The 57,091-nt window shown below is 59.3% G+C and carries 54 protein-coding genes and 2 pseudogenes (1 of these 56 only partly in view); 26 read left to right on the top strand and 30 right to left on the bottom strand.

Features of this window, described 5'->3' with window-relative positions; translation table 11 throughout:
* The 9 genes from KGB28_RS06665 to rpmH all read right to left on the bottom strand — a co-directional run.
* Window positions 1-333 carry the start of a ParB/RepB/Spo0J family partition protein gene (locus tag KGB28_RS06665; RefSeq protein ID WP_223443618.1) on the bottom strand. The gene continues 540 nt to the left of window position 1, outside the view, so the window shows 333 of its 873 coding nt (coding positions 1-333); its start codon is at window positions 331-333; the stop codon falls past the left edge of the window.
* Window positions 334-342: 9 nt separating this feature from the next.
* Complete coding sequence (locus tag KGB28_RS06660) at window positions 343-1,140, bottom strand: ParA family protein (RefSeq protein WP_007969897.1); 798 nt, start codon at window positions 1,138-1,140, stop codon at window positions 343-345.
* A gap of 18 nt (window positions 1,141-1,158) precedes the next feature.
* Complete coding sequence (gene rsmG / locus KGB28_RS06655; protein ID WP_007969895.1) at window positions 1,159-1,803, bottom strand: 16S rRNA (guanine(527)-N(7))-methyltransferase RsmG; 645 nt, start codon at window positions 1,801-1,803, stop codon at window positions 1,159-1,161.
* Window positions 1,800-3,698: a tRNA uridine-5-carboxymethylaminomethyl(34) synthesis enzyme MnmG gene (gene mnmG / locus KGB28_RS06650; RefSeq protein ID WP_223443616.1), complete on the bottom strand. Its 1,899-nt coding sequence runs from the start codon at window positions 3,696-3,698 to the stop codon at window positions 1,800-1,802. Before mnmG ends, rsmG begins: the two co-directional genes overlap by 4 nt.
* A gap of 550 nt (window positions 3,699-4,248) precedes the next feature.
* Entirely contained in the window at window positions 4,249-5,619 is a 1,371-nt protein-coding gene (gene mnmE / locus KGB28_RS06645; RefSeq protein WP_150728256.1) for a tRNA uridine-5-carboxymethylaminomethyl(34) synthesis GTPase MnmE, read from the bottom strand.
* Between the two features lie 79 nt (window positions 5,620-5,698).
* Window positions 5,699-7,378 carry a membrane protein insertase YidC gene (yidC, locus tag KGB28_RS06640; RefSeq protein ID WP_223443614.1) on the bottom strand — a complete coding sequence of 560 codons (1,680 nt, stop codon included), beginning with the start codon at window positions 7,376-7,378 and terminating at the stop codon, window positions 5,699-5,701.
* 2 nt (window positions 7,379-7,380) lie between these two features.
* Window positions 7,381-7,626, bottom strand: coding sequence for a membrane protein insertion efficiency factor YidD (gene yidD, locus KGB28_RS06635; RefSeq protein WP_010207715.1), 246 nt, complete (start codon window positions 7,624-7,626; stop codon window positions 7,381-7,383).
* Complete coding sequence (gene rnpA / locus KGB28_RS06630) at window positions 7,619-8,020, bottom strand: ribonuclease P protein component (protein ID WP_056727027.1); 402 nt, start codon at window positions 8,018-8,020, stop codon at window positions 7,619-7,621. The genes yidD and rnpA overlap by 8 nt, the downstream gene beginning before the upstream one ends.
* Before the next feature lie 16 nt (window positions 8,021-8,036).
* Complete coding sequence (gene rpmH / locus KGB28_RS06625; RefSeq protein ID WP_003213577.1) at window positions 8,037-8,171, bottom strand: 50S ribosomal protein L34; 135 nt, start codon at window positions 8,169-8,171, stop codon at window positions 8,037-8,039.
* A 566-nt stretch (window positions 8,172-8,737) separates the two neighbouring features.
* On the opposite strand from rpmH, the gene dnaA reads away from it, so the two are divergent.
* From dnaA to gyrB, 4 genes are read left to right on the top strand one after another with little or no spacing between them, the layout of a single operon-like run.
* Window positions 8,738-10,258, top strand: a complete 1,521-nt coding sequence (dnaA, locus tag KGB28_RS06620; RefSeq protein WP_223443612.1) for a chromosomal replication initiator protein DnaA — start codon at window positions 8,738-8,740, stop codon at window positions 10,256-10,258.
* A 39-nt stretch (window positions 10,259-10,297) separates the two neighbouring features.
* On the top strand, window positions 10,298-11,401 hold the full coding sequence (gene dnaN, locus KGB28_RS06615; protein ID WP_007969885.1) for a DNA polymerase III subunit beta: 1,104 nt from the start codon (window positions 10,298-10,300) through the stop codon (window positions 11,399-11,401).
* Window positions 11,402-11,421: 20 nt separating this feature from the next.
* Entirely contained in the window at window positions 11,422-12,525 is a 1,104-nt protein-coding gene (gene recF, locus KGB28_RS06610; protein ID WP_008064628.1) for a DNA replication/repair protein RecF, read from the top strand.
* Between the two features lie 5 nt (window positions 12,526-12,530).
* The gene (gene gyrB, locus KGB28_RS06605) at window positions 12,531-14,948 is read left to right on the top strand and encodes a DNA topoisomerase (ATP-hydrolyzing) subunit B (protein WP_223443611.1); all 2,418 of its coding nucleotides are present in this window, start codon (window positions 12,531-12,533) and stop codon (window positions 14,946-14,948) included.
* Between the two features lie 62 nt (window positions 14,949-15,010).
* Here the strand turns inward: gyrB and KGB28_RS06600 are convergent.
* Window positions 15,011-15,470: pseudogene (locus KGB28_RS06600) on the bottom strand (winged helix-turn-helix domain-containing protein).
* Between the two features lie 170 nt (window positions 15,471-15,640).
* Here KGB28_RS06600 and KGB28_RS06595 point away from each other — a divergent pair.
* Window positions 15,641-17,090, top strand: a pseudogene (locus KGB28_RS06595) (sensor histidine kinase).
* A gap of 216 nt (window positions 17,091-17,306) precedes the next feature.
* On the opposite strand, the gene KGB28_RS06590 reads toward KGB28_RS06595, so the two are convergent.
* From KGB28_RS06590 to glyQ, 4 genes are all read right to left on the bottom strand, one after another.
* Window positions 17,307-18,086 carry a lysophospholipid acyltransferase family protein gene (locus KGB28_RS06590; protein WP_150728122.1) on the bottom strand — a complete coding sequence of 260 codons (780 nt, stop codon included), beginning with the start codon at window positions 18,084-18,086 and terminating at the stop codon, window positions 17,307-17,309.
* A gap of 84 nt (window positions 18,087-18,170) precedes the next feature.
* Entirely contained in the window at window positions 18,171-18,710 is a 540-nt protein-coding gene (gene gmhB, locus KGB28_RS06585) for a D-glycero-beta-D-manno-heptose 1,7-bisphosphate 7-phosphatase (protein ID WP_165798734.1), read from the bottom strand.
* Window positions 18,711-18,714: 4 nt separating this feature from the next.
* Complete coding sequence (glyS, locus tag KGB28_RS06580; protein ID WP_223443609.1) at window positions 18,715-20,769, bottom strand: glycine--tRNA ligase subunit beta; 2,055 nt, start codon at window positions 20,767-20,769, stop codon at window positions 18,715-18,717.
* Window positions 20,766-21,719 (bottom strand): glycine--tRNA ligase subunit alpha, encoded by a 954-nt coding sequence (gene glyQ / locus KGB28_RS06575; RefSeq protein ID WP_025112261.1) that lies wholly within the window; start codon window positions 21,717-21,719, stop codon window positions 20,766-20,768. Before glyQ ends, glyS begins: the two co-directional genes overlap by 4 nt.
* A gap of 81 nt (window positions 21,720-21,800) precedes the next feature.
* On the opposite strand from glyQ, the gene tag reads away from it, so the two are divergent.
* The 3 genes from tag (at window position 21,801) to KGB28_RS06560 (ending at window position 23,598) form a co-directional block, all read left to right on the top strand.
* Complete coding sequence (tag, locus tag KGB28_RS06570; protein ID WP_223443608.1) at window positions 21,801-22,358, top strand: DNA-3-methyladenine glycosylase I; 558 nt, start codon at window positions 21,801-21,803, stop codon at window positions 22,356-22,358.
* Between the two features lie 40 nt (window positions 22,359-22,398).
* Window positions 22,399-23,286, top strand: a complete 888-nt coding sequence (locus KGB28_RS06565) for a lysophospholipid acyltransferase (protein WP_008045719.1) — start codon at window positions 22,399-22,401, stop codon at window positions 23,284-23,286.
* Between the two features lie 72 nt (window positions 23,287-23,358).
* On the top strand, window positions 23,359-23,598 hold the full coding sequence (locus KGB28_RS06560; protein ID WP_223443606.1) for a PilZ domain-containing protein: 240 nt from the start codon (window positions 23,359-23,361) through the stop codon (window positions 23,596-23,598).
* On the opposite strand, the gene KGB28_RS06555 is transcribed toward KGB28_RS06560, so the two are convergent.
* The 5 genes from KGB28_RS06555 to def all read right to left on the bottom strand — a co-directional run bounded on the left by KGB28_RS06555 (window position 23,599) and on the right by def (window position 28,283).
* Window positions 23,599-23,916, bottom strand: coding sequence for a tetratricopeptide repeat protein (locus KGB28_RS06555; RefSeq protein WP_223443934.1), 318 nt, complete (start codon window positions 23,914-23,916; stop codon window positions 23,599-23,601). It abuts the gene before it with no gap.
* Between the two features lie 137 nt (window positions 23,917-24,053).
* Entirely contained in the window at window positions 24,054-25,430 is a 1,377-nt protein-coding gene (gene trkA / locus KGB28_RS06550; protein ID WP_056726763.1) for a Trk system potassium transporter TrkA, read from the bottom strand.
* A gap of 22 nt (window positions 25,431-25,452) precedes the next feature.
* The gene (gene rsmB / locus KGB28_RS06545) at window positions 25,453-26,763 is read right to left on the bottom strand and encodes a 16S rRNA (cytosine(967)-C(5))-methyltransferase RsmB (protein ID WP_223443604.1); all 1,311 of its coding nucleotides are present in this window, start codon (window positions 26,761-26,763) and stop codon (window positions 25,453-25,455) included.
* A complete protein-coding gene (gene fmt, locus KGB28_RS06540) occupies window positions 26,760-27,719 on the bottom strand; it encodes a methionyl-tRNA formyltransferase (protein WP_223443601.1) in 960 nt (319 codons plus the stop codon). The genes rsmB and fmt overlap by 4 nt, the downstream gene beginning before the upstream one ends.
* Before the next feature lie 57 nt (window positions 27,720-27,776).
* Window positions 27,777-28,283, bottom strand: coding sequence for a peptide deformylase (def, locus tag KGB28_RS06535; RefSeq protein WP_008045730.1), 507 nt, complete (start codon window positions 28,281-28,283; stop codon window positions 27,777-27,779).
* A gap of 173 nt (window positions 28,284-28,456) precedes the next feature.
* Here def and KGB28_RS06530 point away from each other — a divergent pair, with 173 nt between their 5' ends.
* The 3 genes from KGB28_RS06530 (at window position 28,457) to KGB28_RS06520 (ending at window position 31,081) form a co-directional block, all read left to right on the top strand.
* Window positions 28,457-29,281: a peptidoglycan-binding protein gene (locus tag KGB28_RS06530; RefSeq protein ID WP_223443598.1), complete on the top strand. Its 825-nt coding sequence runs from the start codon at window positions 28,457-28,459 to the stop codon at window positions 29,279-29,281.
* A gap of 81 nt (window positions 29,282-29,362) precedes the next feature.
* Window positions 29,363-30,469, top strand: coding sequence for a DNA-processing protein DprA (gene dprA / locus KGB28_RS06525; protein WP_223443595.1), 1,107 nt, complete (start codon window positions 29,363-29,365; stop codon window positions 30,467-30,469).
* A 54-nt stretch (window positions 30,470-30,523) separates the two neighbouring features.
* Complete coding sequence (locus KGB28_RS06520) at window positions 30,524-31,081, top strand: L-threonylcarbamoyladenylate synthase (RefSeq protein ID WP_223443592.1); 558 nt, start codon at window positions 30,524-30,526, stop codon at window positions 31,079-31,081.
* 134 nt (window positions 31,082-31,215) lie between these two features.
* Here the strand turns inward: KGB28_RS06520 and KGB28_RS06515 are convergent, their stop codons facing one another.
* A complete protein-coding gene (locus KGB28_RS06515; RefSeq protein WP_223443589.1) occupies window positions 31,216-32,193 on the bottom strand; it encodes an NADPH:quinone reductase in 978 nt (325 codons plus the stop codon).
* A 163-nt stretch (window positions 32,194-32,356) separates the two neighbouring features.
* Here KGB28_RS06515 and hemF point away from each other — a divergent pair, with 163 nt between their 5' ends.
* Complete coding sequence (gene hemF, locus KGB28_RS06510; protein ID WP_150728134.1) at window positions 32,357-33,271, top strand: oxygen-dependent coproporphyrinogen oxidase; 915 nt, start codon at window positions 32,357-32,359, stop codon at window positions 33,269-33,271.
* 13 nt (window positions 33,272-33,284) lie between these two features.
* On the top strand, window positions 33,285-34,106 hold the full coding sequence (aroE, locus tag KGB28_RS06505) for a shikimate dehydrogenase (protein WP_223443586.1): 822 nt from the start codon (window positions 33,285-33,287) through the stop codon (window positions 34,104-34,106).
* A 117-nt stretch (window positions 34,107-34,223) separates the two neighbouring features.
* On the opposite strand, the gene KGB28_RS06500 is transcribed toward aroE, so the two are convergent.
* The 3 genes from KGB28_RS06500 to betC all read right to left on the bottom strand — a co-directional run bounded on the left by KGB28_RS06500 (window position 34,224) and on the right by betC (window position 38,387).
* A complete protein-coding gene (locus KGB28_RS06500; protein WP_223443583.1) occupies window positions 34,224-35,792 on the bottom strand; it encodes a SulP family inorganic anion transporter in 1,569 nt (522 codons plus the stop codon).
* A gap of 143 nt (window positions 35,793-35,935) precedes the next feature.
* Complete coding sequence (gene choX, locus KGB28_RS06495; RefSeq protein ID WP_223443581.1) at window positions 35,936-36,856, bottom strand: choline ABC transporter substrate-binding protein; 921 nt, start codon at window positions 36,854-36,856, stop codon at window positions 35,936-35,938.
* A gap of 16 nt (window positions 36,857-36,872) precedes the next feature.
* Window positions 36,873-38,387 (bottom strand): choline-sulfatase, encoded by a 1,515-nt coding sequence (gene betC / locus KGB28_RS06490; RefSeq protein ID WP_223443579.1) that lies wholly within the window; start codon window positions 38,385-38,387, stop codon window positions 36,873-36,875.
* 114 nt (window positions 38,388-38,501) lie between these two features.
* Between betC and KGB28_RS06485 the strand changes: the two genes are divergently transcribed.
* Complete coding sequence (locus tag KGB28_RS06485; RefSeq protein ID WP_223443577.1) at window positions 38,502-39,452, top strand: choline sulfate utilization transcriptional regulator; 951 nt, start codon at window positions 38,502-38,504, stop codon at window positions 39,450-39,452.
* Here the strand turns inward: KGB28_RS06485 and KGB28_RS06480 are convergent.
* Window positions 39,449-40,111 (bottom strand): NAD(P)-dependent oxidoreductase, encoded by a 663-nt coding sequence (locus KGB28_RS06480; protein WP_223443575.1) that lies wholly within the window; start codon window positions 40,109-40,111, stop codon window positions 39,449-39,451. The two genes, KGB28_RS06485 and KGB28_RS06480, sit on opposite strands and share 4 nt — an antisense overlap.
* Window positions 40,112-40,197: 86 nt before the next feature.
* On the opposite strand from KGB28_RS06480, the gene KGB28_RS06475 reads away from it, so the two are divergent.
* A complete protein-coding gene (locus tag KGB28_RS06475) occupies window positions 40,198-40,524 on the top strand; it encodes a DOPA 4,5-dioxygenase family protein (protein ID WP_150753754.1) in 327 nt (108 codons plus the stop codon).
* Here KGB28_RS06475 and KGB28_RS06470 read toward each other — a convergent pair whose 3' ends face one another.
* The gene (locus KGB28_RS06470) at window positions 40,525-40,926 is read right to left on the bottom strand and encodes a GFA family protein (protein WP_223443573.1); all 402 of its coding nucleotides are present in this window, start codon (window positions 40,924-40,926) and stop codon (window positions 40,525-40,527) included.
* 343 nt (window positions 40,927-41,269) lie between these two features.
* Between KGB28_RS06470 and KGB28_RS06465 the strand changes: the two genes are divergently transcribed.
* From KGB28_RS06465 to KGB28_RS06425, 9 genes are all read left to right on the top strand, one after another.
* Window positions 41,270-42,577, top strand: coding sequence for a CitMHS family transporter (locus tag KGB28_RS06465; RefSeq protein WP_008045759.1), 1,308 nt, complete (start codon window positions 41,270-41,272; stop codon window positions 42,575-42,577).
* 85 nt (window positions 42,578-42,662) lie between these two features.
* Entirely contained in the window at window positions 42,663-43,430 is a 768-nt protein-coding gene (locus KGB28_RS06460) for a TerC family protein (protein WP_095943007.1), read from the top strand.
* 287 nt (window positions 43,431-43,717) lie between these two features.
* Window positions 43,718-45,376 carry a Na/Pi cotransporter family protein gene (locus KGB28_RS06455; protein ID WP_223443572.1) on the top strand — a complete coding sequence of 553 codons (1,659 nt, stop codon included), beginning with the start codon at window positions 43,718-43,720 and terminating at the stop codon, window positions 45,374-45,376.
* A 56-nt stretch (window positions 45,377-45,432) separates the two neighbouring features.
* Entirely contained in the window at window positions 45,433-46,809 is a 1,377-nt protein-coding gene (locus KGB28_RS06450; protein ID WP_223443570.1) for a M16 family metallopeptidase, read from the top strand.
* A gap of 141 nt (window positions 46,810-46,950) precedes the next feature.
* Window positions 46,951-47,979, top strand: coding sequence for a DUF5924 family protein (locus KGB28_RS06445; RefSeq protein ID WP_223443568.1), 1,029 nt, complete (start codon window positions 46,951-46,953; stop codon window positions 47,977-47,979).
* A gap of 54 nt (window positions 47,980-48,033) precedes the next feature.
* Complete coding sequence (locus KGB28_RS06440; protein WP_150728147.1) at window positions 48,034-49,182, top strand: ABC transporter permease; 1,149 nt, start codon at window positions 48,034-48,036, stop codon at window positions 49,180-49,182.
* Entirely contained in the window at window positions 49,176-49,982 is an 807-nt protein-coding gene (locus KGB28_RS06435) for an ABC transporter ATP-binding protein (RefSeq protein ID WP_223443567.1), read from the top strand. Before KGB28_RS06440 ends, KGB28_RS06435 begins: the two co-directional genes overlap by 7 nt.
* 1 nt (window position 49,983) lies before the next feature.
* The gene (locus KGB28_RS06430; protein ID WP_150753748.1) at window positions 49,984-50,922 is read left to right on the top strand and encodes an MlaD family protein; all 939 of its coding nucleotides are present in this window, start codon (window positions 49,984-49,986) and stop codon (window positions 50,920-50,922) included.
* Window positions 50,919-51,542: an ABC-type transport auxiliary lipoprotein family protein gene (locus tag KGB28_RS06425; protein WP_223443564.1), complete on the top strand. Its 624-nt coding sequence runs from the start codon at window positions 50,919-50,921 to the stop codon at window positions 51,540-51,542. The genes KGB28_RS06430 and KGB28_RS06425 overlap by 4 nt, the downstream gene beginning before the upstream one ends.
* Before the next feature lie 126 nt (window positions 51,543-51,668).
* On the opposite strand, the gene KGB28_RS06420 is transcribed toward KGB28_RS06425, so the two are convergent.
* Complete coding sequence (locus KGB28_RS06420) at window positions 51,669-52,319, bottom strand: HAD family hydrolase (RefSeq protein WP_223443561.1); 651 nt, start codon at window positions 52,317-52,319, stop codon at window positions 51,669-51,671.
* A gap of 26 nt (window positions 52,320-52,345) precedes the next feature.
* Complete coding sequence (locus tag KGB28_RS06415) at window positions 52,346-52,891, bottom strand: gamma carbonic anhydrase family protein (protein ID WP_223443559.1); 546 nt, start codon at window positions 52,889-52,891, stop codon at window positions 52,346-52,348.
* A gap of 88 nt (window positions 52,892-52,979) precedes the next feature.
* On the opposite strand from KGB28_RS06415, the gene prlC reads away from it, so the two are divergent.
* Window positions 52,980-55,031, top strand: a complete 2,052-nt coding sequence (gene prlC, locus KGB28_RS06410; RefSeq protein ID WP_223443556.1) for an oligopeptidase A — start codon at window positions 52,980-52,982, stop codon at window positions 55,029-55,031.
* Window positions 55,028-55,315, top strand: a complete 288-nt coding sequence (locus KGB28_RS06405; RefSeq protein WP_223443553.1) for a YheV family putative zinc ribbon protein — start codon at window positions 55,028-55,030, stop codon at window positions 55,313-55,315. Before prlC ends, KGB28_RS06405 begins: the two co-directional genes overlap by 4 nt.
* Window positions 55,316-55,355: 40 nt before the next feature.
* Here the strand turns inward: KGB28_RS06405 and KGB28_RS06400 are convergent, their stop codons facing one another.
* The 3 genes from KGB28_RS06400 to KGB28_RS06390 all read right to left on the bottom strand — a co-directional run bounded on the left by KGB28_RS06400 (window position 55,356) and on the right by KGB28_RS06390 (window position 57,046).
* Complete coding sequence (locus tag KGB28_RS06400) at window positions 55,356-56,000, bottom strand: dual specificity protein phosphatase family protein (protein ID WP_223443551.1); 645 nt, start codon at window positions 55,998-56,000, stop codon at window positions 55,356-55,358.
* A 109-nt stretch (window positions 56,001-56,109) separates the two neighbouring features.
* Entirely contained in the window at window positions 56,110-56,658 is a 549-nt protein-coding gene (locus KGB28_RS06395; RefSeq protein ID WP_223443549.1) for a hypothetical protein, read from the bottom strand.
* 85 nt (window positions 56,659-56,743) lie between these two features.
* Complete coding sequence (locus KGB28_RS06390; RefSeq protein ID WP_223443546.1) at window positions 56,744-57,046, bottom strand: hypothetical protein; 303 nt, start codon at window positions 57,044-57,046, stop codon at window positions 56,744-56,746.
* Window positions 57,047-57,091: the final 45 nt, after the last annotated feature.

The raw sequence follows: 57,091 nt of genomic DNA, 5'->3' as shown, positions 1-57,091 counted from the left end.
GCGAACCATCGCCGGGATGGTTTCCTGGCCGGCTTGCTGGCTGGCGCGCCAGCGACGTTCGCCGGCAATGATTTCAAAGCGGCCGCTGCCGATCGGGCGAACCACGATGGGCTGCATGACGCCCTGGGCCTTGATCGACTGTGCCAGCTCTTCGAGCGCCTGCGGATCCATGTCACGACGCGGCTGGTACTTGCCGCGCTGGAGCAGATCCAGGGGCAGGTGCTGCAGCTCTCGCTGATCGGCTTGCGCCGCTTGTTCTTCCAGCGAGTTGACAGTCGGACCACTCAACAGAGCATCCAGTCCACGTCCGAGACCTCGTTTCTTGACGGCCATGGGGATTCCTTAAGTTGCCTGAGCAGCGGCGATGCGTGAGTTTTTGCGTTGACGTCGAACCATTTCGCCCGCCAATGCCAGGTAGGCAACGGCGCCTCGCGATGCTTTGTCGTACGCCAGCGCCGGCATGCCGTAGCTTGGCGCTTCGGCCAGACGGATGTTGCGCGGAATGACGGTGTCGTAGAGCTGCTCGCCGAAGTGTTCCTTGAGCTGCGCCGAGACATCGTTCATCAGGCTCAGGCGCGGGTCGTACATCGTACGCAGCAGGCCTTCGACCTTGAGGTTCGGGTTCAGCAGTTCAGCGATACGCTTGATGTTATCCACAAGGTCGCTCAAGCCTTCGAGTGCGAAGTACTCGCACTGCATGGGGATAATGACCCCGTCGGCGGCAACCAGTGCGTTCAAGGTCAGCATCGACAGCGACGGCGGGCAGTCGATCAGGATGTAATCGTAGTTTTCCCGGATCGGCGCCAGCGCGCTGCGCAGGCGGCTTTCCTTCATCTGCATTTCCAGCAGCACCACTTCGGCCGCGGTGAGGTCGCGGTTGGCCGGCAACAGCTGGTAACCACCGTGTTCGGAGAAGTGCATGGCCTGGGCCAGATCACATTCTCCAATCAGCAGGTCGTAGACCGAGTTTTCCAGGCCATGTTTATCCACACCGCTACCCATGGTGGCGTTGCCCTGTGGATCAAGATCGATCAACAGCACCCGACGCTTGGTTGCGACCAGGGATGCTGCGAGGTTGATGCAGGTGGTGGTTTTGCCCACGCCACCTTTTTGGTTCGCAATCGCGAATACCTTAGCCATTCTTGCTTGTGTTCCCAATCATGCCGTGCGGCGCAGTATCAGCAGATGGCGTTGGCCTTGGCAACCAGGTACGGCCAGGGCGTGTTCGCTATCGAGGTGGAAGTCTGCCGGCAATGCTACCAGCTCATCGGCCGGATGAACGCCCTTCATTGCCAGCCAGCGTGTTTCGCTATCGCCAAGGTGGCGAGTCCAGTTGCTGAAGTTTTCCATGCTGCTGAACGCCCGGGAAATGATCCCGTTGAATGGCTGGGCAGGCTGGAACGCTTCGACGCGACTGTGGATAACTTGCAGGTTATCCAGTTTGAGTTCGAGTTTTACCTGGGTCAGGAAGCGGGTTTTCTTGCCGTTGCTGTCCAGGCAGGTCACCTGGGACTCGGGAAACAGGATCGCCAGCGGAATGCCAGGCATGCCGCCGCCGCTGCCGACGTCGAGCCAGCGACCGTTTTCGATGAACGACATCACGCTCAGACTATCGAGCAAGTGACGGGAAACCATTTCGTCCGGATCACGCACGGCGGTGAGGTTGTAAGCCTTGTTCCATTTGATCAACAGGGCCAGATAACCCAGCAGTTGTGCGTGCTGGGTTTCTGTCAGCGTGACGCCAAGCTGGCGGGCACCTGTGGATAACTCTTCTGCGTGTTGCGAAGTGACCAACGAACTCAAGCGCTTTGCTCCAACTGACGGCCCGCGCCGCGTTTTTTCAAATGAATCATCAACAGCGAAATGGCTGCCGGCGTAACGCCCGGGATACGCGAGGCCTGGCCCAGGGTTTCTGGACGGGTCGCGCCGAGCTTGCTCTGGATCTCCTTGGAGAGACCGGAAATGTTCGTGTAATCGATATCCACAGGCAATTTGGTGTCTTCGCTGGCGCGCAAGCGGGCGATTTCATCCTGTTGACGATCGATGTAGCCGGCGTACTTGGTCTTGATTTCGACCTGCTCGGCAACCTGTGGATCTTCTGCGCCCCCACCGGTCACGGCGATCAGACCAGCGTAGTCGATTTCCGGACGACTCAAGAGATTGAGCAGGTTGTATTCGTGAGTCAGTGGCGTGCCGAATTTTTCGGCAATGGCATCGCCCTGTTCGGTGCCCGGGCGTACCCAGGTGCTTTTCAGGCGCTGCTCTTCCAGTTCGATGCTTTCGCGTTTTTTGCAGAAAGCCGCCCAGCGCACGTCATCCACCAGGCCCAGTTCGCGACCTTTTTCGGTCAAACGCAGGTCGGCGTTGTCTTCGCGCAGAATCAGACGGTATTCGGCACGGGACGTGAACATCCGGTACGGCTCTTGGGTACCGAGAGTAATCAGGTCGTCGACCAATACACCGATATAGGCCTCGTCGCGACGCGGGCACCAGGCGTCTTTGCCTTGCGCACGCAGTGCAGCGTTGGTCCCGGCGAGCAAACCCTGGGCACCGGCTTCTTCGTAACCGGTTGTGCCGTTGATTTGCCCGGCGAAGAACAGGCCGCCGATGACTTTGGTTTCCAGGCTGTACTTCAAGTCACGTGGATCGAAGTAGTCGTACTCGATCGCGTAGCCCGGCCGCACGATGTGCGCGTTTTCCATGCCGCGGATCGATTGCACGATCTGCAATTGCACGTCGAACGGCAAGCTTGTGGATATCCCGTTCGGATACAGCTCATGGGTGGTCAAACCTTCCGGTTCGATGAACACCTGATGGCTTTCCTTGTCGGCAAAGCGATGGATCTTGTCTTCGATCGACGGGCAATAACGCGGGCCGATCCCTTCGATCTCACCGGCAGCGGAATACATCGGCGAACGGTCGAGGTTCGCGGCAATGATTTCGTGGGTGCGGGCGTTGGTGTGGGTAATCCAGCAGCTGACTTGCTTCGGATGCTGCTCTTTGGACCCCATGAACGACATCACCGGGATCGGTGTATCACCCGGTTGCTCGGACATCACCGAGAAATCCACAGACCGACCGTCGATACGCGGCGGAGTACCGGTTTTCAAACGACCCACACGCAATGGCAGTTCACGCAGACGGTGAGCCAGCGCGATCGATGGCGGATCACCGGCGCGACCGCCGGAAAAATTCTGCAAACCGATGTGGATAAGTCCACCGAGGAACGTGCCGGTGGTCAACACCACGGAATCGGCGAGGAAACGCAGGCCCATTTGCGTGACAACACCACGGACTTGTTCCTGTTCGACGATCAGGTCGTCAGCGGCCTGTTGAAATATCCACAGGTTCGGCTGGTTTTCCAGGATTTCACGGACCGCGGCCTTGTACAGAACCCGGTCTGCCTGTGCGCGGGTTGCGCGCACGGCCGGGCCTTTGCGGCTGTTCAACACGCGAAACTGGATACCGCCTTTATCGGTAGCCATGGCCATCGCGCCGCCGAGGGCGTCGATTTCCTTGACCAGGTGGCTTTTGCCGATCCCGCCAATGGCCGGGTTGCAACTCATGGCACCGAGGGTTTCCACGTTATGCGTCAGCAACAGGGTTTTAACCCCCATACGTGCTGAGGCCAGTGCTGCCTCGGTACCGGCATGACCGCCGCCGATGACGATCACTTCAAAACGGGAAGGGAAATCCACCACGCACCTCGTGCCTGCTTAAGTAGGTAATTCAGGAATAGTTTGAGCTCAGGTTTTTGGACCTGGTCGACAAGTATAGGGACTTCGCCCTTCCTAAAGAACCCTTTGCACAAAAATTAACCAGCTGTGGAAAAGTCTGAGTTATAGAAATTAAAAAGAAAGAAATTTATTAAATCTTTGTTTTTATGTTTATTTCTATGCACATACCTTTCTGTGGATAGATTGATACAGCCCTTTGTTTTCAATATGTACAGAGATTCAAAACCCTGTGGTCATGTGGCAATGAGGCCCTTGGATAACCGGTTTAAGCCTGTGGATGAAAGGGGTTGTTATCCACAGAGGAGGTTATGTCCAGTTTTCGAGCCCTGTTATCAACTGACCTTAGCTACGGTTATTCACAGGGCTTAATCCACAGAAAGATGCCGTTTGCTTGAAATTCGGGTACAGGAAATTCGCTCAAGCAGACGAAGTCCGCTCGGCACTGGAGGTTTTTTTCAGAAAAGGAGGGAGCAGACAGGCACGAATGGCCTGTCTGTGAATAACGGGAGGGCTACTTACCGATACAGAAGCTGGAGAAAATTCGCCCCAGCAGATCGTCAGAGCTGAAGGCACCGGTGATTTCACCCAGCGACTGCTGAGCCTGGCGCAAATCCTCGGCCAACAACTCGCCAGCGCCGGCCAGGGTCAATTGCGCGCGGCCATGCTCGAGGGCAGCACTGGCATGACGTAGTGCCTCAAGGTGTCGCCGGCGAGCGCTGAAGCTGCTTTCGGACGTTTGTTCATAGCCCATGCAGGCCTTGAGGTGTTCACGCAGCAGGTCCAGCCCGACACCACCAGACTTGGCACTCAGGCTGATGGTGACATGGCCGTCCTCGCTGATCTCCAGGGCAATGGCTTCGCCCGTAAGGTCGGCCTTGTTGCGGATCAGGGTGACTTTCGCGGGATCGGGACGGATTTCGAGAAACTCTGGCCAGAGTGCGAAAGGATCGAGGGCTTCAGGCGCCGTGGCATCGACCACCAGCAATACCCGATCCGCTTCGCCGATGGCCTTCAAGGCACGCTCGACGCCGATTTTTTCCACATGATCATCGGTATCGCGCAGACCGGCGGTATCCACTACGTGCAGCGGCATGCCATCGATGTGGATATGTTCACGAAGGACGTCACGGGTGGTGCCGGCAATTTCGGTCACGATCGCCGCTTCACGCCCGGCCAGGGCATTGAGCAGGCTGGATTTACCGGCATTCGGACGACCGGCAATGACCACTGTCATGCCGTCACGCAGCAAGGCGCCCTGCCCGGCTTCGCGGATGACGGTGGATAACTCGTCGCGCACCTTGTCGAGCATGCTCAAGACGTGGCCATCGGCGAGGAAGTCGATTTCCTCTTCCGGGAAATCGATGGCCGCTTCGACATAGATGCGCAGGCCGATCAATTGCTCGGTGAGGTTATGCACACGTGACGAGAAGGCACCCTGCAGGGAGCGCAACGCGTTTCGCGCAGCCTGGGCAGAACTGGCTTCAATCAGGTCGGCAATGGCTTCGGCCTGGGCGAGGTCCAGTTTGTCGTTGAGGAAGGCGCGCTCACTGAATTCCCCCGGTCGGGCGAGACGGCAACCCAGTTCCAGGCAGCGCTTGAGCAACATATCCAGAACAATCGGACCGCCATGGCCTTGCAGCTCCAGTACATCTTCGCCAGTGAACGAGTTCGGGCCGGGGAAATACAAGGCAATGCCCTGGTCCAGCACCTCGTCGTTTTCACTGAAAAACGGACCGTAGTGGGCAAATCGCGGCTTGAGCTCGCGACCGCTGAAGGCCTTGGCCGCAACGCTGGCCAACGGCCCGGAAATACGCACGATGCCTACACCGCCGCGACCTTGAGCGGTGGCGACGGCTGCGATCGTTTCGCGAGGAACGCTCATAAACCGGTATCCAGACAAAAGTGACAGATAGCAAAACGCCCCACTAGGGGGCGTTTTGAGTGGTTATCCACAGTGTAAATCAGGCAGCTGCTTTAGCGGCCGCTTCGATCTTACGTGTGATGTACCACTGTTGGGCGATCGACAGGCAGTTGTTCACTACCCAGTACAGCACCAGACCAGCCGGGAACCACAGGAAGAAGAAGGTGAAGATGATTGGCATCAGCTTCATTACCTTGGCCTGCATCGGATCCGGAGGAGTCGGGTTCAGCTGCTGCTGGATGAACATGGTTGCACCCATGATGATCGGCAGAATGAAGAACGGATCCTTGATCGACAGGTCAGTAATCCACAGCATGAACGGCGCCTGACGCATCTCGACGCTTTCCAGCAGAACCCAGTACAGCGAGAGGAAAACTGGCATCTGCACGAGGATTGGCAAGCAACCACCCAGAGGATTGATCTTCTCTTTCTTGTACAGCTCCATCATGGCTTGCGACATTTTCTGCCGGTCATCGCCATGTTGCTCTTTCAGCGCGGCCAGTTTCGGTGCCACTGCACGCATGCGCGCCATGGATTTGTAGCTGGCAGCCGACAGCGGGAAGAAGATCCCTTTGATCAGCATGGTCAGGAAGATGATCGACCAGCCCCAGTTACCCACAATGGCGTGGATATGTTGCAGCAACCAGAAGATCGGTTGGGCGATGAACCACAGAATGCCGTAGTCGACCGTCAGTTCCAGACCTGGGGACAACTCTTTCAGCACGGCCTGGCTTTTCGGACCAGCGTACAGGACAGCGCTGGTCTCGGCCTTGGCACCCGGTGCAACACTCATCGATGGGCCGGTGTAGCCGATGATGTAGTTGCCTTTGCTGTCTTTACGGGTCTGGACGACGTTGTTTTCGCCCTTGGCCGGAATCCATGCGGTCACGAAGTAGTGCTGCAACCAGGCAACCCAACCGCCAGTGACGGTTTCTTTCAGCTGAGCCTTGTCCATGTCGCTCATCGACACTTTCTTGTACGGCTCGTTACTTGTCCACAGGGCGGCGCCCAGGTAAGTCGCGGTGCCGGTAGCCGTGGTCGACGAAGGATCGGCGCTGGCGTCGCGTTTCAACTGGGCGAACATCGCACCGTTCCAGGGCTGGGCGCTCTGGTTGTCGATCAGGTAGGAAACGGATACGTCGTACAGGCCGCGTTTCAGGGTGAAACGCTTGATGTAGTTGACGCCGTCCTTGCTGAACTTCAGGTCCACGACCAATTGGTCCTGACCGTCAGCCAGCTGATAAACCTTCTTCTCCGAGGAATAAACCGGACGACCGGCCGGATTTGCATCCGGACCGTTGGTGCCGATCAGACCGCTTTGCGCCAGATACGTACGTTCGCCGCCGTTATCGAACAGCTGGAACGGAATTTCCGGGTGATCCTGACGACGCGGATACAGCGGCAGGGTCAGCTGGGCAACATCGCCACCTTGTGGGTCGACAGCCAGGTCCAGTACATCCGTTTTGATCTGGATGAGGTCCTTGCTCACAGCCACCGGCGTTTCGGCAGGTGCGCTGGTGTCGCTTGCAGCACGTGGAATGTCGTCACTGGCAGAAGCGTTGGAGCCAGATGCCGTATCCGGCAGGCCCGATGCAGTCGTATTGGTGGCAACATTCTGAGTCGGCAGGGCAGCCTGGCCATAGTCCTGGTTCCATTTAAGAACCATAACGTAGGACACGATTGCCAGGGCGACGATCAGGATCGTGCGTTTGATATCCATGATTACTCGGCCATCGAAGAAGAACGGGAGGTAGGGATAGGTGGAACCGGGTCATAACCACCGGGATTCCACGGATGACAGCGACCTAAACGACGAAAGGTCAGCCAGCCACCGCGAAGAAGGCCATGATTTTCGATGGCTTCTAACGCGTAGCAGGAACAACTGGGGTAGAAGCGACAGTGACTGGCCATCAGGGGACTAATGGCATAGCGATAAAACTGGATCGGAACGAGTGCCAGTTTACGCATCTGGACTGTCTACCCCTACAGTTTCGGTTTTGACTGCTGGTACTGGCGAACTGCGAGCCAGACGCTTCCAGAGTTTGCCGAAATGCTGAATCAATTCGGGGTTTTCTACATCACCCAAACCTTTGCGCGCGACGATAACTATGTCCCAGCCGACCAGAGAATCCTGGTTCAGGCGAAACGATTCGCGCATCAGACGTTTGAGGCGATTGCGCTCGACGGAGAGCTTTACGCTCTTTTTCCCGATAACCAACCCGAGACGGGGGTGATCAAGATCGTTGTTGCGCGCAAGGAGCAGGAGATTTTTCCCCGGAACCTTGCCGGTAGGGGAGTCAAAGACTGCCTTGAATTGCCGGGGGGTAAGCAGACGCTTTTCCCGACTGAAGTCCTGACTCACCTCCAGTGCCGGATTATCAAACTGCCAGACGCGCACGACCTTTGGCGCGACGACGCGACAGGACGGCACGACCGTTCTTGGTAGCCATGCGAGCACGGAAACCGTGGGTACGAGCGCGTTTGATAGTGCTTGGTTGGAAAGTACGTTTCATTGTCGTGTTACCTGGTTCGTCCACAACGGGCCGGAATGGCCCCCGTTTTAAGAGACCGGGGATTCTAGAGAAAGCAAGCCTTCAGGTCAATTTCCAACCAACGTTTCCTTATAAATAGATCTCCAGAGGTTTTTCGGCGCTTGCACCTTACGTAGATATAAAAATAAGAAAGGAAAGTATTTAAAGCTTTTCTGTAAAGCTTATAAAAGCTAGGCCCGCATCCTTCTGTGGATAACTCTATTCAGCCCTTGTTTTACCTGCTGTACAGAGAATGACAACTACAGTGGAAAACAGTGTTCAGCCTGTGCTGCGCTGTCGGATAACCTGTGTGTGAAAGCTCGCCTTATCCACAGGCCGGTTATCCACCGAGTTTCGCCCCCACTTGTGCAATGACCTTAACCCCGGTTATCCACAGAGCTTATACACAGACCACTGGTCGCCTTTTTTGCGTAAGAAACGGTGATTCTTCTTGGTCGATGAACCACCTACGTGTGGATAAGTCGGCGTCTGGTCGCTACAATGGCCGCTTGTTTTTGCCTCACCGGCTTTCAACTTAGGGGATATCCGTGTCAGTGGAACTTTGGCAGCAGTGCGTGGAGCTTTTGCGCGATGAGCTGCCTGCCCAACAATTCAACACTTGGATCCGTCCACTACAGGTCGAAGCCGAAGGCGACGAGTTGCGTGTCTATGCGCCCAATCGTTTTGTTCTGGACTGGGTCAACGAAAAGTACCTGGGGCGTGTTCTCGAATTGCTCGATGAACACGGCAATGGCATGGCGCCTGCGCTTTCCTTATTAATAGGTAGCAAACGCAGTTCGGCACCCCGTGCCGCGCCCAATGCTCCCCTGGCTGCCGCAGCTTCCCAGGCGCAGGCTGCTCAAGCGCCCGCCAGTCCGCCGCCGGCATCTGCCGCCGCGTCGACCAAACGTGCGACGCAAAAAGTGGCCGAAGTCACCGAGGAAGAACCTTCCCGCGACAGCTTCGACCCGATGGCCGGCGCCAGTTCGCAACAGGCACCTGTGCGCGCCGAGCAACGTACCGTGCAGGTCGAAGGTGCGCTCAAGCACACCAGTTACCTGAACCGCACCTTTACCTTTGAGAATTTCGTTGAAGGTAAATCCAACCAGCTGGCGCGTGCCGCCGCCTGGCAGGTGGCAGACAACCCCAAGCACGGTTACAACCCGCTCTTCCTTTATGGTGGCGTCGGCTTGGGTAAAACCCACTTGATGCACGCTGTGGGTAACCATCTATTAAAGAAGAACCCGAATGCCAAGGTCGTATACCTGCATTCCGAGCGTTTCGTGGCGGACATGGTCAAGGCCCTGCAACTGAACGCGATCAACGAGTTCAAACGCTTCTACCGTTCGGTGGATGCGTTGCTGATCGATGACATTCAGTTCTTCGCCCGCAAGGAGCGTTCCCAGGAAGAGTTTTTCCACACCTTCAACGCCCTGCTCGAAGGTGGCCAGCAAGTCATTCTCACCAGTGACCGCTACCCGAAGGAAATCGAAGGCCTTGAAGAACGCCTCAAATCCCGCTTTGGCTGGGGCTTGACCGTAGCGGTCGAGCCGCCGGAGCTGGAAACCCGCGTTGCGATCCTGATGAAGAAGGCCGATCAGGCCAAAGTCGAGCTGCCGCACGACGCCGCGTTCTTCATTGCCCAGCGCATTCGCTCCAACGTTCGTGAGCTGGAAGGCGCGCTCAAGCGCGTGATCGCCCACTCGCACTTCATGGGCCGCGATATCACCATCGAGCTGATTCGCGAATCCCTTAAGGACTTGTTGGCGTTGCAGGATAAACTGGTCTCTGTGGATAACATTCAGCGCACTGTCGCCGAGTACTACAAGATCAAGATCTCCGACTTGCTGTCCAAACGCCGTTCGCGTTCGGTCGCTCGTCCGCGTCAGGTCGCCATGGCGTTGTCCAAGGAACTGACCAACCACAGCCTGCCGGAAATCGGCGATGTGTTTGGCGGTCGCGACCATACAACGGTCTTGCACGCGTGCCGCAAGATCAACGAACTTAAGGAATCCGACGCGGACATCCGCGAGGACTACAAGAACCTGCTGCGTACGCTGACCACTTGATAAACACCAGCGCAGCTTATTAAGGCAAGGGACTAGACCATGCATTTCACCATTCAACGCGAAGCCCTGTTGAAACCCCTGCAACTGGTCGCAGGCGTCGTCGAACGCCGACAGACCTTGCCGGTACTTTCCAACGTGCTGCTGGTTGTCGAAGGCCAGCAATTGTCGCTGACCGGTACCGACCTGGAAGTCGAGCTGGTTGGTCGTGTTCAACTCGAAGAGCCGGCGGATCCGGGTTCCATCACCGTGCCGGCGCGCAAGCTGATGGACATCTGCAAAAGCCTGCCGAACGATGCGCTGATCGACATCAAGGTCGACGAGCAGAAGCTTGTGGTCAAGGCTGGCCGTAGCCGCTTCACCCTGTCGACACTGCCGGCCAACGACTTCCCTACCGTGGAAGAAGGCCCGGGTTCGCTGACCTGCAGCCTGGAGCAAAGCAAGCTGCGCCGTCTGATCGAACGCACCAGCTTCGCCATGGCCCAGCAGGACGTGCGTTACTACCTCAACGGCATGCTGCTGGAAGTTTCCGCTGGCGTGATCCGCGCCGTGGCCACCGACGGTCACCGTCTGGCCATGTGCTCGATGCAGGCCGATATCGGTCAGCCGGATCGTCACCAGGTCATCGTGCCGCGCAAAGGTATCCTCGAACTGGCACGCCTGCTCACCGAGCCGGACGGCAATGTCAGCATCGTGCTGGGTCAGCACCACATCCGCGCCACCACCGGTGAGTTCACCTTCACTTCGAAACTGGTCGACGGCAAATTCCCGGACTACGAGCGTGTTCTGCCTAAAGGCGGCGACAAGCTGGTACTTGGCGATCGTCAGGCTCTGCGTGAAGCATTCAGCCGTACCGCGATTCTGTCCAACGAGAAATACCGTGGTATCCGTCTGCAACTGGCCAGCGGTCAGTTGAAGATCCAGGCGAACAACCCGGAGCAGGAAGAAGCGGAAGAAGAAGTGGGCGTTGAATACAACGGCGGCTCTCTGGAAATCGGCTTCAACGTGAGCTACCTGCTCGACGTACTGGGTGTGATGACCACCGAGCAGGTTCGTCTGATCCTGTCCGACTCCAACAGCAGCGCGCTGGTGCAGGAATCGGATAACGACGACTCGGCCTACGTTGTCATGCCGATGCGTCTGTAATCATGCTCAGCAGAAGCTAGATGTCCTTAAGTCGCGTCTCGGTCACCGCGGTGCGCAATCTGCACCCGGTGACCTTCTCCCCCTCCCCCCGCATCAATATTCTTTACGGCGCCAACGGCAGCGGCAAAACCAGTGTTCTGGAAGCCATCCATCTGCTGGGGCTTGCCCGTTCGTTTCGCAGCACCCGTCTGTTGCCGGTCATTCAATACGAACAGCTTGCCTGTACGGTATTTGGCCAGGTTGAACTGGCGGAGGGTGGGCATAGCGCCTTGGGCATCTCACGGGATCGACAAGGCGAATTCCAGATCCGTATCGATGGGCAGAATGCGCGCAGTGCGGCACAACTGGCCGAGATCCTGCCCCTGCAACTGATCAACCCAGACAGCTTCCGCTTGCTGGAAGGTGCGCCGAAGATTCGCCGACAGTTTCTCGACTGGGGTGTGTTCCACGTGGAACCGCGCTTCATGTCAACCTGGCAGCGCTTGCAGAAGGCCCTGCGCCAGAGAAACTCTTGGCTGCGGCATGGTACACTTGACGCCGTTTCGCAAGCGGTTTGGGACAGGGAACTGTGCCAGGCCAGCGCTGAAATTGATGAATACCGCCGCGCTTATATCAAAGCCTTGAAACCAGTCTTTGAACAAACCTTGAGCGAACTGGTTGAGCTTGAAGGCTTGACGCTCAGCTATTACCGCGGCTGGGACAAGGACCGCGAACTGAGTGCTGTGCTCGCCGGGTCTCTGCAGCGGGACCAGCAAATGGGGCATACCCAGGCCGGACCACAACGTGCTGATTTGCGTCTCAGACTGGGCGCACACAACGCTGCGGACATCTTGTCCCGTGGCCAGCAGAAGTTGGTGGTTTGCGCATTACGGATTGCCCAGGGGCACCTGGTCAGCCAGGCTCGACGCGGGCAGTGTATTTATCTGGTGGATGACTTGCCGTCCGAACTGGACGAGCAGCACCGTCGCGCGCTTTGCCGCTTGTTGGAAGACTTACGCTGCCAGGTCTTTATCACCTGTGTAGATCACGAATTATTGAGGGAAGGCTGGCAGACGGAAACGCCAGTCGCTCTGTTCCACGTGGAACAGGGCCGTATCACCCAGACCCACGACCATCGGGAGTGAAGGCATTGAGCGAAGAAAATACGTACGACTCAACGAGCATTAAAGTGCTGAAAGGCCTGGATGCCGTACGCAAACGTCCCGGTATGTACATTGGTGACACCGACGATGGCAGCGGTCTGCACCACATGGTGTTCGAAGTGGTCGATAACTCGATCGACGAAGCTCTCGCCGGCCACTGCGACGACATCAGCATCATCATTCACCCGGATGAGTCCATCACCGTTCGTGACAACGGTCGTGGCATCCCGGTAGACGTGCACAAAGAAGAAGGTGTTTCGGCAGCCGAGGTCATCATGACCGTACTGCATGCCGGCGGTAAGTTCGACGACAACTCCTACAAAGTATCCGGTGGCCTGCACGGTGTAGGTGTGTCGGTGGTGAACGCACTGTCCAAAGAACTGGTCCTGACCGTTCGCCGCAGCGGCAAAATCTGGGAACAGACTTACGTCCACGGTGTTCCACAAGAGCCGATGAAAATCGTTGGTGAGAGTGAAACCACCGGCACCCAGATTCACTTCAAGCCATCGGCCGAGACGTTCAAGAACATCCACTTCAGCTGGGACATCCTGGCCAAGCGGATTCGTGAACTGTCCTTCCTCAACTCCGGTGTCGGCATCGTCCTCAAGGATGAGCGCAGCGGCAAGGAAGAGTTGTTCAAGTACGAAGGCGGCCTGCGAGCGTTTGTTGAATACCTGAACACCAACAAGACTGCGGTCAACCAGGTGTTTCACTTCAACATTCAGCGCGAAGACGGCATCGGCGTGGAAATCGCCCTGCAGTGGAACGACAGCTTCAACGAGAACCTGTTGTGTTTCACCAACAACATTCCACAGCGCGATGGCGGTACTCACCTGGTGGGTTTCCGTTCCGCACTGACGCGTAACCTGAATACCTACATCGAAGCCGAAGGTCTGGCGAAGAAGCACAAGGTCGCCACCACCGGTGACGATGCCCGTGAAGGCCTGACCGCGATCATTTCGGTGAAAGTACCGGATCCGAAGTTCAGCTCCCAGACCAAAGACAAGCTGGTTTCTTCCGAAGTGAAGACCGCGGTCGAACAGGAAATGGGCAAGTACTTCTCCGACTTCCTGCTGGAAAACCCGAACGAAGCCAAACTGGTCGTCGGCAAGATGATCGACGCGGCCCGTGCTCGTGAAGCGGCGCGTAAAGCCCGTGAGATGACCCGTCGTAAAGGCGCGCTGGATATCGCCGGGCTGCCGGGCAAACTGGCTGACTGCCAGGAAAAAGACCCTGCCCTTTCCGAACTGTATCTCGTGGAAGGTGACTCTGCTGGCGGTTCCGCCAAGCAGGGGCGTAACCGTCGGACCCAGGCCATCCTGCCGCTGAAGGGCAAGATCCTGAACGTCGAGAAGGCGCGTTTTGACAAGATGATCTCTTCGCAAGAAGTGGGCACCTTGATCACCGCGCTGGGCTGCGGCATCGGCCGCGACGAGTACAACATCGACAAGCTGCGTTACCACAACATCATCATCATGACCGATGCTGACGTCGACGGTTCGCACATCCGTACCCTGCTGCTGACCTTCTTCTTCCGTCAGTTGCCGGAGCTGATCGAACGCGGCTACATCTACATCGCTCAGCCACCGCTGTACAAAGTGAAGAAAGGCAAGCAAGAGCAATACATCAAAGACGACGACGCCATGGAAGAGTACATGACGCAGTCGGCCCTGGAAGATGCGAGCCTGCACCTGAACGAAGAAGCACCTGGCATCTCCGGTGAAGCGCTTGAGCGTCTGGTGAATGACTTCCGTCTGGTGATGAAGACCCTCAAGCGTCTGTCGCGCCTGTACCCACAGGAGCTGACTGAGCACTTCATCTACCTGCCAGCGGTGAGCATGGAGCAACTGTCCGATCACGCAGCGATGCAGGATTGGCTGGCTCAGTACGAAGTTCGCTTGCGCACCGTCGAGAAGTCCGGCCTGGTTTACAAAGCCAGCCTGCGTGAAGACCGTGAGCGTGGCGTGTGGCTGCCAGAGGTCGAACTGATCTCCCACGGCCTGTCGAACTACGTCACCTTCAACCGCGACTTCTTCGGCAGTAACGATTACAAGACTGTCGTTTCGCTAGGCGCTCAACTGAGCACCCTGCTGGACGACGGCGCGTACATCCAGCGTGGCGAGCGCAAGAAGCCGGTGACCGAGTTCAAGGAAGCCCTTGAATGGCTGATGGCTGAAAGCACCAAGCGTCACACCATCCAGCGATACAAAGGTCTGGGCGAAATGAACCCGGATCAGCTGTGGGAAACCACCATGGACCCAAGCCAGCGTCGGATGCTCAAAGTGACCATCGAAGACGCCATTGGCGCAGACCAGATCTTCAACACCCTGATGGGTGATGCGGTCGAACCACGTCGTGACTTCATCGAAAGCAACGCCTTGGCGGTGTCCAACCTGGACTTCTGATCCCGGTCGATGCCAACGAAAAGGCCAATGCATTTGCATTGGCCTTTTTTATTGCCTGAGTTTCAGTCGCTCGCCGACGCCACACTTTCCAACCGATATCCATACCCATAAATCGTCAGCAACTGCCAACCGCGATCCGCCGTCAGGCCAAGCTTGTTGCGCAGACGATAGATGTGAGTGTCCAGCGGCCGTGACGACGACAATTCTTCATGGGGCCAGAATCGTTTGTACAGGTAATCCCGCGACAGCGGACGACCGAGGTTGCTGAACAGGCAATGCGCCAGGCGGCGCTTCCATGTGTTCGCGGGTCCAGAGCAGCAATGACAAGCCCGTGAGGTCGGGCAGTTGCCAGTCGAGGATCAGCAGGTCGAAGGTTTCCCGACGCAGTTGGCGTAGCAGGTCTTCGCCCCGTTCGAAGCTGTACAGCGACCACGGCTGCTCTCCGGCTTCGGCCATCTGTTGCAGGGTTTGTTCGACCCGGCGCAGTTCGGCGGGCTCATCGTCCAGAATCGCAACGCGCATACAGGGTGATTCCTTGTCGCATGGGCAGCTCTTTATCGACGATAGCGGCTCAATCGATACAGTGAAAGCAAGCGGCCCGCCGTTGGTCGCGGCGTCCGCTATGATTCTTTGAGTCGACACCTAAGACGTAGGAATCATGAGGCCATTCACCCCGCCCTGCCCTGTTGGCCATGTTTGACCAACGCCGCCGTGAAAGCCGAGAGCCAAGCCAGGTACAGCGATTGTTTCGGCAATTGGTGCGCGAGTGGTTGTGGATAAGCCTTGTGCTTTTGCCGCTGACGACGTTGCTGTCCTAACGCGCGAAAATCAACTTGGGCGATGCATCCCCAGTCTTTAGCGCATGGCTTTCCCTTGGTCTGGTGATGTGTGTACTCGGGTTATTGCTGTGGCGCCCGCGCCTGGCGCTCTGGCTGACGCTCACGGGGATGGCTTGTGCGTTGCTGACCAGTGCCGGCCTTGCAGAGTTCAAGCGCTGGTGGTGGTCACCGACGCCTGCGGTGCTGGGGATGCTGTTTGGTTATCTGATCTGGAACTGGCGGCGCCTCAGTGTAGTGCTGACCTATTTCGGTTGGGAATTGGCGCGGCAGGACAGCGAGCCGAAAGTGTTTCCGGAGCGCCGTCGTGCCCAGTATCCCGGTGGCGACCGTTTACAGAAGCAGATCATGGCGCTGGAGCAAGCCATGAGCCTGACCCGCGATACCCACCGATTCATCGCCGATGGCCTGGAGTACTTGCCGGTGGCCACGTTGATCAGCGATCCCCAGGGGCAAATTCTGCTCGGCAACCGCAAGGCTCGCGACCTGTTTGGCGGGGATCTGGTCGGCGATGATGTGCTCGGGCGACTTAAACAGCTCGGTTATCCGGATATGAGCCGTGGGCCGGGCTCGTCTTTGTCGACACTGCCGCTGCTGGAGTTTCGCGACCTGAAGGAACGCAGCTTGCGTCTGGAGCGTGCCGGGTTTTTGCCGGTAGACGGTGATATTCCGGTCGGCTGGCGATGGAACCTGACTGATTTGAGTGTGGAGCGCGATGCGGAGAAACAGCGCGCGGTCCTGTTGCGGTTCCTGTCTCACGACCTGCGGGCGCCTCACTCGGCCATCCTCGCGTTGCTCGACGTCCATCGTCATCAGGTGGGCGGTGATTCGCAACTCTTTGATCAAATCGAGCTACAGGTACGCCGGGCCCTGGAATTGACTGACGGTTTCATTCAACTGGCGAGGGCCGAGTCCGAGGCTTATCAGTTTCAGCCGAGCCTATTTGCGATGCTGGTGCTGGATGTGTTCGATCAGGCGCTGCTGACCCGGGCGTTGTTCAATCTGCTGGAAAATGCCATCAAGTACAGTGTTTCAGGTACTCGCATCCGTTTGCGCGTCAGTCAACGTGACGGCTGGCTGATCTGTGAGCTCATCGATCAGGGCAAAGGCATTGCTGCTGCGGAGTTACCCGAACTGTTCAGCCAATACCGGCGTTTTTCTTCCGCACAGGGTATCGATGGCGTGGGGTTGGGATTATCGATGGTCAAAGCCGTAGTGGATCGGCACGGCGGGCGAATCGAGTGTCAGAGCGAGATGGGGCGGGGGCACGACATTCAGGCTGCAATTTCCGCTGTTTACAGAATGAAAGCGAGCGATTCAGGTCGACCTGACATGTCGACAGTCTGCGATTGTTCCGGGCATAAAAAAACCGGCTATATCAGCCGGTTTTTTTACGTCCGAAAAAAACTTATGCACGCTTTTATGGTTTTTATCTCTCTGAGAAATATGTAAAAAAATCATAAAGTTACGTACAAATAACGACGTTTTTCAATGAAACGGTACACAGGTTATCCACAGAATCTCAGACAGCCACCTGATCGTTTGAAACCGGCGCTTGCGGAGCCGGTGGTAGCGAGCCCATTTCCCGTTGCATCTGCTCGTTCCACGCCTGAACCCGGTCGTTCAATTCGGCAATGGCTCGCGGTCCGGTGCCTGCGGCATACATCGGCTCGCCAATGATCACAGTGATGACGCCCTGCTTCTTCGCCCAACCGGTTTTCGGCCAGAACTTGCCTGCGTTGTGCGCAATCGGCAGCACCGGCAATTCGGCGTTGACCGCCAAGGCGCTGCCACCGCGCGAGAACTTTCCGACGGTGCCGAAAGGAACGCGCGTACCTTCGGGGAAGATCAGCACCCAGACATTGTCCTTGAGCAACTCATCACCTTTTTGCGCCACATGCTTGAGCGCGGCTTTCGGGTTGCCGCGATCGATGGCGATCGGTCGCAGCATGGCCATGGCCCAACCGAAGAACGGCACATAGAGCAATTCACGTTTGAGCACCTGGCTCAGCGGCGAGAAGTAGGCCGAGAGAAAGAACGTCTCCCAGGTGCTCTGGTGGTTTGACTGAATGACGCAAGGCCGTTCAGGTACGTTCTCGGCACCCTTCACTTCGTAGCGAATGCCCAGGAACACTTTGCTCAGCCACAAGGCGCAGCGGCACCAATACACGTTGATAAAGCGGTAACGTGCCTTGAAGGGCAGAAACGGCGCGATAAAAAAACTCAAGCTGCACCACAGCAAGGAGCTGGTGCCCAGCAGCAGGTAAAAGAGGAAGGTTCTGATGGCCTGCAGTATCGACATGGTGACGTTTACCGTTGCGGGCAATACCCGCCTGTATAAAGCGCACTCCTGATCAATCCTTTATCAGGAAATATCAGAAGCACTCTAATTGTGGATAAGTTCTGCGGCAATCGCCGCCAGATCGTCAAAAATCAATGTGCCAACCGGAAGGGTTTTACCCAAAGTCTTTTCGCCTTTCCCGGTCTTTACCAAAACTGGCTGTGAATCGACGGCTTTGGCGGCTTCCAGGTCACCAAGGCTGTCGCCGACGAACCAGAGATTGGTCAGCGACACGTTGTAATGAGCGGCGATGGTTTTCAACATCCCGGGTTTCGGCTTGCGGCAATCGCAGCCTTCGTCCGGCCCGTGCGGGCAGTAGACGATCAGCCCGACCTCACCGCCCTGCTCCGCCACCAGCGCGCGCAAGCGCTCGTGCATGGCATCCAGGGTGGCAAGGTCGTAATAGCCGCGAGCGATGCCCGACTGGTTGGTAGCGACCGCTACCGTCCAGCCGGCCTTGCTCAACTGCGCGATGGCTTCGATCGAACCGGGGAGTGGAATCCACTCCTCCACCGACTTGATATAAGCGTCGGAGTCGTAATTGATCACCCCGTCCCGATCGAGTATCAGCAGTTTCAACAGCAATCCCTCAACCCAGCAGCGAAATGTCGGCAACGCCGAGGAACAAACCACGCAGACGCGCCAGCAACGCATAACGGTTGGCGCGGACTTTTGCGTCCTCCGCGTTGACCATCACGGCTTCGAAGAACGCATCCACCGGCTCGCGCAGTGCAGCCAGGCGTGCCAGGGATTCGCTGTACTGACGCGAGGCGGCCATTGGCTGTACAGCCTGGTCAGCCTGCTGGATCGCCGAGTACAGGGAGAACTCGTTGGCGTTGTCGAAGTACTTGGCTTCCACGACTGTCGGAACGGAGCCTTCGACCTTGCTCAGCAGGTTCGACACGCGCTTGTTCACGGCGGCCAGGGCGGCGGCTTCCGGCAGTTTGCGGAAGGCCTGTACCGCTTGCACGCGCTGGTCGAAGTCCAGGGCCGAACCCGGCTTCAGGGCACGTACCGACAGGTAGGTCGCAACATCGACACCTTCGTCTTCGTAACGGGCACGCAGGCGGTCGAAGATGAACTCCAGCACCGATTCGTTCAGGCCGGCAGCCTTGACCTTGGTCCCGAATGCATTCACGGCGAAGGCCACGGCGTCGTTCAGGTCCAGATCCAGTTGCTTCTCGATCAGGATACGCAACACGCCCAGTGCGGCACGGCGCAGGGCGTACGGGTCTTTGCTGCCGGTTGGCAGCATGCCGATGCCAAAGATTCCGACCAGGGTGTCCAGCTTGTCAGCGATAGCGACGGCTGCACCGGTCAGGGTGCTCGGCAGCTCAGCGCCAGCACCGCGCGGCATGTACTGCTCGTTCAGCGCCAGTGCGACATCTTCCGGCTCGCCGTCGTTGAGGGCGTAGTAGTAACCGGCGACACCTTGCATCTCCGGGAACTCGCCGACCATCTCGGTCGACAGGTCGCACTTCGACAGCAGGCCTGCACGGGCTGCCCACGCAGCGTTGCCGCCGATGCGCTGAGCGATGAACGCGGCGAGCTTGGAAACGCGCTCGGCCTTGTCGTAGACACTGCCGAGTTTTTCCTGGAACACCACGTTTTGCAGGCGCAGGTTGAAGTCTTCGAGCTTCTGCTTCTTGTCTTGCTTGAAGAAGAACTCGGCGTCGGTCAGACGTGGGCGAACCACTTTCTCGTTACCGGCGATGATCTGCTGCGGGTCTTTGCTCTCGATGTTGGCCACGGTAATGAAACGTGGCAGCAACTTGCCGTCGGCATCCAGCAGGCAGAAATACTTCTGGTTGTCCTGCATGGTGGTGATCAGGGCTTCCTGCGGCACGTCGAGGAAGCGTTCCTCGAACGAGCACACCAGTGGCACCGGCCATTCGACCAGCGCGGTCACTTCATCGAGCAGGGCTGGCGGAACGATTGCCGTGCCTTCCTGACGGGTGGCCAGCTCTTCGGTGCGCTTGCTGATGATCTCGCGACGCTCGTTGGCGTCGGCCAGAACGTAGGCGGCACGCAGGTCGGCCAGGTAGCTGGACGGCGAACCGATGCGCACGTTTTCCGGGTGATGGAAGCGGTGACCACGGGAGTCGCGGCCGGCCTTCTGGGCGAGGATGGTGCAATCGATGACCTGGTCACCGAGCAGCATCACCAGCCACTGGGTCGGACGAACGAATTCTTCCTTGCGCGCGCCCCAACGCATGCGTTTCGGGATCGGCAGGTCGTTCAGGGAATCTTCGACGATGGTCGGCAGCAGGCTCGCGGTCGCCTTGCCGGCGATGCTCTGGCTGTAGCGCAGTTTGGGGCCGCTCTGATCGATTTCGCTCAGGTCGACGCCGCACTTCTTGGCAAAGCCCAGTGCCGCTTGGGTCGGGTTGCCTTCGGCATCGAACGCGGCCTGACGTGGCGGGCCGTCGAGGTTGATGCTGCGATCCGGCTGCTGGGTGGCCAGTGCGGTGATCAGCACGGCCAGACGGCGCGGGGCGGCGTAGACGGTTTTGCTCTCGTAGTTCAGGCCGGCAGCTTGCAGGCCTTTGTCGATACCGGCGAGGAACGCCTCGGCCAGGGTGTTCAGGGCTTTGGGTGGCAGTTCTTCAGTGCCCAGTTCAACCAGAAAATCCAGAGCACTCATTGTGCAGCCTCCAGCTTGGCCAGTACTTCATCACGCAGGTCCGGGGTCGCCATCGGGAAGCCCAGCTTGGCGCGAGCCAGCAGGTAGGCTTGCGCAACGGAACGCGCCAGGGTGCGTACACGCAGGATGTATTGCTGACGCGCGGTCACCGAGATCGCCCGGCGCGCATCCAGCAGGTTGAAGGTATGGGAAGCCTTCAACACCATTTCGTAGCTCGGCAACGGCAGCGGCTGGTCGAGTTCGATCAGGCGCTTGGCTTCGCTTTCGTAGAAATCGAACAGTTCGAACAGTTTGTCGACGTTGGCGTGTTCGAAGTTGTAAGTGGACTGCTCCACTTCGTTCTGGTGGAACACGTCGCCGTAGGTCACTTTGCCCATCGGGCCGTCAGCCCAGACCAGGTCGTAGACCGAGTCCACGCCTTGCAGGTACATGGCCAGACGCTCGAGACCGTAGGTGATCTCGCCGGTCACCGGGTAGCACTCGATGCCGCCCGCTTGCTGGAAGTAGGTGAACTGGGTCACTTCCATGCCGTTGAGCCAGACTTCCCAGCCCAGACCCCAGGCGCCGAGGGTCGGCGATTCCCAGTTGTCTTCGACGAAGCGGATGTCGTGGACCAGCGGGTCCAGGCCGACGTGCTTGAGGGAGCCCAGGTACAGTTCCTGGAAGTTGTCCGGGTTCGGCTTCAGGACCACCTGGAACTGGTAGTAGTGCTGCAGACGGTTCGGGTTTTCGCCGTAGCGGCCGTCAGTCGGACGGCGGCTTGGCTGCACGTAGGCAGCGTTCCAGGTTTCCGGGCCGATGGCGCGCAGGAACGTTGCGGTGTGGAAAGTGCCGGCGCCTACTTCCATATCGTAGGGCTGAAGTACCACACAACCTTGCTCGGCCCAGTATTGCTGGAGGGCGAGGATCAAGTCTTGGAAGGTACGCACGGCTGGCGTAGGCTGGCTCACGAAATTCACCTGTTTCTTGGGCTGCGATTTAAAGAGCGGGAGTATACCCGATTCATTGCTGCGCACGCCCCCTGGAGCCTTATGCCACGCTGCTTTTGGTGTTCCGAAGATCCGCTGTACATGGCATATCACGATCAGGAGTGGGGCACGCCGCTACGCGATGCGCAGGGTTTGTTCGAGTTGCTTTTGCTCGAAGGGTTCCAGGCCGGGCTGTCCTGGATCACTGTGTTGCGCAAACGCGAGCATTATCGCCAGGTGATGTTCGGGTTTGATGTCCAGCGCGTGGCGCAGATGAGCGATGCCGAAATCGACGAGTTGATGCTCGATCCGGGGATCATCCGCAACCGCCTCAAGCTCAACGCGGCCCGGCGCAATGCCCAGGCCTGGCTGGCGCTGGAGGATCCGGTGGAGTTTCTCTGGTCGTTCGTCGGTGGCGTGCCTGTGATCAATCATTTCAAGGATCGCAGCGAAGTCCCGGCCGTGACGCCGACCGCCGTGGAAATGAGCAAAGGCTTGAAAAAGGCTGGTTTCACGTTCGTCGGGCCGACCATTTGCTACGCGCTGATGCAGGCCTCGGGCATGGTCATGGATCACACCCGGGACTGCGACCGCTACGCGCAGTTGGCGAACGGCGGTTAGAATGGCCGCCTCGCGCACAGCACAAAATCAGGAGTGACCTGTGGATAAGTTGAAAGGCGCCTTGCTGGTAGGCGCTCTGCGGCTGTTTGCCCTGCTTCCGTGGCGGGCCGTGCAGGCCGTGGGCTCGGCGATTGGCTGGGTCATGTGGAAAACCCCGAACCGTTCCCGCGACGTGGTACGGATCAATCTGTCCAAGTGCTTTCCGGACATGGACCCTGCCGAGCGTGAACGCCTGGTGGGCCAGAGCCTGAAAGACATCGGCAAGTCCCTGACCGAAAGCGCCTGCGCCTGGATCTGGCCGGCCCAGCGCTCCATCGACCTGGTGCGCGAGGTCGAGGGCCTCGACATATTGAAGGACGCCCTCGCCTCCGGCAAAGGCGTGGTCGGCATCACCAGCCACCTGGGCAACTGGGAAGTGCTGAACCACTTCTATTGCAGCCAGTGCAAACCGATCATTTTCTACCGCCCGCCGAAGTTGAAGGCGGTGGATGAGTTGCTGCAAAAGCAGCGGGTGCAGTTGGGCAACAAGGTCGCCGCTTCCACAAAAGAAGGCATCCTCAGCGTCATCAAGGAAGTGCGCAAAGGTGGTGCAGTGGGCATTCCCGCTGACCCGGAACCGTCCGAATCCGCCGGGATCTTCGTGCCGTTCTTCGCCACCCAGGCGCTGACCAGCAAGTTTGTGCCGAACATGCTCGCGGGCGGCAAAGCGGTCGGCGTGTTCCTGCATGCGCTGCGCCTGCCGGACGGTTCCGGCTACAAGGTCATTCTGGAAGCGGCGCCCGAGGCCATGTACAGCACCGATACCGCGCAGTCCTGTGCGGCCATGAGCCAGGTGGTCGAGCGCTACGTGCGGGCGTACCCGAGCCAGTACATGTGGAGCATGAAACGCTTCAAGAAGCGCCCACCGGGTGAAGAGCGTTGGTATTGAATCGATTGGTATGATCTGTGGATAACCCCGGACTTGGGGTTATCCACAACCGTTCACTCAAGGGCGCAGAAGATGTCCGAACACCGCAAGTCATTGCGCATCAAGATCAGTCACGAAAGCTTTGGCGATTGCCTGGGGCAGACGCGCAACCTGTCGACCACGGGTGTCTACGTCAAGCATCCGGGGTTGTCGACTTTGCCCAAAGGTGCGGTGGTTTACGGTCAGGTGCAGGGCTTACCCACAGGCGCGCCGCGGGTGCGCATGGAAGTGGTGCTGGTGGATGCCGAGGGCATCGGTTTGCGTTATCTCTGATCAGTGCGCCTGACGGTCAAGCTTCTTCAGGAACACCGTCATTTCCTTCTCTGCCTGCTTGTCGCCATGGCCGCGAGCGGCTTCCAGGCCTTGCTCCCAGGCCTGCCGCGCGGCCGTAAAGTCCGCCAGCGCCAGATGGGCCTTGCCCAGTAGTTTCCACGCCGCCGAATACTTCGGATCGAATTCGACGCAGCGTTGGAAATGCTCCGCAGCCTTGGCGTTTTCCCCCAGATCCAGATAGCCCTTGCCCAGGCCGAAGCGTAGCAATGAATTATCCACACCCTTGGCGAGCATTTTTTCCAGGGATTCGATCATCAGTGGATTCCTTTTGCGCTGTGTCAGCGGTTGATTTGTTGGCGTGAGACCGCATTCGCGAGCAAGCCCGCTCCCACATTGGTCCCTGTGGGAGCGGGCTTGCTCGCGAAGGGGCCAGGTCCGCCCCTGCAAAATCCGGATCAGAAGAAGCTCAACCCCACATGGAACAATTTCTCCACATCGCGAATATGCTTTTTATCCACAAGGAACAGAATCACATGGTCGCCCGCTTCGATCACGGTGTTGTCGTGGGCGATGATCACTTCTTCGTCGCGGATAATCGCACCAATGGTGGTGCCCGGCGGCAGGCCGATGTTCTCGATGGCCTTGCCGATCACCTTGCTCGATTTCGCATCGCCATGGGCGATCGCCTCGATGGCTTCTGCCGCACCCCTACGCAGTGAGTGCACGCTAACGATGTCGCCCCGGCGTACGTGGGCCAGCAAGGTGCCGATGGTCGCCAGTTGCGGGCTGATGGCGATGTCGATGTCGCCGCCCTGGATCAGATCGACATAGGCCGGGTTGTTGATGATGGTCATCACCTTCTTTGCGCCCAGGCGTTTGGCCAGCAGCGACGACATGATGTTGGCTTCGTCGTCGTTGGTCAGGGCCAGGAACAGGTCGGCGTCGGCGATGTTCTCTTCCATCAGCAGGTCGCGGTCCGAAGCACTGCCCTGCAACACCACCGTGCTGTCCAGTGTGTCGGAGAGATGACGGCAGCGTGCCGGGTTCATCTCGATGATTTTCACCTGATAACGGCTTTCGATGGCCTCGGCCAGACGCTCGCCGATCTGCCCGCCACCGGCGATGACGATGCGTTTATAGGTTTCGTCGAGACGGCGCATTTCGCTCATCACCGCACGAATGTTCGCCTTGGCAGCGATGAAAAATACTTCGTCGTCGGCCTCGATCACTGTGTCGCCCTGGGGCAGGATCGGCCGGTCACGACGGAAAATCGCCGCGACGCGGGTTTCCACGTTCGGCATGTGCTCGCGCAACTGCCGCAGTTGCTGGCCCACCAGCGGCCCGCCGTAGTACGCCCGCACCGCCACCAGTTGCGCCTTGCCTTCGGCGAAGTCGATCACCTGCAAGGCACCGGGATGCTGGATCAGGCGCTTGATGTAGTTGGTGACCACTTGTTCCGGGCTGATCAGCACGTCCACCGGAATCGCTTCGTTCTGGAACAACTGCTCTTCGCGGGTCAGGTACGCGGCTTCGCGAACCCGGGCGATTTTGGTCGGGGTATGGAACAAGGTGTGGGCGACCTGGCAGGCGACCATATTGGTTTCGTCGCTGTTGGTCACCGCGACCAGCATGTCGGCGTCATCCGCTCCGGCCTGGCGCAACACGGTCGGGAACGAGCCACGACCTTGTACCGTGCGGATGTCCAGGCGGTCACCGAGGTCGCGCAGGCGCTCGCCATCAGTGTCGACCACAGTAATATCGTTGGCTTCGCTGGCCAGGTGTTCCGCCAGCGAACCGCCGACCTGCCCTGCACCGAGGATGATGATTTTCATCCAGTCACTCCATTGAATCCATTTAACCGCGCGCGGCGGCGATCTTGATCAGCTTGGCGTAGTAGAAGCCATCGTGACCACCTTCCTGGGCCAGCAACTGGCGACCATGGGGCTGCTTGATGCCGGCCGCCGTGGCGAGGTCCAGTTCCCGGGCACCCGGCGTGCGGGCGAGGAAGGCTTCGATGACTTCGGTGTTTTCGGTCGGCAGCGTTGAACAGGTGGCGTACAGCAGGATGCCGCCAACCTCCAGGGTTTTCCACATTGCATCGAGCAACTCGCCCTGCAGCAGCGCCAGCGCGGCGATGTCGTCGGGTTGGCGGGTCAGCTTGATGTCCGGGTGACGACGAATCACGCCGGTGGCCGAACATGGCGCGTCCAGCAGGATGCGCTGGAACGGCTTGCCGTCCCACCACGCCTGAGTGTCGCGGCCGTCGGCGGCAATCAGTTCGGCGCTCAGTTTCAGGCGTTCGAGGTTTTCCCGTACCCGCACCAGCCGCTTGGCTTCCAGGTCTACCGCTACGACGCCGGCCAGTTTTGGCTCGGCTTCGAGAATATGGCAGGTTTTGCCGCCCGGTGCGCAGCAGGCGTCCAGCACCCGTTGACCGGGGGCCAGGTCGAGCAGATCGGCAGCCAGTTGCGCGGCTTCGTCCTGCACACTGATCCAGCCATCGGCGAAACCCGGCAGGCTGCGCACATCGGCGGCGGCGTCGAGCACGATGCCGTCGCGGCTGTACACACAAGCTGTGGCGGCGATTCCCGCCTCAGTCAGCAAACCGAGGTAGACATCGCGGGTGTGATGGCGACGGTTGACCCGCAAGATCATCGGCGGATGCGCATTGTTCGCCGCGCAAATGGCTTCCCATTGCTCTGGCCAGAACGCCTTCAGGGATTTCTGCAGCCAGCGCGGGTGAGCGGTGCGCACCACCGGATCACGTTCCAACTCGGCGAAAATCGTTTCGCTTTCGCGCTGAGCATTACGCAGCACAGCGTTGAGCAACGCCTTGGCCCAGGGTTTTTTCAGCTTGTCGGCGCAACCGACGGTTTCACCAATGGCGGCATGGGCCGGGACGCGGGTATAGAGCAGCTGATAGAGACCGACCAGCAACAGCGCCTCGACATCGGCGTCGGCGGCCTTGAACGGTTTTTGCAGCAGCTTGGTCGCCAACGCCGACAAACGTGGCTGCCAGCGCGCGGTGCCAAACGCCAGGTCCTGGGTGAAACCGCGATCACGGTCCTCGACCTTGTCCATCTGCGTAGGCAGCGAACTGTTGAGCGAGGCTTTTCCGTTCAGGACGGCAGCGAGTGCCTTGGCGGCGGCCAGACGTGGGTTCATTGAACGTCCACCGCTTGACCGAGCACAGTGCCGGTGGCGAATTTCTCACGGCGGCTGTTGAACAGGTCACTGAAGTTAAGCGCCTTGCCGCCGGGTAATTGCAGGCGAGTCAGGCACAAGGCCTGCTCGCCGCACGCGACGATCAGGCCTTCCTTGCTGGCGCCGAGGATTTCGCCTGGGGCGCCTTTGCCTTCAGCAAGGTTCGCGGCCAGCACTTTCAGGGCTTCGCCGTTCAAGGTGCTGTGGGTGATCGGCCACGGGTTGAAGGCACGGACCAGACGCTCCAGCTCAACCGCCGGGCGACTCCAGTCGATGCGTGCTTCGTCCTTGTTCAATTTGTGCGCATAAGTAGCGAGGCTGTCGTCCTGCACTTCGCCCTCCAGGGTTCCGGCGGCGAGGCCGGCAATCGCCTGGACCACGGCCGGCGGGCCCATTTCGGCCAGGCGATCATGCAGGCTGCCGCCGGTATCTGCGGCGCTGATCGGCGTGGTGACCTTGAGTAGCATCGGCCCGGTATCGAGGCCGGCTTCCATGCGCATCACGGTCACGCCGCTTTCGGCGTCCCCCGCTTCCACGGCGCGCTGGATCGGCGCCGCGCCACGCCAGCGTGGCAGCAGCGAGGCGTGACTGTTGATGCAACCCAGGCGCGGAATATCCAGCACCACTTGCGGCAGGATCAGGCCGTAGGCGACCACCACCATCAAGTCCGGCTTCAGCGCGGCCAGTTCAGCCTGAGCATCTTCGTTGCGCAAGGTGGGCGGTTGCAGCACCGGGATATTGTTCTCCAGAGCAAGCTGCTTGACCGGGCTCGGCATCAGTTTTTGCCCGCGACCGGCCGGACGATCCGGTTGGGTGTAGACCGCGACGATCTCGTAAGGGCTGTCGAGCAGGGCCTTGAGGTGTTCGGCGGCGAATTCGGGGGTGCCGGCAAAGACGATGCGCAGTGGCTCAGTCATGGGTGACGTCTCTTGAAAAGAAAAAGGCTTGCCGCAGCAAGCCTTTGAAGATGGGCATCAGGCGTTCTGGCGATGAAGCTTTTCCAGTTTCTTCTTGATGCGGTCGCGTTTGAGCGTGGACAGGTAATCAACGAACAATTTGCCGTTAAGGTGGTCGCATTCGTGCTGGATGCACACGGCGAGCAAATCTTCGGCGATCAGTTCGTAAGGCTGGCCGTCGCGGTCCAGCGCCTTGACCTTGACCCGTTGCGGGCGATCGACGTTTTCGTAGAAACCCGGCACAGACAGGCAGCCTTCTTGATACTGGCCCATCTCGTCGGTCAGCGGTTCGAACTCGGGGTTGATGAACACTCGTGGTTCGCTGCGGTCTTCGGAGAGGTCCATCACGACGATACGTTTGTGCACGTTGACCTGGGTAGCGGCGAGGCCGATGCCAGGCGCTTCATACATTGTTTCAAACATGTCGTCGACCAACTGACGCACTTCGTCGTCCACTACGGCCACTGGCTTGGCGATAGTGCGCAGACGCGGATCAGGGAATTCGAGGATGTTTAAAATGGCCATAAGCTTGATTAGTGCACGTGTGAAGTAAGGTCGGGTCGATGGCCTGACGGGTCCGAAGAAATGCAGGCTACCGTTGTAAAACGTAGTTCCCTTCTCTTGATAAGCAAGCTGGGAGCGAGCCTCTGACGGCTCTGGCGTTTCACGCGAATGCACATAATAAAGGGATTCACCGCATGAGGAAATCACTACTCGCCCTGCTGCTCCTGGCTTCGGCCGGTCTGGCGTACGGGCAAGTGCAACTTCGGGAAGATATTCCCACCATAAAGCTGTCACCTCAGGTGCGAAGCAGCCCGGTGACCGAGGCTATCCCTGGCATTGCGCTGAAATCGATCAACAGCTTTCTGCTAAGTAATCGCATCGTCGACAAGGCCGAGGATTTCGACAAAGCGCCTTATATCGTCGCTGGCAATGCCGAACGGGTGCTCAGCGGCGCGGGTGACCGCATCTTTGCCCGCGGCCATTTTGATCCGGCGCAACCGGCGTATGGCATCTTCCGCCAAGGCAAGGTCTACACCGATCCGCAGAGCAAGGAAATTCTTGGGATCAACGCCGACGACATCGGCGGCGGCGAGGTCGTGGCGATCGAAGGTGACGTCGCCACCTTGGAGTTGCAACGCACGACCCAGGAAGTCCGCCTCGGCGATCGCTTGTTCAGCGGTGAAGAGCACGCGATCAACTCGACCTTCACGCCTAGCGCACCGAGCCACGAAATCAGCGGTTTGATCATCGATGTGCCGCGTGGGGTCACGCAGATCGGCGAGTTGGACGTGGTTACGCTGAACAAGGGGCTGCGCGACGGCTTGGCCGAAGGCAATCTGCTGGCGGTGATGAAAACCGGCGAAACCGTACGGGACCGGATCACCGGTCAGCCGTTGAAAATTCCCGATGAGCGCGCCGGTCTGCTGATGGTTTTCCGTACCTACGACAAACTCAGTTATGGGCTGGTACTCAGCGCTTCGCGCTCGCTGTCGGTGATGGACAAGGTGCGAAATCCGTAAGAGTGCTTCACAAGTTACCAACAGAGTTATCCACAGCTTATTCCCTTTTGTACGGATGCTCATAACGATCAAGGATGATCCATGTCGCTGTCTGCCGTTACACCGGTCTCCCCCGCGGAACTGGAAGCTCGTTTACGTCTGCATCGTTTGCCGGAACTGGGTCCTGCACGGTTCAAGAAGCTGCTTGAAGCCTTTGGCTCGGCGTCCAAAGCGATCAGCGCACCGGCCGGTGCCTGGCGCGCGCTGGGTTTGCCACTGGCCTGTTCCGAGGCCAGGCGTAGCACTGGGATCCGTGACGGCGCCAGTCATGCATTGGCCTGGCTGGAGCATCCGGCCCAGCATTTACTGATGTGGGACCAACCGGACTACCCTGCCCTGCTGGCACAAATCAGCGATGCACCACCGCTGTTATTTGTTGCGGGCGATCCGGGCATTCTGGAAAAACCACAACTGGCGATGGTCGGCAGCCGCCGCGCGTCCCGACCGGGGATGGACACCGCTGCCGCGTTTTCCCGCAGCCTGGCGGGTGCCGGTTTTGTCATTACCAGCGGCCTGGCCCTGGGCATTGACGCTGCCGCGCACCAGGCCGCGCTCGACGTCGGCGGGCAAACGGTCGGTGTGCTCGGTACGGGGCTCGAGAAGTTTTATCCACAGCGAAACAGACGCCTGGCGGACGCCATGATCGCTTCGGGCAGCGCAGTGCTTTCGGAGTTTCCGCTGGATGCAGGCCCCAGCGCCGGCAACTTCCCCCGGCGCAACCGGATCATCAGTGGTTTGTCTCTCGGGGTGCTGGTGGTCGAAGCCAGTGTCGCCAGCGGATCATTGATCACCGCGAGGCTGGCGGCGGAACAGGGGCGCGAGGTGTTTGCGATGCCCGGGTCGATCCATCACCCCGGCGCCCGCGGCTGTCATCAGTTGATCCGGGACGGTGCGGTGCTGGTGGAAACCATCGAACATATCCTCGAAGCCTTGCGCGGCTGGCAACGACTGTCGTTATCCACAGAAACCTGCACTTCTGCACCGACTCACCCTCTGTTGAAGTTGCTGCATGCCGCACCTCACACCAGTGAAGCGCTGGCAGACGCAAGCGGCTGGGCCCTGCCGAAAGTGCTCGCGGCGTTGACGGAACTGGAAATGGATGGCCGCGCCGTGTGCGAAAGCGGGCGCTGGTTTGCGCGGGTGAGCTAGGTTTTATAAACAAGATCGGTAAACTGCGCAGAGCCTTAGTCTGGAGTGTTTTTCATGGTCAACAGTTGGCGTGTGCAACAAGCCGCGCAAGCAATTCGCGCCGGGGCGGTGATTGCCTACCCAACCGAAGCAGTCTGGGGCCTGGGTTGCGACCCTTGGGACGAGGAAGCGGTGGAGCGTCTGCTGCTGATCAAGGGCCGGTCTGTGGATAAGGGGCTGATTCTGGTCGCCGACAATATCCGTCAGTTCGATTTCCTTTTCGAAGACTTCCCTGAGTTGTGGATGGACCGCATGGCCAGCACCTGGCCGGGTCCGAACACCTGGTTGGTGCCGCACCAGAACCTGCTGCCGGAGTGGATTACCGGCGTGCATGAAACCGTGGCGCTGCGAGTCAGCGATCACCCACTGGTGCGGGACTTGTGTGCGCTGGTCGGGCCGCTGGTGTCGACGTCGGCCAACCCGCAGGGGCGCCCGGCGGCACGTACGCGGATTCGCGTCGAGCAGTACTTCCGTGGCCAGGTGGATCTGGTGCTGGGTGGCAATCTGGGCGGGCGCAAGAACCCGAGCGTGATTCGCGATCTGGCGACCGGCAAGGTTTTGCGCCCGGACTGATAGCGCATTGAGGCCATTCGCGAGCAAGCCCGCTCCCACATTTAATCTGTGTCGAACATAAATTCTGTGTTCACTGGAGATCTATTGTGGGAGCGGGCTTGCTCGCGAAGAGGCCCTAACAGTCAGCGAAAATCTCAGGGCAACAACACCACCGAGCCCGTCGTGCGCCGCGCCGACAACTCGGTCTGCGCCTTCGCCGCGTCAGCCAGTGGATAACGCTGGCTGATGTCCACGGTCAGCTTGCCGCCGATGATCATCTCGAACAGCTCGTCGGCCATGCGTTGCAGGTTCTCGGCGTTGTTCGCATAAGTGCCCAGGGTTGGCCGGGTCACGTACAGCGAGCCTTTCCCTGCCAGGATCCCCAGGTTCACACCGTCGACCGCGCCGGACGCATTGCCGAAACTCACCACCAGCCCACGCGGCGCGACACAGTCGAGTGAAGTCAGCCAGGTGTCCTTGCCAACGCCGTCGTACACCACCGGGACTTTTTTGCCATCGGTCAATTCCAGCACGCGCTGAGCGACGTTTTCGTGGCTGTAGTCGATGGTCGCCCAGGCACCGTTGGCCTTGGCCAGCGCGGCTTTCTCCGCCGAGCTGACGGTGCCGATCAACTTGACGCCCAAGGCTCTGGCCCATTGGCAGGCCAGGGAACCGACCCCACCGGCTGCGGCATGGAACAGGATGGTTTCGCCACCCTTGAGTTCATAAGTCTGACGCAGCAGGTACTGCACAGTCAGGCCCTTGAGCATCACGCCGGCGGCCTGTTCGAAGCTGATGGCGTCCGGCAGTTTCACCAGATTGGCCTCGGGCAAGACGTGAACATCGCTGTAGGCGCCCAGAGGGCCGCTGCCATAGGCCACGCGTTCGCCGATCTTGAAACGGGTCACGTCGCTGCCCACCGCCTCGACCACGCCTGCACCTTCTGAGCCGACACCCGACGGCAGGGACGGCGGCGGGTACAGGCCGCTGCGGTAATAGGTGTCGATGAAGTTCAGGCCGATGGCCTTGTTGGTCACGCGCACTTCCTTTGGACCTGGCTCGGCGGGTTGGTAATCCACATATTCGAGTACTTCGGGGCCGCCATGGGCGCGGAACTGGATACGCTTTGCCATCAGAACTCTCCATAGGTCGTTTTACCAAGCACCCTATCGGACTCCTAAGCTTGATCTTCGTCAACTGCGAAGGGGTAACTTGCGATGTTATGCTACGCGCCCATTTGCGCAGGCAGAGCTCCAACGGAGCGCCGCGTTGTTTTGCCCGATTCAAGGTGATGACATGACGACCCGCACCGAGGCCGTAAAAGCCTACCTGCTCGACCTGCAAGACCGTATTTGCGCCGCCCTGGAAGCCGAAGACGGTGGCACGCAATTCGTCGAAGACGCCTGGACCAGGCCGGCCGGCGGTGGCGGTCGCACCCGTGTGATTGAAAACGGCGCGGTGATTGAAAAGGGTGGCGTCAACTTTTCCCATGTCTTTGGCAGCGGTCTCCCGCCCTCCGCCAGCGCTCATCGACCGGAACTGGCGGGCCGTGGCTTCGAAGCCTTGGGCGTGTCGCTGGTGATTCACCCGCACAACCCCCATGTGCCGACTTCCCACGCCAACGTGCGCTTTTTCATCGCTGAAAAAGAAGGTGAAGAACCGGTCTGGTGGTTTGGTGGCGGCTTCGACCTGACCCCGTATTACGGCAACGAAGAAGACTGCATCCACTGGCACCGCGTCGCCGAGCAGGCCTGTGCGCCATTCGGCCCGGATGTTTACCCGCGTTACAAGGCCTGGTGCGATAGCTACTTCCACATCAAGCATCGTCACGAGCCGCGTGGCATCGGCGGGTTGTTTTTCGACGACCTGAACGAGTGGGACTTCGACACCAGTTTCGCCTTCATGCGCGCCATCGGCGACGCGTACATCGACGCTTATCTGCCGATCGTGCAGCGCCGCAAAAACGATGCGTTCACCGCCCAGCAGCGTGAGTTCCAGGAATTCCGCCGTGGCCGCTACGTTGAATTCAACCTGGTCTATGACCGCGGCACGCTGTTCGGCCTGCAATCGGGTGGGCGTACGGAGTCGATCTTGATGTCGCTGCCACCGCAAGTGCGCTGGGGTTACGACTGGAAGGCTACGCCTGGCAGCGAAGAAGCGCGCCTGACCGAGTACTTCCTGCAAGACCGCGATTGGTTGGCCGAAGCCTGAACGAGGAATACTGATGGACCGTTATGTCGTATTCGGTAATCCGATTGGCCACAGCAAGTCGCCGTTGATCCATCGCCTGTTCGCCGAGCAGACCGCGCAAAAGCTGGACTACAACACGCTGCTGGCGCCACTCGACGACTTTTCCACCTGTGCCCGGACGTTTTTCCTCGAGGGACGCGGCGCCAACGTAACGGTGCCATTCAAGGAAGAAGCCTATCGGCTGGCGAACAGCCTGACGGCGCGGGCGCAACGGGCGGGAGCGGTGAACACCCTGAGCAAACTGGCCGACGGCAGTCTGCTGGGCGACAACACCGACGGCGCCGGGTTGGTGCGCGACCTGACGGTCAACGCCGGGTTCAGCCTCAAGGGCAAACGCATCCTGCTGCTCGGTGCCGGCGGCGCGGTGCGCGGTGCTTTGGAGCCGTTGCTGGCCGAGCAGCCGGCATCGGTGATCATCGCCAACCGCACGGTGGAAAAGGCCGAGTTGCTGGCGGAACTGTTCTGCGATCTGGGGCCGGTCTCGGCCAGCGGCTACGACTGGTTGCAGGAGTCGGTGGACCTGATCATCAACGCGACGTCGGCGAGCCTGACCGGCGATGTGCCGCCGATTGCGCCCAGCCTGATCGAACCGGGCAAAACGGTGTGCTACGACATGATGTATGGCAAGGAACCGACTTCGTTCTGCCGCTGGGCCAGCGAACACGGGGCGGCGGTGGCGATGGATGGCTTGGGGATGCTGGCCGAGCAAGCGGCGGAGGCGTTCTTCCTGTGGCGCGGAGTGCGTCCGGAGACGGCGCCGGTGTTGGCTGAACTTCGCCGGCAGTTGGCCATATAACCTACTGTAGGAGCGAGCTTGCTCGCGAAAAACCTGAGGGCGCTGTTGGGCATCTGGTTTTGCGCGTAATCGTTCACGACCTTCGCGAGCTCGTTCGCTCCTACAGAGAGCGGTGTTTCAGTCTTCAAACCGGATCGGGCACTTCTCAGCCCCTTCCAGCTTCCTCAGCTCTTCCACCACCTGCGGCCGGGCTCGGCGCAAGGTCAGGCTGCGGTCCTGGCGAAGCAGCCGTCGCGCCTCCTGATGCAGCATTTCCACTCCTGAATAGTCGATGAAGTTGATCTGCTGCGCCTCGATCACCACGCGCGCGCCGTGCATGCGTTGCAGGCGCACTTGCAGGTAATGGCTGGCGCCGAAAAAGATCGAGCCGCCCACCCGCAGAATGTCTTCCTCGCCATCCCGCACATGCTGCACCCGTGGTTGCGATGTGCGCTTGAGGTAGAAAAAAAGCGAGGCCAACACGCCGGCGTAGATCGCGGTTTGCAATTCCAGCAGCAGCGTGGCGACGCAGGTCAGCGCCATGACCACGAATTCGGCGCGGCTGACCCGCAACAACGCGCGAATGCCGCGATGGTCCACCAGCCCCCAGGCGATCAACAGAATGCTGCCGGCCATGGCTGGAATCGGGATGTGCGCGATCAGGCTCGCGCCGAAGATCGCAAACAACGCGACCCACAATGCCGAAAAAATCCCCGCGAGTGGCGAACAGGCCCCCGCTTCATAGCTCAAGCCTGAGCGAGTGAAAGAGCCGGCTGACAGCGATCCGGAAAAAAACGCACCGACGATGTTCGACAGGCCCTGGGCGCGGACTTCCTGGTTGGCGTCGAGTAATTGCTGAGAGCGTGCGGAGATCGAGCGGGCAATCGACAGGCTGGTGACCAGCCCGAGCATGCCCACTGCCACGGCGCTGGGTAGCAGGCGCAGGATCAGATCGAGGTCCAGCGGCAACGGACTGAAGGGCGGCAGTTTGCCAGTGAAGGCGCTGACCAGTTGCACATGGCCGAACATTGATGGCCAGAGCCAAACCAGCAAACCGCCGAGAATCAGGGTGATCAAGAGCGTCGGCCAGCGTGGCAACCACAGCTTGAGGATCACGCCCACCACCACCGTCGCCAGCCCCAGCGCCAGCGAAGGTTTGTCCATTTCGCCGAGATGGCGCAACAACGTGATGAAACTGTCCAGCGCGGTGGCCTGGTTGGGCAAGTCCAGCCCCAGCAGGTTAGGCAATTGACCGATGGCAATCACCACGGCGGCACCCAGGGTGAAGCCGAGTACCACTGAGTGAGAGACGAAATTAACCAGGGCGCCAAACCGCAGCAAACCCAGCAGCCACTGAAAGAGGCCGGCAAGAAACGTCAGCAACAGGATCAACATGACGTAGTCCTGTGACGCTGGAACGGCCAGAGGACTGACGCTGGCGTACAGGACAATGGAAATGGCTGCCGTAGGACCGCAGATCAAATGCCACGAAGAACCCCACAGGCAAGCGATCAATACCGGGATGATTGCCGCGTACAGGCCGTATTCCGGAGGCAGGCCGGCAATCAGTGCGTAGGCAATGGATTGCGGCAACGCGAGGATCGCACCGCTGAGGCCAACGATCAGGTCACGACCGACACTGGCGCGGGTTTGCCGGGGTAGCCAGGTGAGGAAAGGGAAGAGTGAATGGCGGCTGGGCAGGGCCATGGGGCCTCTCGGGTGGGGTTTTTGCGCAAGGGTAGCAGGACATGACCTGTGGGAGCGGGCTTGCTCGCGAATGCGTAGTGTCAGTCGACATAAATGCCGGATCTGATGGCCCCTTCGCGAGCAAGCCCGCTCCCACATGGGTTCTAAAGCTTGGCTTTGACCGCCGGCAACGCATCCTTGCCATCCACGGTCTTCACCCCATCGAGCCACTTGTCCAGCACCGCCGGGTTGGCCTTGATCCACGCCTTTGCCGCGTCGGCATTGCTGACTTTCTTGTTCACCACCTCGGCCATGATGCTGTTCTCCATGTCCTGGGTGAAGCTCAGGTTGGTCAGCAGTTTGCCGACGTTCGGGCAGGCCTGTGCATAACCTTTGCGGGTCAGGGTATGCACGCTGCCGGTGTCACCGAAGTATTTCTCGCCACCCTTTAGATAGTGCATTTTCAGCTGCACGTTCATCGGGTGCGGGGTCCAGCCGAGGAAGGTCACGAATTTCTGTTTTTTCACTGCACGGGACACTTCCGCCAGCATTGCCTGCTCGCTGGACTCGACCAGTTTCCACTGGCCCATGTCGAAATCGTTTTTCTTGATGATTTCTTGCAGCGAGATATTAGCCGGGGCGCCGGAGCCGATGCCGTAGATCTTGTGGTCGAACTTGTCGGCATATTTGTTCAGGTCGGCAAAGTTATGCACACCCGCGTCCCACACGTAGTCCGGAACGGCGAGGGTGAATTCGGTGCCGTCGAGGTTCTTCGCCAGTTGCGTGACATCGCCGTTGGCGACGAACTTGTCATAGAAACCCTGCTGCGCCGGCATCCAGTTACCCAGGAACACATCGACCTGGCCATCCTTGAGCCCGCCAAAGGTGATCGGTACTGCGAGGGTGTCGACCTTGGCCTTGTAGCCCATGCCGTCCAGCAGAAACCCGGTGATGGCATTGGTCGCGGCGATGTCGCTCCAGCCCGGGTCGGCCATTTTCACGGTCTCGCAACTCTGATCGGCAAACGCCGATGCACTGCCCAGAGTCAGGAGCCCGACCGTCAGTACTGTGGATAACCTTTGCATGGACTTCCCCTTAACATTATTGGTTTTGGCAGGGTTGTGGATAACGTGCTTTACGTTCCAGATCGTCGAGGTCGATGTGGTTGCGCATGTACTGCTGACTGGCGTCTACCAGCGGCTGGTGATCCCAGCTCTTCAGCTTGCCGAGGGTCAGCGCCTCGGCCACGAAGCGCCGGCGACGCTGGCTGGCGAGCACCTGCTGGTGAATCGCCGGAATGTTCCATTTGGCCCGCGCTTCGGCGAGAAAATCGTCGAACAGCTGGCGATGTTGCGGTGAATGGCTGAGTTCCTCCAGTTCGCGAGGGTCATTCTGTACATCGAAGAGTAGGCAAGGGTCGTCTTCGCTGTAGATGAACTTGTAGGCACCGCGGCGGATCATCATCAACGGGCTGACGGTGCCTTCGGCCATGTATTCGCCGAACACTTCGTCGTGGCCACCCTGCCCTTGCAGGTGCGGGACCAGCGAGCGGCCGTCCAGCGGCAAGCCCGGTTCCAGCGAGCCGCCGGCCAGTTCGACGAAGGTCGGCAACAGGTCCGCCGTGGAAACACTGGCGCTGACCCGGCTGGCGCCGAATTGCCCCGGTGCGCTGATCAGCAACGGCACCCGTGCGGCCATTTCATACCAGTGCATTTTGTACCAGAGGCCGCGCTCGCCGAGCATGTCGCCGTGATCACCGGAAAACACGATGATGGTGTTCTCGATCAGCCCGGTATCCTCGAGGGTTTGCAGGAGTTTGCCGACGTTGCTGTCGATATAGCTGCATGCGCCGAAATAGGCACGGCGGGCATCGCGGATCTTATCCACAGGCAGCGGTTTGTCCCACAGGTCGTAGACCTTGAGCAGACGTTGCGAGTGCGGATCGAGGGCATGCGGGGCCGGGGTTGTAGGCAGCGGAATGTCGGCATCGTCGTACAAATCCCAGAAAGCCTTGGGAATGGTGTACGGATCGTGTGGGTGAGTCATCGAAACGGTCAGGCAGAACGGCTGGTCACCATCCTCGCGGATATGGTCGAACAGGTATTGCTGGGCCTTGAACACCACCTCTTCGTCAAAATCCAGCTGATTGGTGCGCACGCACGGGCCGGCTTGCAGCACCGACGACATGTTGTGATACCAGGTCGGGCGCACGTCCGGTTCATCCCAGTTCACCGCCCAGCCATAGTCAGCCGGATAGATGTCACTGGTCAGGCGTTCTTCGTAGCCATGCAGCTGGTCCGGGCCGCAGAAATGCATCTTGCCCGACAGGGCGGTGCGGTAGCCGAGGCGGCGCAGGTAGTGGGCGTAGGTCGGCACGTCGGCGGGGAAATCGGCGGCGTTGTCGTAGGCGCCGATCTTGCTCGGCAACTGGCCGCTGACCAGGGTGAAACGCGACGGCGCGCACAATGGGCTGTTGCAATAAGCCGAGTCGAACACCACGCCTTGTGCGGCGAGGCGGCTGAGATGAGGCAGTTTGATGGGCGATGGGCCGTAGAACGGCAACATTGGCGCGGCCATTTGATCGGCCATGATGAAAAGAATGTTCTTGCGCTTCATGTGATCGCGGCATTCCATAGTGGATGTTTATGCGAGAGTGCTGGCTTCGAGAATGAAACCCCAGCACCTTGCGGTAAAGCCCATGCACGGCAATGACTAGGATAAGTACAGCTTATGTATGACGCCCTTGGTGACCTGTCACTGGATCTGCTTCGCGCCTTCGAATCGGCGGCCCGTCAGCGCAGCTTTACCGCGGCGGCGGTTGAGCTGGGCACCACGCAACCGGCCATCAGCCAGCAGATCAAGCGCCTGGAAGAACAACTGGCGACACGCCTGTTCGACCGCATTTATCGTGGAATCGAACTGACTGAGGCTGGGCAGATTCTTTTCGAGCAGGTTCAGCTCGGATTGCAGAATATCGACGCAGGATTGAGCGCAATCAGCGCACAGCAACAGCATGAAGTGCTGCAGGTGGCCACGGATTTTGCCTTCGCCGCCTATTGGTTGATGCCGCGTCTGCACCGCTTTCACGCGGCCAATCCGCAGGTGGATGTCAGTCTGGTCACCAGTGAACGCAGCCATAACATGCTACGTACCGATATCGATGTGGCGGTACTGTTCGGCGACGGCCGCTTCAAACAGGGTGAGAGCCATTGGCTGTTCAGCGAAGAAGTGTTTCCGGTGTGCAGCCCGCAGTTGTTGAGCGAGCGTCCACTGCCCTTGCCGGCCCAGGCATTGCTGGAGTTTCCGTTGCTGCACCTGCGTGGGGAACACAGCAGTAACTGGTTCGACTGGAGTGGTGTGTTCCGCGAGCTGGGCATCACCTCGCCCCCGGCGCCCGGGCAGTTGCGCTTCGACAATTACACTTTGTTGATTCAGGCCGCGATTGGCGGCCAGGGCGTGGCTATTGGTTGGCGGCACCTTGTGGATAACTTGCTGGCGCAAGGGTTGTTGTGTCGACCGATCGGTGAAACGGTGATGTCGAGGCTGGGTTACTACGTGGTTCTGCCCCAGCGCAAACGACGTGGAGCATTGATCCAGCAGTTTGTGGATTGGTTGATGGCCGAACAGGCCAGCAGTGCGCAATCGCTCAACGGCCTGACGCTGCCGTCCATTGCGGTTTAGCTGTCGGTGGCGATGAAGTTGACGTGCTCTCGGATGTGCAGGTTCAAGTGCAATTCATCGGCAATGCCCACGGCAGTGCGGGCCAGCCGTCCGAGCGGTTCGGCCAGCCCCGGCTCGAGGTTGCCACCGATCTGGGCAAAATGTTCGATGGTCAGCCCCGCTACCCCGCGCGGTTCGTTAACCAGCGTCCACTTCAAAGGACTGCTTTGCAGTGCCTCGCGGATTTCCTCGGCGGCGTGACGTTGCAAGCTGTCCTCGGCTTCCGGATCGTCCAGCACGTCGAAATCACCCACCAGAAACAATCGGGCGATGTTTGCTGCCTGCATGCCATCGATCAGCGCATCCACTGCCAGCACCTGTTCGACCGGGCCGGGCACGATGGTTTTTTCCACGTGTTCGCTGTTGAACGGCAAACCTGGAGCGTCCAGTAAGCAGATGACCACGGAACTGCCGGCCACACTCTGCTTGACCCGTTGCGCGTCGAACAGGTCGCCAGTCTTGGTGCGCAGCCCCGGACGGGGTGTCAGCGCATTGAGGTCATCGAGAATCGCGATCACTTCATGCTGGCGCCGCAGCATTTCAGCCATCAGCGCACTGCCCAGGCTACTCATGGCACCATAAAGCACCACTTTCACGACGGGGGTTTCGGCATTTTTCATGGCTGGGCTTCCTGTTTTCCAGCGCCTATATGATGTTTGACCCGCAGGAACCGGCGAGGGTTCGAACAGTTTTCAGAGGGGTTCAGATGCAGCAGATCACGGGTTACCACGCCCACGTTTATTTCGATGCCAGCACGATCGGGCAGGCGCGGGCCTTGTGTGAACAGGCTGCGCAATTGTTTCCACTGAAAATGGGCCGTGTGCACGAGCGCCCGGTCGGCCCGCACCCGGACTGGAGCTGCCAGTTGGCGTTCGAGCCGCAGGTGCTGGGCGACGTGCTGCCGTGGCTGGCGCTCAACCGCAAGGGGCTGGTGGTGTTTCTGCACCCGGACACCGGCGACGATCTGCTCGACCACACCGAGCACGCGATCTGGATGGGCGCTATTCGTCCGCTGGACCTGACTGTTTTTTGATCAGAGTGTTTCTTCGGTCTCGCCCGGCAAATGTTCGTCCAGGTGCAGCCATGGCAAGCGGCTGTCGGTCCAGATGTGCCGCTCGGCCGGTGCTTGCTCGGGATGGTCGAGGGTGGCGATGGTCAGGTCGATGCTTTCCGGGCTCAGCTGCGTCACCAGCGCCGTTTGCGCCCCACAGTGGCCGCAGAAATATCGCGCGCAGGTCGATGAAGAATCGTACCGCGACGGTGTCCCGGCCAGCCATTGAAAGGCCGATGCCGGCACGGTGATCCAGGTGGTCACGATGCCGCCGCTGACCCGTCGGCAAATCGCGCAATGGCAGTGGGCGATATCGTGCAGCGGCCCGCTGAATTGATAGCGCAACTGCCCGCAGTGGCAGCCGCCGGTGTGAATTTTGTTCATGGCATTCCTCCTGATGCGTAGTTACCGACGAAGGCCGTAACTCGGTTCACCTCCCTGCCCCAGTCCGACGACCGGTTGTACTTCCGGTCAACGCTTTCATTCTCGAAAGCTGGCTGAAAGCTTCCCCGATTAGGATCGCCCCCACTGCCGGCAACAGACCGGTTGGCCAATGCCAGCGTTTTATCGCTCGCACAGCCCATTTAACAACAACAATGGTGATTCTGATGTCCTCTTCTACCCGCCGCTTCGCTGCAACTCCGCCCGTACGTCTCGTGCTTCCCGTTCTGCGCTGATCCCGCCCGATCCGCCCATTCCCTAGCCGCGCTACGCCTGGAGTATTCCCATGCTGACTTTCCTTGGCTTCGCCATGGTCATCACGTTCATGTTCCTGATCATGACCAAGCGCCTGTCCGCGCTGATCGCCCTGATCATCATTCCAATCATATTTGCCCTTTTCGGCGGTTTTTCGCCGAAGATAGGCCCGATGATGCTCGAGGGCATCACCAAGCTTGCGCCGACCGGCGTGATGCTGATGTTCGCTATCTTGTACTTCGCCCTGATGATCGACTCCGGCCTGTTCGACCCGGCCGTGCGCAAGATCCTCAAACTGGTCAAGGGCGACCCGCTGAAAGTTTCGGTCGGAACCGCCGTACTGGCGCTCGTCGTTTCCCTCGATGGTGACGGCGCGACCACTTACATGATCTGCGTGGCCGCCATGCTGCCGCTCTACAGCCGTATCGGCATGAGCCCGCGGATCATGGCCGGCCTGATCATCCTCGCCGGTGGCGTAATGAACATGACCCCGTGGGGTGGCCCTACCGCCCGTGCGGCCAGTGCGCTGCATGTGGATCCGTCCGACATCTTCGTACCGATGATTCCCGCGATGCTGGCCGGTGTGGTGGCGATCCTGGTCATTGCCTACTTCTACGGCAAGCGTGAACGTGCACGCCTGGGTGAACTGCACCTGGTGGGCGATGAAATCGACCACAGTGAAATCAGCGTTTCGCAGTTCCCGGATGCCCGTCGTCCGAAGCTGATCTGGTTCAACGGCGCCCTGACCCTGGCCCTGATGTGCACCCTGATCGCCGGCCTGCTGCCTTTGCCGGTACTGTTCATGGTGGCGTTCAGTATCGCCATGATCGTCAACTATCCTTGCCTGCAACAACAGAAGGATCGTGTCGCGGCTCACGCCGGTAGCGTGCTGGCGGTGGTCGGGTTGATCTTTGCGGCCGGTATCTTCACCGGTATCCTGACCGGCACCGGGATGGTCGACGCCATGTCGAAAAGCCTGTTGGCGGTGATTCCGGATTTCCTCGGCCCGTACCTGGCTGTGATCACGGCGCTGGTAAGCATGCCGTTCACTTTCTTCATGTCGAACGATGCATTTTATTACGGCGTGTTACCGGTACTTGCCGAGGCCGCCAGCCATTACGGTATAACCGCGGTGGAAATGGCACGTGCCTCGATCGTCGGTCAGCCCGTCCACCTGTTGAGCCCGCTGGTTCCATCGACCTACCTGTTGGTGGCCCTGGCCGGCATCGATTTCGGTGACCACCAGCGCTTCACTCTCAAGTGGGCAGTGCTGGTTTGTATCTGCATACTGATTGCTGCGCTGCTGTTGGGGACTTTCCCGGTGTTCAGCACTCTATAAGCCCAAGACTCACCACTTCGGGTCCAGGCTTCGCTGTTTGAAGCCCGGGCCCTTTGTGGTTTAACAATCGCTCAAAGGAATACACATGGAATGGCTGACCAACCCTGAAATCTGGGTTGCCTTCTTCACCCTGACCGCCCTGGAAATCGTCCTGGGCATCGATAACATCATCATGATTTCGATCCTGGTCAGCCGCATGCCCAAACACATGCAGGCGCGCACCCGGATTTTCGGTCTGGCGCTGGCCATGATCACGCGAATCCTGCTTCTGCTGTCGATCACCTGGGTCATGCGCCTGACGGCGGACCTGTTCGTAGTATTCGGCCAGGGTATTTCCGGACGCGATCTGATCCTGTTCTTCGGTGGTCTGTTCCTGCTGTGGAAAAGCTCGCAAGAGATGTACCACGCGCTGGAAGGTGAAGATGAAAGCAACGACGAACCTTCGGGCAAGGGCGGCAACTTCCTCTACACCATCGTCCAGATCGCGATCATCGACATCGTGTTCTCCCTGGACTCGGTGATCACCGCAGTCGGCATGGTCTCCCACGTACCGGTCATGGTCGCGGCGATCATTGTGGCGGTGCTGGTGATGATGTGGGCATCCGGCACCATCAGTGAGTTCATCGACAAGCACCCATCGCTGAAGATGCTGGCGTTGTCGTTCCTGTTGATCGTCGGTACGGTGCTGATTGCCGAATCCCTGGACGTGCACGTGCCAAAAGGCTACGTCTACTTCGCCATGGCGTTCTCGCTGGCGGTGGAAGCGATCAACATCAGGATGCGCACCGCCATCGCGAAAAAGAAAAAACAGCAGGATCCGGTAAAGCTGCGCAAGGACATTCCGGGCCAGTAACCCGGTAATACGCAACACCCTGTGGGAGCGGGCTTGCTCGCGAAAGCGGAGTGTCAGTCAACATCAATGTTGCCTGGTACACCGCTTTCGCGAGCAAGCCCGCTCCCACATTGTTTTTGGCTGATTGCATGAACGGGATTTCATGACAGTTTTGTTTCAATCCCTTCTTTGGCTATGCGATGCTGGCGCACAGACCGTTAGCCAACTACAGCTTAAGTACAGAACGTAGAACGTCGCGCGGTACCGTCAACTTGCTCCTTTGGGGCGCTACACCACAGGGGGTCTTTATGCTCACCCTGCTCAATTTACTTTCTGCCGTGGCCCTGCTGATCTGGGGCACGCACATCGTCCGAACCGGCATCCTGCGGGTCTACGGCACCAATCTGCGCCATGTCATTGGCCACAACATGTCCAAACGCTGGCTGGCTTTCGCCTCCGGGATCGCCGTGACAGCGATGGTCCAGAGCAGCAACGCCACCGCCATGCTCGTCACCTCCTTTGTCGGCCAGGGCCTGATGACGCTGACCCCGGCGCTGGCCACCATGCTTGGCGCGGACGTCGGTACGGCGCTGATGGCGCGGGTGCTGACGTTCGATCTGTCGTGGCTGTCGCCGTTGCTGATTTTTGTCGGGGTGATTTTCTTTCTGTCGCGCAAGCAGACCCGACTCGGGCAGATGGGTCGTGTCGCCATTGGCTTGGGGCTGATCATTCTGGCGCTGCAACTGATTGTCGAAGCGGCGCATCCGATTACCCACGCCAAAGGGGTGAAGGTGATTTTTGCCTCGCTCACCGGCGACATCCTGCTCGACGCCCTGGTCGGTGCGCTGTTCGCGATGATTTCTTATTCCAGCCTGGCCGCTGTGCTGCTGACCGCGACCCTGGCGGGTGCCAACGTGATCAGTCTGCCGGTGGCCATCGGGCTGGTGATCGGCGCCAATATCGGCAGCGGTGTACTCGCCTTCCTCAGCACCAGCATGCAGAACGCCGCCGGGCGCCAAGTGGCGCTTGGCAGCCTGCTGTACAAACTGATTGGTCTTTTATTGATCATTCCGGTGCTCGATCCGCTGGTGCACTGGCTCGATGGCCTGGATTTCAGCCCTCAGGAAATGGTCATTGGCTTTCACCTGCTCTACAACACCGTGCGCTGCCTGATCCTGCTGCCCAGCCTCGAACCGATGGCGAGGTTTTGTGCCTGGGTGCTGCCGGAGCGCCAGCAGGCCAACGGCACGGCCAAGCCCCGGCATCTTGACCCCACGGCATTGGTCACGCCCGGTTTGGCGCTGGCCAACGCAGCCCGGGAAACCCTGCGCATGGGCGACCTGATCGACAACATGCTCGAAGCCATGCTCGACGTGTTGCGCGGCAAACAGACCGCCGTCACCCAGGAAATCCGCCGCCTGACCGACGATGTGGAAGCGCTCTACAGTGCGATCAAGTTGTATCTGGCGCAAATGCCCCGGGAAGATCTCAGCGATCAGGACAGCCGGCGCTGGGCGGAAATCATCGAACTGGCGATCAACCTGAAACTCGCCAGCGACTTGATCGAACGCATGCTGCGCAAGATTCAGCAGCAGAAAACCTCGCAGCGCCGGTCGTTTTCCGAAGTCGGGCTGGACGAATTGACCGGGCTGCATGCGCAGTTGATTTCCAGCCTGCGGCTCGGGATGTCGGTGTTTCTCAGTGGCGACCCGGAAAGTGCCCGCCAGCTGGTGCGTGAAAAACGTCGTTTCCGCGCACAGGAACGGCGTCTGGCCCACGCTCATGTCAGCCGCTTGCAACGTAAAATCGTGCAAAGTATCGAAACCAGTTCGTTGCATCTGGAGCTGATCGCCGACATGAAGCGTCTGAATTCGCTGTTTTGCAGCAGTGCCTACGTGGTGCTGGAAACATCGGACACCGGTGCGCTGGTGGTCGACGATTTGAGCGACATCACTCATTCACCCTGAACATTCACAATTGCCTGAAGTCTGTAGAACTTACGCTAGTCGTATGGAAACCCGTTATGCGTTGTCTGTTGTTCGCCTGCCTGTTGCTTGGTTCATTCCCGTCATTTGCCCTGGATCGCTTCCAGGTCGAGGGCTACACCCTGCGCAATGGTTTGCAGTTGTTGCTCAAACCCGGCACCGACCGCGGGCATGTGGCGATCCGGCTGGTGGTCGGCGTTGGCCTGGACGATTTCAAATGCGAAGAAAAGGAGTTGCCGCATCTGCTGGAACACCTGCTGTTCAGCGGCATCGACGCCAGCGGCGAAGGTGGCCTGGAAGAACGCATGCAAGCTCTGGGCGGTGAGTGGAACGCGTTCACCAGCAATGCCGATACGACTTTCGTCATCGAAGCCCCTGCGAAAAACCAGCGCAAGGTGCTCGACCTGCTGCTGGCACTGCTGACCCAGACCCGTTTTGACGACAACGCCATCAACGCGGCCAAGCAAGTGGTCGAGCGTGAAGACGGCGGCCACTACTCGCACCTGCAGCGCTGGCTCGATCGTCAGGACCTCGGCCACACGGCCAGCAACCAACTGGCCGTGGAGCTGGGCCTCAAGTGCCCGGAGCGTGCGCAAGTCGATGACCTGACCCATGAGCAACTGGAGCGCGTGCGCAAGGACTGGTACGCGCCGAACAACATGACCCTGATCGTGGTCGGCGATCTCGACAAGTTGCTGCCGGCTTATCTGGAGCGGGCGTATGGCGCGCTGGAAGCGATCCCCCCTGGCGAGCATCCGCCGCTGCCGCAAATCCAGGCCAGCGCCGCCCATGAGCGCACCCTGGCCCGCGGTCTGGTCGGCAACGGCGCCAAGTTGCACTGGCTGGTGCCGGAGCCGGTACTGGAGGACCAACACGACGAAACCTTCGATTTGCTCAAGAACTATCTGGATTGGGCGCTCTATCGCCAGCTGCGCCTGGCTCACGGTTTGTCCTACGGCCCGTGGGCGGAACGCGAGGTGTTCGGCGGCGTGGGTTTCATGAGCCTCAATGCCGACCTGGAACGCGACGACGTGCTCGATGCCGAGCACGTGCTCGATGACTTGAAGGCCGGACTGCTCAAGGACGGCCTCAATGCCGACACCTTCAACCGCCTCAAGCAGGCCGCGATCGCCCGCCAGGCCTGGGCCGTACAAGGCAACAGCGCGTTGGCCGACTACTACTGGAGCGCCATTGGCAACTACGAAGATGGCCACTTCGCCAACCCGGCCCGGGAGCTGCAAGAAGTGACGCTGGAAGAAGCGAACAAGGCCGTGCGTGAATTGCTCCTGCAACCGGGGTATTTGCGGATCGAGAAGCCGTTGTTCAGTTATGACCAAGTGATGTGGGCGGTGGTCGGTGGGGTGGGTTTGATCGTGTTGATGCTGGTGGGCTGGCGTTTGCAGCGCAGGAAGTAACCATTCCATGTGACAACGGACTGAGAGGCCTTGCCGGTTCCCTGTGGAAGCGTGGTGTAACTGACCGTGAACCCTCGCCACAGCGCCGCACCAGCGGTACCCTGTCGAGGTTTTTTCCTACGACGACTGTGAAACCGCCGAATGCAAAACCTGACCCTTTTCGTACAGCGCATCCTCGAATTGATGAAGCGCTACCCTGGGGTCATTGCGCTCTGTGGGTTCATCTCCGGGGTTGGCAGTTTCATTCTGGTCGATCGCCAGCAAGGCCTGGCGAGCTGGATCACCACCATCATGCTGATCAGCTGGATCTGGCTGATGCTGGAAAACAGTCTGACAAAGCTGTTCACGCGCATCTTCAAGCGAGAAATCCCGGAACCCTTGCTGCGTTACGCAACGCAGATGATCCACCAGGAAAGCCTGTTCTTTGTCCTGCCGTTCTTCTTCATCACCACGACGTGGAACAGCGGCCAGTTGTTTTTCACCGGGCTGCTGGGCGTCGCGGCGCTGATTTCGATCATCGACCCGCTCTACTACAAATGGCTGGCTCCACGGCGCTGGGCGTTTCTGGCCTTGCACACCCTGACCCTGTTCGCCGCGCTGCTCACTGCGTTGCCGGTGATCATGCACCTGACCACCGCGCAAAGTTTCAAATGGGCACTGGGTATCTCGGTGCTGTTGTCGTTCCCGAGCCTGGCGTCGATCTTCCCGATTCGTACCCTGCGCAATGCGCTGGCGATCTTGAGTATCACCCTGGGCATCGGCGCCATTGGTTGGGCGCTGCGCTCGTGGGTGCCGCCGGCGACGCTGTGGATGACCGATGTGGCCATCAGCACGCAGATGCAAGACCGCACGCCTGGCGCCAGCCTCGACGAAGTCAGCGCCGAGCAGATTCGCAATGGCGGGCTCTACGCGTACACCGCGATCAACGCCCCGCGTGGCCTGGACGAGCGGATTTATCACGTCTGGAAATTCAACGGTAAAGAGGTCGACCGCATCCCCCTGGATATTCGTGGCGGGCGCAAGGAAGGTTACCGGGCCTGGACCCACAAGCAGAACTTCCCGGGCAACCCGGCCGGCAAATGGCAGGTTCGGGTGCTGACCGAAGATGGCCAGGTCATCGGCGTGCTGCGCTTCAAAGTCACGGACAGCACAGCGATCAAAGAAAAGTAATCCGGTTCGTGCTATTACGTAAAGCTGCGTAATCACTGAACAAGCACGGAGCTTATGATCAGCAGCACAATGGCCGGCAATGCCCGATTGGACACGTCGATTACCCCTGCGCGGTTGCGGGTGACGGGCGACTGGACGCTTGCCCATTACGCTGACCTCAAGCTGTTGAGCGAAAAACTCCACGGCCAGTACGACGCCAACACCCCCATCGACCTCAATGGACTGGGCGCCCTCGACACCGCCGGCGCCTCGCTGTTGGTCGAGCTGCTCGGCTCCGAGCGCCTCGGCCGCTCCGCCGAACATCCTGATTGCACACTCTCCGCTGCCGATCGTGCATTGCTGCAAACCGTCTACTGCTCGTTGACCGATTTCTGCGTACCGATCAAGGAACCGGAAGTCAGCGTTTCCATTCAGTTACTGACCCGCATTGGCCGCGCGGTGGACGCCGTCTGGCAGGACACCCTGCAACTGCTGGGTTTCGTCGGCCTGATCATCGAAACCATCGCCCGTGGCCTGTTCCGTCCCAAGCGCTGGCGCGTCACGCCGATGATCGCCCACATCGAACAGACCGGTCTCGACGCCGCCCCCATCGTTGCATTGCTGACTTTTCTGGTGGGCGCCGTGGTGGCGTTCCTCGGGTCGACGGTGCTGGCCACTTTCGGCGCCACTGTCTTTACCGTGGACCTGGTGGGGTTTGCCTTCCTGCGTGAATTCGGTGTGTTGCTGACCGCGATCCTGATGGCCGGGCGCACCGCCAGTGCGTTCACGGCGCAAATCGGTTCGATGAAGGCCAACGAGGAAATCGACGCCATCCGCACCTTGGGCCTCGATCCCGTGGAGTTGCTGGTGGTGCCGCGGGTCCTGGCGTTGCTGATCGCCCTGCCGATGCTGACCTTCCTGGCGATGCTGTCGGGGATTATCGGCGGTGCCGTGGTCTGCGCGGTGGCGCTGGATATCTCGCCGGCGATGTTCCTGTCGCTGCTGCAAACGGACATCGGCGTTCAGCACTTTCTGGTGGGGATCGTCAAAGCGCCGGTGTTCGCCTTCCTCATCGCCGCCATCGGTTGCCTGGAAGGCTTCAAGGTCAGTGGCAGCGCTGAGTCTGTGGGCGCACACACAACGTCGAGTGTGGTGCAGTCGATTTTCGTGGTGATCGTGATGGATGCGATAGCCGCGATGTTTTTCATGGAGATGGGATGGTGAGTCGTGTCCCCCGAGCGCCCTCCGAGGCGGTGATTGAAGTCCGTGGGCTGTGCAACCGCTTTGGCCGCCAGAGCGTGCACGAGAACCTCGACCTGGACTTGTACAAAGGTGAGATCCTCGCCGTGGTCGGCGGCTCCGGCAGCGGCAAGTCGGTGCTGTTGCGCAGCATTGTCGGGTTGCGCCAGCCCAGTGAAGGCGTGGTGAAAGTCTTCGGGAAAAACCTGCCGACCTTGTCCGAACACGAGCGTTCGCTGGTGGAGCGGCGATTCGGTGTGCTGTTCCAGAAAGGCGCGTTGTTCTCTTCGCTGACCGTGACCGAGAACGTCGCCCTGCCGCTGATCGAACACGCCGGCTTGAGCCGCAACGACGCTGAGCACCTGGCGGCGGTGAAAATGGCCCTGGCCGGGTTGCCGCTGTCGGCGGCAGAGAAATACCCCTCGTCGCTGTCCGGCGGCATGATCAAGCGTGCCGCACTGGCCCGAGCGTTGGCGCTGGACCCGGACATCCTGTTTCTCGACGAGCCCACCGCCGGTCTCGACCCGATCGGTGCCGCCGCGTTCGACCAATTGATCCTGACTCTGCGCGATGCTTTGGGCCTGAGTGTCTTTCTGGTGACCCACGACCTCGACACGCTCTACACCATCACCGACCGGGTGGCGGTGCTGGCGCAGAAAAAAGTGCTGGTGGCGGACGCCATCGACAAGGTCTCGGAAACCGACGATGCGTGGATTCACGAATACTTCCATGGCCCCCGCGGCCGCGCGGCATTGACAGCCGCCCAACAGCTCAAAGAGGTCTGACATGGAAACCCGAGCCCATCATGTATTGATCGGCCTGTTCACCGTGATTGTGGTGACGGCCGCGTTGCTGTTCGGCCTGTGGCTGGCCAAGTCCAGTGTCGACACCGAGTTCAAGGACTACGAAGTCGTGTTCAACGAGGCGGTCAGCGGCTTGTCCAAGGGCAGTTCGGTGCAGTACAGCGGGATCAAGGTCGGCGATGTGATCTTGCTGCGGCTGGACCCGAAAGACCCGCGTCGGGTGCTGGCGCGAATTCGCCTGGCCGGCGATACCCCGGTCAAGGAAGACACCCAGGCCAAACTGGCCCTGACCGGCGTCACCGGGACCTCGATCATTCAGCTCAGCGGCGGTACGCCACAGAGCCCGACGCTCAAGGGCAAGGACGGCAACCTGCCGACCATCGTCGCCTCGCCCTCGCCCATCGCCCGCCTGCTCAATGACAGCGAAAACCTGATGGCCGGGGTGACCACGCTGATGCATAACGTCAACCTGATGTTCTCCACGGAAAACATCGAGCGCATCAGCAACACCCTGGAGCACCTGGAGCAAACCACCGGGGCCATTGCCGAGCAGCGCGGCGATATCCGTCAGGCCATGCATCAGCTGGCCTCGGTGGGCAAGCAGGCCAACACCATGCTGGAGCAGACCACGGCGCTGATGCGCAATGCCAACGGACTGCTCAATGATCATGGCAAGGAGGCGCTAGGCAGCGCCGAGCAGGCGATGAAGTCGCTGCAGGAGAGCAGCGCCACCCTCAACAAATTGATCACCGCCAATCAGGACTCGCTCAACAGCGGCATGCAAGGTCTCAATGGCCTGGGCCCGGCCGTGCGTGAGATGCGCGAAACCCTGAGTTCGTTGCGCACCATTACCACACGCCTGGAAGCCAACCCCAGCGGTTACCTGCTGGGTAGTGAAAAGACCAAGGAATTCACGCCATGAAGCTGATTCGGATTGCCCTCCTCGCTGGCTTCACGCTGATCAGCTCGTGCTCGATACTGCCCAAGCCCGAGCCCTTCGAGGTCTATCGATTGCCGTCGGCCCAGAGCGCATCGGCCAGCCATGGCACGCCGCAGCGCTGGTCGCTGCGCCTGAGTAAATTCCAGTCCAGCGAAGCGTTGAACAGTCCGAACATTGCAGTGATTCCCCAGGGCGATGTGATCAGCCACTACAAGGGCTCACGCTGGAGCGACCCGGCGCCGGTGCTGGTGCGCAATCGCTTGCTGGAAGGTTTCCAGCATGATGGACGGGTGCCGCTGTTGAGCACCGATGACAGCATTTTCCAGACCGATCTTGAATTGGGCGGCAGCCTGCAGGCGTTCCAGACTGAATACCAGGGCACGAATGCCAACGTGGTCGTGCGTCTGGACGCATTGCTGGTGCGCAGTTATGACCAGCGCATCCTCGCCAGCCGCCGCTTTGAAGTGCGCCAGTCACTCAGCGATGTGCAGGTCCCGGCGGTGGTGGTCGGGTTCGGTCAGGCGAACGATCAGTTGACCACGCAGGTGGTGAGCTGGGCGGTTGAGCAAGGACAGAGGCTGGCGCCGCCGCCCAGACCTTGAAATCCTGCGCAATCCCCTGTGGGAGCGAGCTTGCTCGCGATGACTGAGGCACATTCACAATCAATGTGCCTGACACACCGCTATCGCGAGCAAGCTCGCTCCCACAGTTGATTTGTGTCGATCCTGTCAGCGCTGCAAAAACGCCTGATGCAACTCAGCCAGCGTTTCAAAGTGATACGCCGGCGCTTCGGCGCTCAACTCTTCATGGCTGCCGAACCCGTAACCCACCGCCGCCGCGTCCAGGCCATTGCTGCGCGCGCCGATCAGATCGTGCTTGCGGTCGCCGATCATCAAGGTGTTGGCCGGGTCCAGGTTTTCTTCGGCCATCAGGTGAGCGATCAGCTCGACCTTGTTGGTCCGGGTGCCGTCCAGTTCGCTGCCGTAAATCACCTTGAAGTGTTTGGCAAAGTCGAAATGCCGGGCGATTTCCCGGGCGAACACCCACGGTTTCGAGGTAGCGATGTATAGCTGCCGCCCTTGTCCGCTCAGGCTTTCCAGCAGCGGCGCGACACCATCGAATACGCGGTTTTCGTAAAGACCGGTGACCTTGAAGCGCTCGCGATAGAAATTCACAGCCTGCCAGGCCCTGGCTTCATCGAAGTCGTAGAACTGCATGAACGCCTGCAACAGCGGCGGGCCGATGAAGTGTTCGAGTTTCGCCAGGTCCGGCTCATCGATACCCAGTTTGCCCAAGGCGAACTGGATCGAACGGGTGATGCCCTCGCGCGGGTCGGTGAGGGTGCCATCGAGGTCGAACAAAACGGTTTGGTAATGCATGTCGAATCCTGAATAAGGGGGCCGGGTCAAAGCTGGTCGTAGCCTTCGGCCAGATGCAGGTCCTTGAGCTTCACGTAGTTCGCCGCGCTGTAGGTGAAAAAGGCGCGTTCCTTGTCAGTCAGCGGGCGGATCTGCTTCACCGGGCTGCCCACATACAGGAAGCCGCTTTGCAGATGCTTGCCCGGCGGCACCAGGCTGCCGGCACCGATGATCACATCATTGTCGACCACCGCGCCGTCCATGACGATGCTGCCCATGCCGATCAATACCCGGCTGCCTACCGAACAACCATGCAGCATGACCTTGTGGGCGATGGTCACGTCATCGCCGATCAGCAACGGATAGCCGTCCGGGTTGAACGGCCCGGCGTGGGTGATGTGCAACACGCAGCCATCCTGCACGCTGGTGCGCGCGCCGATGCGGATGCGGTGCATGTCGCCACGAATCACTGTCAGCGGCCAGACCGAGCTGTCTTCGCCAATTTCAACGTCGCCGATCACCACCGCCGAGCCATCGACAAAAGCGCCTTTACCCAGCAGCGGCGTGTGGTTCTGATACTTGCGAAGGTTCACGATAGGGTTTCTCTCTGTTGCTGATAGCTGCGGTGAACGTCGATTGTAATTAAGATGGCTGCATGTTTCTCCAGCCAAGGTATCAACCGTGAGCGTGAACAACCCTCTTTTGCAGTCCTATGACCTGCCGCCGTTCTCCGCCATCCGCGCTGAACACGTACAACCGGCCATTGAACAGATCCTGGCTGACAACCGTGCCGCCATCGTCGAGATCCTCAAGACCCAGGTGAAACAGCCAACGTGGGCTGGCCTGGTGCTGGCGATGGACGAACTCAATGACCGCCTGGGTGCCGCCTGGAGCCCGGTCAGCCACCTCAACGCCGTGTGCAACAGCGCCGAACTGCGTGAAGCCTACGAGTCGTGCCTGCCGGCCCTGAGCGCCTACTCCACCGAATTGGGTCAGAACCGCGAACTGTTCCAGGCTTTCGAAGCCCTGGCCAGCAGTCCGGAAGCTGCCGAATTCGACGTGGCGCAGAAAACTATCCTGGAACACTCCCTGCGTGACTTCCGTCTGTCGGGTATCGACTTGTCGGAAGCCGAACAGAAGCGTTACGCCGAAGTGCAGAGCAAGCTGTCCGAGTTGGGCAGCCGTTTCTCCAACCAGTTGCTCGATGCCACGCAGGCGTGGACCAAGCACATCACCGATGAAACCGCCCTCGCCGGCCTGACCGATTCGGCCAAGGCGCAAATGGCTGCCGCAGCTCAAGCCAAGGATCTGGATGGCTGGCTGATCACCCTGGAATTCCCGAGTTATTACGCGGTGATGACCTACGCCCAGGACCGCGCACTGCGTGAAGAAGTCTACGCCGCGTACTGCACCCGTGCGTCGGACCAGGGGCCGAATGCCGGCCAGAACGATAACAGCCCGGTCATGGAAGAAATCCTCGACCTGCGTCAGGAACTGGCCAAGCTGCTGGGGTTCAGTAGTTTCTCCGAGCTGAGCCTGGCGACCAAAATGGCAGAGTCCAGCGATCAGGTGCTGAGTTTCCTGCGCGACCTGGCCAAGCGCAGCAAGCCGTTCGCTGCCCAGGATCTGGAGCAGCTCAAGGCTTACGCCGCCGAACAAGGCTGCCCGGACCTGCAAAGCTGGGACAGCGGTTTTTACGGCGAAAAACTCCGTGAACAACGCTACAGCGTGGCCCAGGAAGCCCTGCGCGCCTACTTCCCGATCGACAAGGTGCTCAGTGGCCTGTTCGCCATCGTCCAGCGCCTGTACGGCATCGAGATTGCCGAGCTCAAAGGCTTCGACACCTGGCACCCGGATGTCCGCCTGTTTGAAATCAAGGAAAACGGCCAGCATGTCGGTCGCTTCTTCTTTGATCTCTACGCCCGCGCCAACAAGCGTGGAGGTGCGTGGATGGATGGCGCACGCGACCGTCGTCGCACCGCTGGCGGTGTATTGCAAAGCCCGGTGGCCAACCTGGTGTGCAACTTCACCCCGGCCGACAGCGGCAAGCCTGCGCTGCTGACCCATGACGAAGTCACCACCCTGTTCCACGAGTTTGGTCACGGCCTGCATCACCTGCTGACCCGCGTCGAGCATGCTGGCGTGTCCGGCATCAACGGCGTGGCCTGGGATGCGGTCGAGCTGCCGAGCCAGTTCATGGAAAACTGGTGCTGGGAGCCGGAAGGCCTGGCGCTGATTTCCGGTCATTATGAATCCGGCGAGCCGCTGCCTCAGGATCTGCTCGGGAAAATGCTCGCGGCGAAAAACTTCCAGTCCGGCCTGATGATGGTTCGCCAACTGGAGTTCTCGCTGTTCGACTTCGAACTGCACGCCACCCACGGTGACGGCCGTAGCGTGCTGCAAGTGCTCGAAGGCGTGCGCGACGAGGTTTCGGTGATGCGTCCACCGGCTTACAACCGCTTCCCCAACAGCTTTGCGCACATCTTCGCTGGCGGTTACGCCGCGGGTTACTACAGCTACAAATGGGCTGAAGTGCTGTCCGCCGATGCGTTTTCGAAGTTCGAAGAAGAAGGCGTGCTCAACGCCGACACCGGTCGCGCCTTCCGCGAAGCAATCCTGGCCCGTGGCGGTTCCCAGGAACCGATGGTGCTGTTCGTCGACTTCCGTGGTCGTGAGCCATCAATTGACGCACTCTTGCGCCACAGCGGCCTGAGTGAGGACGCGGCAGCATGAGTGAGGGACCTGTGATTACGAAAAAGCGCTTTATCGCCGGGGCGGTCTGCCCGGCATGCAGCGAGCCGGACAAATTGATGATGTGGAATGAAGACCAGGTCCCGCACCGCGAGTGCGTGGCCTGCGGTTACTCCGACACACTCAATGAGCAAGGGCTGTCGGTGCCCAAGGAGTTGGGTACGCGGGTTAATACCAGCGCACTCAAACCTGCCGACACCAAGGTTCAGGCGGTTCAGTTCTTCCCGAATCCGAAACTGAAGAAAAAGCCTGACGAACAAAACTGAGTGAAAAAAGCCCCCGTTGCGCAATACAGCGGGGGCTTTTTTATTCGATGTGAGCGGACTTGAACCAGCTCTTCATTGAACACGCGGCGAACGGGCTGGTGCTGCAATCGCCATTGGCCAGGGCCGTGCGCAGTTTTTCCACGTCGGCCTGCATCATGTAGCGAATGCCGTCCTTGAAGTGGGTGCTGTCGCCAAAGTCGCCCTGGGTCATTTCGTTCAGGGCCTCCTCCTTGGTCCAGCCCTGGATGACAACCCGGTACATGGCTGCCATCAGGCCGGTACGGTCGGAACCGTGTTTGCAATGCATCAACACCGGGCCTTTGGCTTCGGCAGCCTTGATGGCACGCAAGGCCTTGAGCACATCGGCGTCATCCACATGGTTGGTGCGATAAGGCAGTTGTACTTGCGTGATTCCTGGCGTGGACAACCAACTGGAGTCCGCTTCAGGCAAGAAGTTGATTACCGTCCCGACCTTGAGTTTCTCCAGCAGCGGCACTGCCCCGTTGTCCGGCAAGGCACTGCGATAGAGGGTTGGCGACATTTGAAAGAGGTTGTATTGCTTCTCGACCGGTTGGGCCCAGTCTGCCGGACGCTGCATCACACTGTCGTCAGCAAGTGCCGATGTCAGGTTAACGAGTGCGACCAGCGACAGGCATATTGCAGATAAAAAACGTGGTAAAGGCATGCTTGAGCGACCGTTCAGAAAGGGACGGGAAGATGGTGGCAAGGATCAGTCATGCACGGTCAAAGGCCTGTGAGCGGACCGTCAAAGAATCGTGAAGTCCGCGCTCAGGTTACAGTTTCAGTTTGATGAATGCTTTGAGCAACTCGTTCAGTGCGGTCCCATAGTCAAACACCTGTCCAGTTTCAGGGTTGCGCTCACTACCTTTAAAAGGCGAGCCGGAATCCGCAGATTTGGTCTCGTACACACCGAGGCTATACAGTTGGTGATCCTCTTCATCAATGTCGAATACCTCAACATCTACTCGACGCTCGGGTGGTTCAGCGGGAAGACGATAAAGATACGCTATGCCCTCTGGAGCAATTATTTGTTGATGATAAAAAGCGAGTGCAAGTTGTGTAAGGGCGGCAATGTCCTTTTCGTCGATGCTATTGTCTGGAATCACATTGATATCGGACCATGGATCAAAATCGAGCGTTGAAGTCTTGCCGTCGTCTTTTATATGGAGTGTCATGGAGGGAGCGCTTGCGAGAACATCAGCGAACTGCTCCATTGTTTTGTTCGGATACTCGCCTGCCCTTATTAGCCTGATAACTACCTGCACATCTTCCGGCGTTTCTATTTGTTGTAGATAAGCACCGGTTTTTATGGGTGTGGACATTTTTTATCCTCGTGGATGTCTGGAATGCATGCGGGAGCCCGCATGCATTCGGCATAGCGCTTTCCAGTGATTGGAAAGTCAGGGCTCAGGGATTGACGATACTGGCATAAGCCTTTGCCAGCGCCTGTAACTTGGCTTTGTCGTCGGCACTGATGTTTCCGTCTCCATCGACATCCTTGCCAACGAACCTGATGCTGAACGATTTACCCTTGTCTTTGGAAACAGCAGTGTAAAACTCCGAGTCGACCAGATTTTCAATTTGAACATTATTTTCCGCATCCCAACTTAACTCTTTTCGAGCCAGTTGTAGCGAAACTAGTGTGTTGGGCTCCGAAGGACTCGGTTGCATGAGTTGCAGAAAGATGCCGCGCTGATTAAAGAAAGACATAAATAAATCCTTTTATTTGATCGCTGAAGAGGATGTTGCTTGTCT

The organism is Pseudomonas sp. BF-R-19 (assembly GCF_019956445.1).
Taxonomy (GTDB): Bacteria; Pseudomonadota; Gammaproteobacteria; order Pseudomonadales; family Pseudomonadaceae; genus Aquipseudomonas; species Aquipseudomonas fluorescens_BH.
The sequence above is the reverse complement of the archived record's forward strand: the minus strand, read 5'-3'. Positions and strand labels throughout refer to the sequence as shown.

Bases quoted from the DNA above. Each gene is read 5' to 3' on its own strand.
- KGB28_RS06660 (WP_007969897.1), bottom strand. From the start codon at position 1,140: ATGGCTAAGGTATTCGCGATTGCGAACCAAAAAGGTGGCGTGGGCAAA.
- mnmE (WP_150728256.1), bottom strand. From the start codon at position 5,619: ATGAGCGTTCCTCGCGAAACGATCGCAGCCGTCGCCACCGCTCAAGGT.
- yidC (WP_223443614.1), bottom strand. From the start codon at position 7,378: ATGGATATCAAACGCACGATCCTGATCGTCGCCCTGGCAATCGTGTCC.
- yidD (WP_010207715.1), bottom strand. From the start codon at position 7,626: ATGCGTAAACTGGCACTCGTTCCGATCCAGTTTTATCGCTATGCCATT.
- rpmH (WP_003213577.1), bottom strand. From the start codon at position 8,171: ATGAAACGTACTTTCCAACCAAGCACTATCAAACGCGCTCGTACCCAC.
- dnaN (WP_007969885.1), top strand. From the start codon at position 10,298: ATGCATTTCACCATTCAACGCGAAGCCCTGTTGAAACCCCTGCAACTG.
- recF (WP_008064628.1), top strand. From the start codon at position 11,422: ATGTCCTTAAGTCGCGTCTCGGTCACCGCGGTGCGCAATCTGCACCCG.
- KGB28_RS06590 (WP_150728122.1), bottom strand. From the start codon at position 18,086: ATGTCGATACTGCAGGCCATCAGAACCTTCCTCTTTTACCTGCTGCTG.
- glyS (WP_223443609.1), bottom strand. From the start codon at position 20,769: ATGAGTGCTCTGGATTTTCTGGTTGAACTGGGCACTGAAGAACTGCCA.
- tag (WP_223443608.1), top strand. From the start codon at position 21,801: ATGCCACGCTGCTTTTGGTGTTCCGAAGATCCGCTGTACATGGCATAT.
- KGB28_RS06560 (WP_223443606.1), top strand. From the start codon at position 23,359: ATGTCCGAACACCGCAAGTCATTGCGCATCAAGATCAGTCACGAAAGC.
- trkA (WP_056726763.1), bottom strand. From the start codon at position 25,430: ATGAAAATCATCATCCTCGGTGCAGGGCAGGTCGGCGGTTCGCTGGCG.
- rsmB (WP_223443604.1), bottom strand. From the start codon at position 26,763: ATGAACCCACGTCTGGCCGCCGCCAAGGCACTCGCTGCCGTCCTGAAC.
- fmt (WP_223443601.1), bottom strand. From the start codon at position 27,719: ATGACTGAGCCACTGCGCATCGTCTTTGCCGGCACCCCCGAATTCGCC.
- def (WP_008045730.1), bottom strand. From the start codon at position 28,283: ATGGCCATTTTAAACATCCTCGAATTCCCTGATCCGCGTCTGCGCACT.
- KGB28_RS06530 (WP_223443598.1), top strand. From the start codon at position 28,457: ATGAGGAAATCACTACTCGCCCTGCTGCTCCTGGCTTCGGCCGGTCTG.
- dprA (WP_223443595.1), top strand. From the start codon at position 29,363: ATGTCGCTGTCTGCCGTTACACCGGTCTCCCCCGCGGAACTGGAAGCT.
- KGB28_RS06520 (WP_223443592.1), top strand. From the start codon at position 30,524: ATGGTCAACAGTTGGCGTGTGCAACAAGCCGCGCAAGCAATTCGCGCC.
- KGB28_RS06515 (WP_223443589.1), bottom strand. From the start codon at position 32,193: ATGGCAAAGCGTATCCAGTTCCGCGCCCATGGCGGCCCCGAAGTACTC.
- hemF (WP_150728134.1), top strand. From the start codon at position 32,357: ATGACGACCCGCACCGAGGCCGTAAAAGCCTACCTGCTCGACCTGCAA.
- aroE (WP_223443586.1), top strand. From the start codon at position 33,285: ATGGACCGTTATGTCGTATTCGGTAATCCGATTGGCCACAGCAAGTCG.
- KGB28_RS06500 (WP_223443583.1), bottom strand. From the start codon at position 35,792: ATGGCCCTGCCCAGCCGCCATTCACTCTTCCCTTTCCTCACCTGGCTA.
- choX (WP_223443581.1), bottom strand. From the start codon at position 36,856: ATGCAAAGGTTATCCACAGTACTGACGGTCGGGCTCCTGACTCTGGGC.
- betC (WP_223443579.1), bottom strand. From the start codon at position 38,387: ATGAAGCGCAAGAACATTCTTTTCATCATGGCCGATCAAATGGCCGCG.
- KGB28_RS06485 (WP_223443577.1), top strand. From the start codon at position 38,502: ATGTATGACGCCCTTGGTGACCTGTCACTGGATCTGCTTCGCGCCTTC.
- KGB28_RS06480 (WP_223443575.1), bottom strand. From the start codon at position 40,111: ATGAAAAATGCCGAAACCCCCGTCGTGAAAGTGGTGCTTTATGGTGCC.
- KGB28_RS06475 (WP_150753754.1), top strand. From the start codon at position 40,198: ATGCAGCAGATCACGGGTTACCACGCCCACGTTTATTTCGATGCCAGC.
- KGB28_RS06470 (WP_223443573.1), bottom strand. From the start codon at position 40,926: ATGAACAAAATTCACACCGGCGGCTGCCACTGCGGGCAGTTGCGCTAT.
- KGB28_RS06465 (WP_008045759.1), top strand. From the start codon at position 41,270: ATGCTGACTTTCCTTGGCTTCGCCATGGTCATCACGTTCATGTTCCTG.
- KGB28_RS06460 (WP_095943007.1), top strand. From the start codon at position 42,663: ATGGAATGGCTGACCAACCCTGAAATCTGGGTTGCCTTCTTCACCCTG.
- KGB28_RS06455 (WP_223443572.1), top strand. From the start codon at position 43,718: ATGCTCACCCTGCTCAATTTACTTTCTGCCGTGGCCCTGCTGATCTGG.
- KGB28_RS06450 (WP_223443570.1), top strand. From the start codon at position 45,433: ATGCGTTGTCTGTTGTTCGCCTGCCTGTTGCTTGGTTCATTCCCGTCA.
- KGB28_RS06445 (WP_223443568.1), top strand. From the start codon at position 46,951: ATGCAAAACCTGACCCTTTTCGTACAGCGCATCCTCGAATTGATGAAG.
- KGB28_RS06440 (WP_150728147.1), top strand. From the start codon at position 48,034: ATGATCAGCAGCACAATGGCCGGCAATGCCCGATTGGACACGTCGATT.
- KGB28_RS06435 (WP_223443567.1), top strand. From the start codon at position 49,176: ATGGTGAGTCGTGTCCCCCGAGCGCCCTCCGAGGCGGTGATTGAAGTC.
- KGB28_RS06430 (WP_150753748.1), top strand. From the start codon at position 49,984: ATGGAAACCCGAGCCCATCATGTATTGATCGGCCTGTTCACCGTGATT.
- KGB28_RS06425 (WP_223443564.1), top strand. From the start codon at position 50,919: ATGAAGCTGATTCGGATTGCCCTCCTCGCTGGCTTCACGCTGATCAGC.
- KGB28_RS06420 (WP_223443561.1), bottom strand. From the start codon at position 52,319: ATGCATTACCAAACCGTTTTGTTCGACCTCGATGGCACCCTCACCGAC.
- KGB28_RS06405 (WP_223443553.1), top strand. From the start codon at position 55,028: ATGAGTGAGGGACCTGTGATTACGAAAAAGCGCTTTATCGCCGGGGCG.
- KGB28_RS06400 (WP_223443551.1), bottom strand. From the start codon at position 56,000: ATGCCTTTACCACGTTTTTTATCTGCAATATGCCTGTCGCTGGTCGCA.
- KGB28_RS06395 (WP_223443549.1), bottom strand. From the start codon at position 56,658: ATGTCCACACCCATAAAAACCGGTGCTTATCTACAACAAATAGAAACG.
- KGB28_RS06390 (WP_223443546.1), bottom strand. From the start codon at position 57,046: ATGTCTTTCTTTAATCAGCGCGGCATCTTTCTGCAACTCATGCAACCG.